General features: G+C 37.0%; 48 protein-coding genes, 3 tRNA genes and 1 pseudogene. 43 read left to right on the forward strand and 9 right to left on the reverse strand.

Translation table 11 applies throughout. The features are described from left to right. Window positions 1-243 (forward strand): autotransporter outer membrane beta-barrel domain-containing protein (locus tag ACFING_RS06055; RefSeq protein WP_375630187.1); only part of this gene is annotated, 243 nt, incomplete at its 5' end. A 267-nt stretch (window positions 244-510) separates the two neighbouring features. Beyond that, entirely contained in the window at window positions 511-933 is a 423-nt protein-coding gene (gene ndk / locus ACFING_RS06060; protein ID WP_375630188.1) for a nucleoside-diphosphate kinase, read from the forward strand. Between the two features lie 329 nt (window positions 934-1,262). On the opposite strand, the gene pgsA is transcribed toward ndk, so the two are convergent. The 3 genes from pgsA to ACFING_RS06075 all read right to left on the reverse strand — a co-directional run bounded on the left by pgsA (window position 1,263) and on the right by ACFING_RS06075 (window position 5,151). Further along, a complete protein-coding gene (pgsA, locus tag ACFING_RS06065) occupies window positions 1,263-1,844 on the reverse strand; it encodes a CDP-diacylglycerol--glycerol-3-phosphate 3-phosphatidyltransferase (RefSeq protein ID WP_273723320.1) in 582 nt (193 codons plus the stop codon). Window positions 1,845-1,916: 72 nt separating this feature from the next. Then, window positions 1,917-3,896, reverse strand: coding sequence for an excinuclease ABC subunit UvrC (uvrC, locus tag ACFING_RS06070; RefSeq protein WP_375630189.1), 1,980 nt, complete (start codon window positions 3,894-3,896; stop codon window positions 1,917-1,919). Window positions 3,897-4,287: 391 nt separating this feature from the next. After that, complete coding sequence (locus ACFING_RS06075) at window positions 4,288-5,151, reverse strand: 23S rRNA (adenine(2030)-N(6))-methyltransferase RlmJ (RefSeq protein ID WP_375630190.1); 864 nt, start codon at window positions 5,149-5,151, stop codon at window positions 4,288-4,290. Window positions 5,152-6,794: 1,643 nt separating this feature from the next. Between ACFING_RS06075 and tatA the strand changes: the two genes are divergently transcribed. From tatA to ACFING_RS06120, 9 genes are all read left to right on the forward strand, one after another. Beyond that, window positions 6,795-7,097 (forward strand): twin-arginine translocase TatA/TatE family subunit, encoded by a 303-nt coding sequence (gene tatA, locus ACFING_RS06080; protein WP_375611300.1) that lies wholly within the window; start codon window positions 6,795-6,797, stop codon window positions 7,095-7,097. 55 nt (window positions 7,098-7,152) lie between these two features. Beyond that, window positions 7,153-7,593: a twin-arginine translocase subunit TatB gene (locus ACFING_RS06085; protein WP_375620752.1), complete on the forward strand. Its 441-nt coding sequence runs from the start codon at window positions 7,153-7,155 to the stop codon at window positions 7,591-7,593. Beyond that, window positions 7,590-8,372: a twin-arginine translocase subunit TatC gene (gene tatC, locus ACFING_RS06090; protein ID WP_375630191.1), complete on the forward strand. Its 783-nt coding sequence runs from the start codon at window positions 7,590-7,592 to the stop codon at window positions 8,370-8,372. Before ACFING_RS06085 ends, tatC begins: the two co-directional genes overlap by 4 nt. 61 nt (window positions 8,373-8,433) lie before the next feature. Next, window positions 8,434-9,711, forward strand: a complete 1,278-nt coding sequence (serS, locus tag ACFING_RS06095; protein WP_375620754.1) for a serine--tRNA ligase — start codon at window positions 8,434-8,436, stop codon at window positions 9,709-9,711. 133 nt (window positions 9,712-9,844) lie between these two features. Further along, window positions 9,845-10,504 carry a protein-L-isoaspartate(D-aspartate) O-methyltransferase gene (locus ACFING_RS06100; RefSeq protein ID WP_273791164.1) on the forward strand — a complete coding sequence of 220 codons (660 nt, stop codon included), beginning with the start codon at window positions 9,845-9,847 and terminating at the stop codon, window positions 10,502-10,504. A 155-nt stretch (window positions 10,505-10,659) separates the two neighbouring features. Continuing rightward, window positions 10,660-11,841 carry a peptidoglycan DD-metalloendopeptidase family protein gene (locus ACFING_RS06105; protein ID WP_375630192.1) on the forward strand — a complete coding sequence of 394 codons (1,182 nt, stop codon included), beginning with the start codon at window positions 10,660-10,662 and terminating at the stop codon, window positions 11,839-11,841. Between the two features lie 685 nt (window positions 11,842-12,526). Next, complete coding sequence (gene yajC, locus ACFING_RS06110) at window positions 12,527-12,979, forward strand: preprotein translocase subunit YajC (RefSeq protein ID WP_375612910.1); 453 nt, start codon at window positions 12,527-12,529, stop codon at window positions 12,977-12,979. A 461-nt stretch (window positions 12,980-13,440) separates the two neighbouring features. Further along, complete coding sequence (locus ACFING_RS06115; RefSeq protein WP_375611259.1) at window positions 13,441-13,827, forward strand: Mth938-like domain-containing protein; 387 nt, start codon at window positions 13,441-13,443, stop codon at window positions 13,825-13,827. 877 nt (window positions 13,828-14,704) lie between these two features. Then, window positions 14,705-15,565 (forward strand): phytoene/squalene synthase family protein, encoded by an 861-nt coding sequence (locus ACFING_RS06120; protein ID WP_375611260.1) that lies wholly within the window; start codon window positions 14,705-14,707, stop codon window positions 15,563-15,565. 913 nt (window positions 15,566-16,478) lie between these two features. On the opposite strand, the gene ACFING_RS06125 is transcribed toward ACFING_RS06120, so the two are convergent. Then, a complete protein-coding gene (locus tag ACFING_RS06125) occupies window positions 16,479-18,368 on the reverse strand; it encodes a peptidyl-prolyl cis-trans isomerase (RefSeq protein ID WP_375630193.1) in 1,890 nt (629 codons plus the stop codon). Between the two features lie 154 nt (window positions 18,369-18,522). Between ACFING_RS06125 and tpiA the strand changes: the two genes are divergently transcribed. The 15 genes from tpiA (at window position 18,523) to ACFING_RS06200 (ending at window position 33,496) form a co-directional block, all read left to right on the forward strand. Beyond that, the gene (tpiA, locus tag ACFING_RS06130; protein WP_375620758.1) at window positions 18,523-19,287 is read left to right on the forward strand and encodes a triose-phosphate isomerase; all 765 of its coding nucleotides are present in this window, start codon (window positions 18,523-18,525) and stop codon (window positions 19,285-19,287) included. Window positions 19,288-19,369: 82 nt separating this feature from the next. Continuing rightward, complete coding sequence (gene secG, locus ACFING_RS06135) at window positions 19,370-19,822, forward strand: preprotein translocase subunit SecG (RefSeq protein ID WP_375630194.1); 453 nt, start codon at window positions 19,370-19,372, stop codon at window positions 19,820-19,822. Between the two features lie 128 nt (window positions 19,823-19,950). After that, window positions 19,951-21,579 carry a CTP synthase gene (locus tag ACFING_RS06140; protein WP_375611264.1) on the forward strand — a complete coding sequence of 543 codons (1,629 nt, stop codon included), beginning with the start codon at window positions 19,951-19,953 and terminating at the stop codon, window positions 21,577-21,579. A 36-nt stretch (window positions 21,580-21,615) separates the two neighbouring features. Continuing rightward, the gene (gene kdsA / locus ACFING_RS06145) at window positions 21,616-22,452 is read left to right on the forward strand and encodes a 3-deoxy-8-phosphooctulonate synthase (protein ID WP_273791141.1); all 837 of its coding nucleotides are present in this window, start codon (window positions 21,616-21,618) and stop codon (window positions 22,450-22,452) included. A 71-nt stretch (window positions 22,453-22,523) separates the two neighbouring features. Then, on the forward strand, window positions 22,524-23,795 hold the full coding sequence (gene eno / locus ACFING_RS06150) for a phosphopyruvate hydratase (RefSeq protein ID WP_375630195.1): 1,272 nt from the start codon (window positions 22,524-22,526) through the stop codon (window positions 23,793-23,795). A 112-nt stretch (window positions 23,796-23,907) separates the two neighbouring features. Beyond that, complete coding sequence (locus tag ACFING_RS06155) at window positions 23,908-24,315, forward strand: NINE protein (protein ID WP_375620763.1); 408 nt, start codon at window positions 23,908-23,910, stop codon at window positions 24,313-24,315. Window positions 24,316-24,694: 379 nt separating this feature from the next. Continuing rightward, on the forward strand, window positions 24,695-25,105 hold the full coding sequence (locus ACFING_RS06160) for a TM2 domain-containing protein (protein WP_375620764.1): 411 nt from the start codon (window positions 24,695-24,697) through the stop codon (window positions 25,103-25,105). 369 nt (window positions 25,106-25,474) lie between these two features. Beyond that, window positions 25,475-25,906 carry a hypothetical protein gene (locus ACFING_RS06165; RefSeq protein ID WP_375620765.1) on the forward strand — a complete coding sequence of 144 codons (432 nt, stop codon included), beginning with the start codon at window positions 25,475-25,477 and terminating at the stop codon, window positions 25,904-25,906. A gap of 183 nt (window positions 25,907-26,089) precedes the next feature. Next, window positions 26,090-26,401, forward strand: coding sequence for a septum formation initiator family protein (locus ACFING_RS06170; protein ID WP_012754998.1), 312 nt, complete (start codon window positions 26,090-26,092; stop codon window positions 26,399-26,401). Between the two features lie 137 nt (window positions 26,402-26,538). Then, a complete protein-coding gene (pdhA, locus tag ACFING_RS06175; protein ID WP_375630196.1) occupies window positions 26,539-27,579 on the forward strand; it encodes a pyruvate dehydrogenase (acetyl-transferring) E1 component subunit alpha in 1,041 nt (346 codons plus the stop codon). Window positions 27,580-27,595: 16 nt separating this feature from the next. Next, on the forward strand, window positions 27,596-28,963 hold the full coding sequence (locus ACFING_RS06180; protein ID WP_375620767.1) for a pyruvate dehydrogenase complex E1 component subunit beta: 1,368 nt from the start codon (window positions 27,596-27,598) through the stop codon (window positions 28,961-28,963). A 14-nt stretch (window positions 28,964-28,977) separates the two neighbouring features. Beyond that, window positions 28,978-30,321 carry a pyruvate dehydrogenase complex dihydrolipoamide acetyltransferase gene (locus ACFING_RS06185; protein WP_375612899.1) on the forward strand — a complete coding sequence of 448 codons (1,344 nt, stop codon included), beginning with the start codon at window positions 28,978-28,980 and terminating at the stop codon, window positions 30,319-30,321. Between the two features lie 220 nt (window positions 30,322-30,541). Beyond that, entirely contained in the window at window positions 30,542-32,002 is a 1,461-nt protein-coding gene (lpdA, locus tag ACFING_RS06190; RefSeq protein WP_375630197.1) for a dihydrolipoyl dehydrogenase, read from the forward strand. A 67-nt stretch (window positions 32,003-32,069) separates the two neighbouring features. Next, window positions 32,070-33,032, forward strand: a complete 963-nt coding sequence (lipA, locus tag ACFING_RS06195; RefSeq protein WP_375611273.1) for a lipoyl synthase — start codon at window positions 32,070-32,072, stop codon at window positions 33,030-33,032. Between the two features lie 2 nt (window positions 33,033-33,034). Further along, complete coding sequence (locus ACFING_RS06200) at window positions 33,035-33,496, forward strand: type II toxin-antitoxin system RatA family toxin (RefSeq protein WP_375611274.1); 462 nt, start codon at window positions 33,035-33,037, stop codon at window positions 33,494-33,496. A 597-nt stretch (window positions 33,497-34,093) separates the two neighbouring features. Here ACFING_RS06200 and ACFING_RS06205 read toward each other — a convergent pair. The 3 genes from ACFING_RS06205 to rirA are packed head-to-tail and all read right to left on the reverse strand — an operon-like array spanning window position 34,094 to window position 36,237. Next, window positions 34,094-34,582, reverse strand: a complete 489-nt coding sequence (locus tag ACFING_RS06205; protein ID WP_375611275.1) for a CinA family protein — start codon at window positions 34,580-34,582, stop codon at window positions 34,094-34,096. Next, a complete protein-coding gene (locus ACFING_RS06210) occupies window positions 34,579-35,769 on the reverse strand; it encodes a bifunctional 2-C-methyl-D-erythritol 4-phosphate cytidylyltransferase/2-C-methyl-D-erythritol 2,4-cyclodiphosphate synthase (RefSeq protein ID WP_375630206.1) in 1,191 nt (396 codons plus the stop codon). Before ACFING_RS06210 ends, ACFING_RS06205 begins: the two co-directional genes overlap by 4 nt. Before the next feature lie 24 nt (window positions 35,770-35,793). Then, a complete protein-coding gene (gene rirA, locus ACFING_RS06215) occupies window positions 35,794-36,237 on the reverse strand; it encodes an iron-responsive transcriptional regulator RirA (protein ID WP_375611276.1) in 444 nt (147 codons plus the stop codon). 172 nt (window positions 36,238-36,409) lie between these two features. Between rirA and ACFING_RS06220 the strand changes: the two genes are divergently transcribed. The 8 genes from ACFING_RS06220 (at window position 36,410) to ACFING_RS06255 (ending at window position 47,594) form a co-directional block, all read left to right on the forward strand. Further along, window positions 36,410-38,677 carry an ATP-binding protein gene (locus ACFING_RS06220; protein ID WP_375630198.1) on the forward strand — a complete coding sequence of 756 codons (2,268 nt, stop codon included), beginning with the start codon at window positions 36,410-36,412 and terminating at the stop codon, window positions 38,675-38,677. A 1-nt stretch (window position 38,678) separates the two neighbouring features. Beyond that, on the forward strand, window positions 38,679-40,037 hold the full coding sequence (locus ACFING_RS06225; RefSeq protein ID WP_375611278.1) for a sigma-54-dependent transcriptional regulator: 1,359 nt from the start codon (window positions 38,679-38,681) through the stop codon (window positions 40,035-40,037). A 4-nt stretch (window positions 40,038-40,041) separates the two neighbouring features. Beyond that, the gene (gene trkA / locus ACFING_RS06230; protein ID WP_375611279.1) at window positions 40,042-41,418 is read left to right on the forward strand and encodes a Trk system potassium transporter TrkA; all 1,377 of its coding nucleotides are present in this window, start codon (window positions 40,042-40,044) and stop codon (window positions 41,416-41,418) included. Between the two features lie 10 nt (window positions 41,419-41,428). Beyond that, window positions 41,429-42,238, forward strand: a complete 810-nt coding sequence (locus ACFING_RS06235; protein WP_375630199.1) for a hypothetical protein — start codon at window positions 41,429-41,431, stop codon at window positions 42,236-42,238. A gap of 147 nt (window positions 42,239-42,385) precedes the next feature. Continuing rightward, window positions 42,386-43,018 carry an ATP-dependent Clp endopeptidase proteolytic subunit ClpP gene (gene clpP / locus ACFING_RS06240; RefSeq protein ID WP_375630200.1) on the forward strand — a complete coding sequence of 211 codons (633 nt, stop codon included), beginning with the start codon at window positions 42,386-42,388 and terminating at the stop codon, window positions 43,016-43,018. Window positions 43,019-43,201: 183 nt separating this feature from the next. Further along, window positions 43,202-44,476, forward strand: a complete 1,275-nt coding sequence (gene clpX / locus ACFING_RS06245) for an ATP-dependent Clp protease ATP-binding subunit ClpX (RefSeq protein WP_273723371.1) — start codon at window positions 43,202-43,204, stop codon at window positions 44,474-44,476. 183 nt (window positions 44,477-44,659) lie between these two features. Continuing rightward, window positions 44,660-47,086 carry an endopeptidase La gene (lon, locus tag ACFING_RS06250; protein ID WP_375630201.1) on the forward strand — a complete coding sequence of 809 codons (2,427 nt, stop codon included), beginning with the start codon at window positions 44,660-44,662 and terminating at the stop codon, window positions 47,084-47,086. Between the two features lie 229 nt (window positions 47,087-47,315). Beyond that, a complete protein-coding gene (locus ACFING_RS06255) occupies window positions 47,316-47,594 on the forward strand; it encodes an HU family DNA-binding protein (RefSeq protein WP_375611283.1) in 279 nt (92 codons plus the stop codon). A gap of 799 nt (window positions 47,595-48,393) precedes the next feature. On the opposite strand, the gene trmFO is transcribed toward ACFING_RS06255, so the two are convergent. Continuing rightward, window positions 48,394-49,809, reverse strand: coding sequence for a methylenetetrahydrofolate--tRNA-(uracil(54)-C(5))-methyltransferase (FADH(2)-oxidizing) TrmFO (trmFO, locus tag ACFING_RS06260; protein ID WP_375630202.1), 1,416 nt, complete (start codon window positions 49,807-49,809; stop codon window positions 48,394-48,396). A gap of 134 nt (window positions 49,810-49,943) precedes the next feature. Here trmFO and ACFING_RS06265 point away from each other — a divergent pair. The 6 genes from ACFING_RS06265 (at window position 49,944) to ACFING_RS06290 (ending at window position 55,922) form a co-directional block, all read left to right on the forward strand. Beyond that, window positions 49,944-50,026: transfer RNA gene (locus tag ACFING_RS06265), tRNA-Leu, on the forward strand. A gap of 135 nt (window positions 50,027-50,161) precedes the next feature. Further along, window positions 50,162-51,589 carry a trigger factor gene (gene tig / locus ACFING_RS06270; RefSeq protein WP_375630203.1) on the forward strand — a complete coding sequence of 476 codons (1,428 nt, stop codon included), beginning with the start codon at window positions 50,162-50,164 and terminating at the stop codon, window positions 51,587-51,589. 130 nt (window positions 51,590-51,719) lie between these two features. Then, window positions 51,720-53,219, forward strand: a complete 1,500-nt coding sequence (gene gatB / locus ACFING_RS06275; RefSeq protein ID WP_375620773.1) for an Asp-tRNA(Asn)/Glu-tRNA(Gln) amidotransferase subunit GatB — start codon at window positions 51,720-51,722, stop codon at window positions 53,217-53,219. 181 nt (window positions 53,220-53,400) lie between these two features. Beyond that, complete coding sequence (locus ACFING_RS06280; protein ID WP_375630204.1) at window positions 53,401-53,799, forward strand: NADH:ubiquinone oxidoreductase subunit NDUFA12; 399 nt, start codon at window positions 53,401-53,403, stop codon at window positions 53,797-53,799. 89 nt (window positions 53,800-53,888) lie between these two features. Next, window positions 53,889-54,314: a DUF2155 domain-containing protein gene (locus ACFING_RS06285; RefSeq protein WP_375620815.1), complete on the forward strand. Its 426-nt coding sequence runs from the start codon at window positions 53,889-53,891 to the stop codon at window positions 54,312-54,314. 876 nt (window positions 54,315-55,190) lie between these two features. After that, window positions 55,191-55,922, forward strand: coding sequence for a rhomboid family intramembrane serine protease (locus ACFING_RS06290; RefSeq protein WP_375630205.1), 732 nt, complete (start codon window positions 55,191-55,193; stop codon window positions 55,920-55,922). Here the strand turns inward: ACFING_RS06290 and ACFING_RS06295 are convergent. Further along, window positions 55,919-56,749 carry a TrmH family RNA methyltransferase gene (locus ACFING_RS06295; RefSeq protein ID WP_375620776.1) on the reverse strand — a complete coding sequence of 277 codons (831 nt, stop codon included), beginning with the start codon at window positions 56,747-56,749 and terminating at the stop codon, window positions 55,919-55,921. The two genes, ACFING_RS06290 and ACFING_RS06295, sit on opposite strands and share 4 nt — an antisense overlap. 205 nt (window positions 56,750-56,954) lie before the next feature. On the opposite strand from ACFING_RS06295, the gene ACFING_RS06300 reads away from it, so the two are divergent. The 3 genes and pseudogenes from ACFING_RS06300 to ACFING_RS06310 form a co-directional block, all read left to right on the forward strand. Continuing rightward, window positions 56,955-57,038: transfer RNA gene (locus ACFING_RS06300), tRNA-Tyr, on the forward strand. A gap of 31 nt (window positions 57,039-57,069) precedes the next feature. Beyond that, window positions 57,070-57,143: transfer RNA gene (locus ACFING_RS06305), tRNA-Gly, on the forward strand. A gap of 181 nt (window positions 57,144-57,324) precedes the next feature. Then, window positions 57,325-57,400: pseudogene (locus ACFING_RS06310) on the forward strand (elongation factor Tu); the annotation flags it as partial.

The raw sequence follows: 57,400 nt of genomic DNA on the forward strand, positions 1-57,400 counted from the left end.
TCCTCATCGCTTGCGTATATTACAGCAGCATGGTTGCGTGAGAATAAAGATGACAATCAAACGTTAATTAATCAACGCCATCCATTTACCACTGACTTATCGGGGAATGCAGGTAAATTAGGAATAGGTTTAAGCAGTTTAGTGAGTGAGAAGTTAAAGTTATATGGTGAGGCACATTATATTAAAGGGCGTAAAACAAAACAGTCCCTTCAGGGTGTTTTAGGTGTACGCTATAGTTTCTAACGATATGGTTATTTTTTAATTGATCTCAATGATAATTTTGATGGAAAGCGTTGAGGAATATAAAAGAAGTTCAACATTTGCTAAGGAGCGGTAGCGCATCTTTATGATGGGATGAGCAATTGCAGGTGTTTTTATTAAAGTCTTCTTTATAATTCATTCTATATTTTTGAGAATTTGTATAGAATTTTGCAGAGTCACTTGGCAAAGGGCTCCTTGCTCGCTATAGAAATGGCTAGAGAATATTATAAATGAAATAAAGGTGGTTAAATGGCTTTAGAGCGTACTTTTTCGATGATTAAACCAGACGCAACCCGTCGTAATTTGACTGGCGCAATTACTAAAATGCTTGAGGATGCGGAGCTACGTGTTATTGCGTCTAAACGTGTCTGGATGAGCAAACGTGAGGCTGAAAAATTTTATGCTGTTCATAAAGAACGTCCTTTTTTTAGTGAATTGGTTGAATTGATGTCTTCTGGTCCAACCGTTGTACAAGTTTTGGAAGGTGAAAATGCAATAGCTAAAAACCGTGAAGTAATGGGGGCTACGAATCCTAGTGATGCAGAAGAAGGGACAATTCGTAAGGTTCATGCTTTATCGATTGGCGAAAATTCTGTCCATGGATCCGATAGTGCTGAAACGGCAAAAACAGAAATCGCCTTTTGGTTTCCTGAGGTAGAAATTGTTGGTTAATAAAGCGTTTATAATAATAAAGCGCATATAAGAAGCAAAAATCCGAAACACTATGTTTCGGTTTTTTGCTTATAAGATTATAGATTTTTTTGAAAGCATATAGAGCATTAATCGTTTTTTTAGCTTTTAATATTACAGCTGCTTTTACGAAAATATAAAGCCTATTTACTCTTTTTTGAATAGCTTTTATCTACACGTCCCCCTTATTTGTAATGTGCAAAACAGTGTTTGATTGATTTATCATTAATAAAAATAAATCAATCTTATGCTATTCTTATCTCTTATTTAAGTACAAAAAGATAAATTATCATTATAAATCTCCATACTCTTCATAGGATAACGTGTTTTAAACCTGCACGAAAATAATCCCACCCTGTCCACAATGTAAGGAGGGCAGAAATCCACAACATAGTAATGCCAAACTCTACTGTGTAAGGGAAAATTTTATTACCGGCTGGTCCAGCTAAAAGAAATACAATAGCGATCATCTGTACAAAAGTTTTCCATTTTGCAAGACGAGAGACAGGAACACTAACTTTTAACTCAGCCAAATATTCACGTAATCCTGATACAAGAATTTCTCTGCAAAGAATGATAATAGCTGCCCATAGTGTCCACCCAGCGATGGTACTGTCTGCGGCAAGCAAGAGCAAACAAGCAGAGACGAGAAGTTTATCGGCAATTGGATCTAACATGCGACCAATATTGGATGTTTGTTCCCAAATACGAGCAAGGTAACCGTCAAGAAAGTCAGTAATGGATGCAACGATAAAAATAGAAACAGCAATCCAGCGAGTGATATCACTTGATTGTAGTCGCCCTTCTAAAAAAAAGCATGCAACAACCATTGGGACTGCAACAATTCGTGCATAAGTTAAAATATTTGGAAAAGAAAAAGTATGATTTTTCATGGAGCCATTTTTAATTCTTTTGAAAGAGAATATATTTCCTAAACGTAACAAGGCGAAGGTTATGAAACAAGCCTATTTTTCATGAAAATGGTTATAAATTTTTTGTGCAATTGTCATAGAGATTCCCGTAACTTTTTTTAAATCTTCAAATGAGGCACTAGCAACAGCTTTGGCACTTCCAAAATGATGAAGCAATGCACGCTTTCTTGTCGGACCGATATTTTCGATTTCATCAAGTGGGTTTTTGAATGTTGCTTTTTTTCGTTTTATCCTATGAGTTCCAATCGCAAAACGGTGTGCTTCATCACGCAGACGTTGCAAAAAATAGAGGATAGGATCACGTGGAGGAAGTGTAAAGGGGGGAATACCTTTTATAAAAAATCGTTCACGTCCCGCATGACGGTCAACACCTTTGGCGATTCCAACAACTGTGAAGAGATCATTTAATTGTAATTCAGCAAGTATTGCATGTACGCTGTTGATTTGTCCTTCACCACCATCGATTAAGATAAGGTCAGGCCAAATGGGAAAAAGATCATCATCTTTTATGTCATGACTTCTATTTGGCAGATCATACTCTTTGATAAGGCGTGAAAATCTTCGTTTAATCACTTCTTTCATCATGCCAAAATCATCGCCAGGCGTGATATCTGTTGAGCGAATGTTGAATTTTCGATATTGATTTTTAATAAATCCCATTTGACCAGCAACAATCATAGCTCCTACAGCATTTGTTCCCATGATATGAGAATTGTCATAGACTTCTATCCGGCGTGGAGGAAAAGGTAGTTGGAATGTTTTAGCAAGACCTTGAAGCAATTTTGTATGGGTGGCTGTTTCAGAAAGCTTATGTTCAAGTGCTTCATGAGCATTGAGATAGGCACGATTAACAAGAGTTTTTCGTTCACCTTGTTTAGGTAAAGAGAGGGACACTTTGTGATTTGCTTTAAGACTAAATGCCTCTGTAAGAAGTGTCTTTTCTTCAATTTCTTCAGATAAAAGGATGCTTTTAGGAAGTGGTTTATCATCGTAAAATTGGGCAAGAAAACTCGCTAAAATTTCAGTGCGGGAAAAAGAGGGATCTGCTTTAGGAAAATAGGCACGGTTTCCCCAATTTTGCCCCATGCGAAAAAAGAACACTTGAATACAGGTCATTCCTTCTTTTTGCGCAATTGCAAATACATCCGCTTCTTTTATCGTTTGAGGATTAATACTTTGATGGCTTTGTATGTGAGAAAGGGCTGATAAGCGGTCACGATAGGAAGCTGCTTGTTCAAAATCAAGATTTTCTGCGGCTTTATGCATAGCTTGAACCATATCGTTTTTAATAGATTGATCTTTTCCCGAAAGGAACGCTTTTGCTCCTTTCACCAGTTCTTTATAATCACTGTCACTAATTTCATGAGTACAAGGTGCAGAACATCGCTTAATTTGATAAAGCAAACAGGGGCGTGTACGGTTTTCAAAAACTGAATCAGTACAGGTTCGTAATAAAAAGGCGCGTTGTAAAATATGAACTGTTTGTGTCACTGCACCAGCAGAAGCAAAAGGACCAAAATAGTGAGCTTTTCGTGTTCGAGCACCACGATGTTTGTAAAGTGCAGGCACTTGATGATCATCTGTAATCATAATATAAGGAAAACTTTTATCATCACGTAGGAGTACATTAAAATGTGGATGCAATCTTTTGATGAGATTGGCTTCTAAAAGGAGTGCTTCTGTTTCTGTATGGGTGACAATAAATTCCATATGATATGTTGCACGAATCATGCGGGTAATACGATTATTGTGTCCTTGTTCACGTGTATAGCTTGAAACACGTTTTTTGAGATTACGGGCTTTGCCAACATAAAGAATATCACCATTTTCACCAATCATCCGGTAAACCCCTGGCTTATGCGGAAGGTGTCTAACAAACTCTTGTATGAACTTGATACCTTGGAATTGATTTTTCTCATTGCTTTGATTAGCATTATGCCATGTAATATTAGAGAGAAAAGAAAGATTTTCCCGTTCATTTTGCGGACAATTTGTATTATTTTTCAGGACCATTCCGTTTATTACGAATATGTTGTTTGTTTAATATATGAAATATTCTTTTTTGTTAAATAATGATTATTTATGTCTTTATATTTTTTTCTATAAATAATATCTTATAACATAAGAGTATGATTTTAGAGAGCCGATCTTTCATAAAAAATATGAGAGTTGTTATTCTAAGACAGCTTTATGAATTTGCCCAATTTATCCATTAAAATGATTGAAATAAGAAATCCATGATGATTAAGAGGATAGGCTTTCTAAAAAAATAATTCACGCTGATCGTTATTAGCTTACCATTATAATATGTTGATATTATCCAAAGAATCAAAGAACTTTATCATTTAATGCCTTTGTATTTTACAACATGATATTTGATTTAGGAAAAATATTAGAGAAAGATCTAAAATAATAGATGTTCTTTTTGAAGCCACTTATGCGTTATTTGGGCATTTTCATCTTGTCCAAGACGGTTGATAAGAAAGGGGCTGAGTTTTTTCATTTCTTCTTCCAAAAGGTAGGGAGGGTTAATAATAATCATACCACTTCCATTCATTGTCGGTGGACTTGAATTTTTTCGGATACGCATTTCAAGCTGTAGAATCTTAGGAATTCCGGTTTGATAAAGCGCTTGAAGAAAACTTTCAATTTCTTTGTCATATTTAACAGGATACCATAAAGCGTAGATTCCTCCAGAAAAGCGACGATAGGCTTTCGTTAATCCATCAATAAGGCGGGAAAACTCTCCAGCTTTTTCAAAGGGAGGGTCAACAAGGATAAAACCACGTTTTTCTTTTGGTGGTACATGAGCATTTAAGGAAAGCCAACCATCTAAATGCAGAACTTTTGTTTGATAATCTCCTGCAAAGTTTTTTGCTAAAATATGATAATCTTCATTGTGCAATTCTATTGCGGTGAGGCGATCTTGTTTCCGTAATAATTGACGAATAAGAACAGGAGATCCAGGATAAAATACAATTTCTTTTTCCCCTTTATTGAGGGCATCAATGATATCACACCATGGACAAAGGAGTGTTCTTAAATCTTCTGGGATAGGAGTTGAAAAAAGTCGTTGGACACCTTCGCGCCACTCTCCTGTTTTATGTGCTTCTAAAGAAGAAAGGTCATAAATACCGATTCCAGCATGCGTATCTATAACGCGAAAAGCTTTTTCTTTGCGTTTGAGATATTCTACAATGCGAGTGACAATAATGTGTTTAAAAACATCAGCAAAATTGCCAGCATGATAAATATGCCGATAATTCATGGAGTAAACTCTATCATATGTATAACTGTACCGGATTATTAGCATAGAATAATAGAATTGATATCCATAAAAATACTCTTGTAGAAATCAAACAATACCCTCACTCCCAAATTATACACTACAGAAAAAATATTAATGTCATTAGAGCATTTATTCACAAGGCTATTTTTATATTATGAGATTAATCGTTAAAATTTTAATTTTTTTATATGAAAGATAGACAAGAAGAGACCAAACATTTCAATAGAGATATTTATGTTGTAAGAGAATTTTTTTATGACCGCGGACTCTTTCAGGAAAACTATAAAAAAACTCAATTAACGAGAATATTAGTGAAGTTTGTTGAAAAATTGAAGGGTATCTTTCAAATTCATTCATCAATTTGCTTGTTTAAAGATTAAAGAATTTCAAATGGTTGATAAAAACATTGTTACATTTATAAGTTTTTTAGCAAGCGTAAAATTATGGATAGAGCAATAAAGTGCTGGTGTTATAGTGATAGATTTTTGTAAAAGTGTGAATGAATTTCATTGCTTTAAGCGGAGCCAAAGCTTTACATTATACACGCTAAATAGCTAGGTTATTGTGTATGATGCTAAAATAAAACTTTTGAAAATTGATATGTGCTCTGCAAGCTATCTCAATCAAAATGAGGAATTTTAAACTAAAGTAAATAGGTTTATCTATCTCTAACACTGTATTATCGAGCGACTTTATGAGGTAATCTTATAAAAAAGGCTAGGATAAGAAATTCTTTTTATATGGATTATGCTTCGATACCATGCTTTTGATTGAATGTAATTTTCTATTCATGCCCATTCTGTTTTCAATACTGAGATAGGTTAAACACATGATATTATGAGAACGCATGCCCAGAATCCGGAGACATGTAATAGTTAGAGCATACAGTGGTTTAGAGAGCTGGTTATATGGAGGTATTTTACTGAATAAAGGCACAAGCTGGTACCTTTTTTATTTTTTAGCAGTATTGCCATACCTCTTGGCACTTGAGTTGGTTCATAAAGTACATTTTTACTCTTTCCGCTAATAGTTTTATTTACACGCCAGATATTTAATTGAATGCTATGATGGCTCATATTTCGTATTGTATATGGAATAATGGATGATAAAATTTCCACCCCAACGCAAAGAATAAATGTTGTGCGTAAGATGATCGTTTTTGAAGAGACTGATGATGTGTTAAGAAAGTTTTTTAGAGATTTTTCTTTCTGATTTTTTTAATTGAATACGTAAAATGTTTTACAGCATGTTATGATTTTTATCAGTAAAGGATAATTTGGCGGAAATGTTTGTAATGATATGTAAAGCATTGTTTAAAAGGAAAGACATTGGCTATAGTATTTACAGGAAGATGAGTAACCTAAGAGATCAGATGAAGTTATTTTAGAAAAGTTTTTAAGTGTTTTGAACTTTGTATGAAGTGGTTTATCATTTTTGAATGGTTTGTGTTATAATACGCTAAAAAAGGATGAGAGGATAAAAAGTTCTTTTTGCAATAAAAGCGTGTAATTGCTTTTAAGTTAAGAAGAAAATATATAAGTAAGATATTATATTTGATACATTCTTCAGAGGAAGCATGGATAAATGAAATCAAATTTAAAAGCATAAAGTTAGAGAGAATAATGGGTAATATTTTTTCACCAACGCATTTAATTATAATTTTATTGATTATCTTTGTGCTTTTCGGTCGCGGTAAAATTTCTGAATTAATGGGCGATGTTGCTAAAGGAATTAAAGCCTTCAAAAAAAATATGAAAGAAGAAGATGACGGCATTGAGGATAAAGTTGAAATGGCTCCTACTTCCCAAATGATTGATGTAGAATCTCAACAATCTCAGCCGTTATCGGTAAAACATGCAACAGCGCGCAGAAAGGTTTCTTCTGTTTCTAAAAAAAGCAAAACATCTGTTGCTAAAAAACAGTAACAAAAACGCAATCATCATTGTGCAATATTTTTTGATGAGAAAGTCGAATTAAGAGATGTTTGGGATTGACGGACCAGAGTTTATCGTAATCTTACTTGTTCTCATCATTGTCGTTGGACCAAAAGATTTACCTAAAATATTAAAGACAGTAGCAAAGATAAGAGCGTATGTGTATTCAACAGCAAATGAATTTCGTCATCAGTTTGATGATGTAATAAAACAAATCGAGCGCGATGATTTGCAAAAAGTATGTTCGGATATTAGCAATTCAAGCAAGAAGTTGGCAGAAACTTTTGATCCCACTCAAAATATATTAGAGGATATCCACGATAATTGGGATGTTAAGGAAACACATCATAAATCAAAAAAAGATAAAGAAATTTTGGAATGTGATCAAAAGGTAATCAAGAAAGATATGACAGTTTCTATAGCTTCTCATCATTCTGAAAACATTTTTGTTTCTCCTAAAGATAAAGAAAAAGAAGATGTGTCATGAATGTAAAAAAAAATGAAGTTGATGCTAATATGGCTCCACTTTTAGAACATTTAATTGAACTTCGTCAGCGAATTATTTCTGCCTTGGTTGCATTTATGATCGCTTTTATGATGTGTTTTCTTGTTAAAGATTATATCTTAAATTTTTTACTATGGCCATATCAGTGGGCAATGAAAATAGCAGGGGGTAACCCTGAGGGTATTCGTTTGCAATCAACGCAAGTATGGGAAACTTTTTTAACGAAGATGAAGCTTTCTGCTTTTGGGGGAATTATTTTATCTTTTCCCTATACGGCTTTTCAGTTTTATAGTTTTATTGCACCAGGGCTTTATAAAAATGAGCGGATGACTTTTTTACCATTTCTCATTGGGGGGCCTATTTTATTTTGTATTGGGGGAGCGTTTGTTTATGGTCTATTAGCGCCAATAATACTATGGTTTAGCCTTTCTCAACAATTTCTTCCAGATGTTCATTTAAAAATAGAGTTTATAGTGCGTATTTCTGATTATTTGGGCTTTATGACATCATTTATCCTAATTTTTGGTTTGATTTTTCAATTACCTCTTGTCATCAGTCTTTTAACAAAAATTGGATTTTTAACGTCTCATGATTTGGTGTCTAAACGAAAATGGGCTATTTTGCTCTCTTTTATCATTGCGGCAATCATAACGCCGTCGGATTTTTTTACGATGTTTGCAGTGGCTTTACCAACAATAGCACTTTACGAGATTTCAATTTTAATTGCTTACAGTATAGAAAAGAGAAGAAAATCCGCTTAAGAAAAGTGTATAATCTTATGCGATAAGGAATGAATAAAAACAATATAAATGAGGAATTTTTATGCTTGATATTAAGTGGATTCGTGACAATCCTGAGAAATTAGATAAAGCACTCGTAAGTAGAGGTCTTGAGCCACAAGCTGAAAGGTTAATACAACTTGATCTTGCACGTCGGTCGCATATTGCTAAGGTGCAATTGGCGCAGGAACGTCGCAATGCTGTTTCAAAGGAAATAGGACAGGCTTTAGCGGTATCGGATCAGCAAATGGCTGAACGTCTTAGAGCTGAAGTTGAAGAGATTAAAGCTTTTCTTTCCTCTGCAACAGTGGAAGAAAAACAGCTGACGGAGAGTCTTGAGAAAATTCTTTCAGCACTTCCAAATATTCCATTAGATGATGTTCCAGAAGGTAAAGATGAAAGTGATAATGTCGTCATTCGACATTTTGGTACACCTCCAATATTTAATTTTACACCAAAGGAACATTTTGATCTTGGTCAAGATCTCAAACAGATGAATTTTGAACGAGCTAGTCGTTTGTCTGGAACACGTTTTACAGTACTTTCAGGGGCGTTAGCACGGCTAGAACGAGCATTAGGCCAATTTATGCTTGATGTGCATGTCAATGAGAATGGTTACACAGAAGTCTCAGTACCTCTTCTTGTTCGTGATGAGATTGTTTACGGAGCAGCACAATTACCGAAATTTGCTGAAGACCTTTTTCGTACAACAGATGGTCGATGGCTTATTTCCACAGCAGAAGTGCCATTAACCAATTTGGTCAACGATGAAATTTTTGAAATATCAGATTTACCACTGCGATTTTCTTCTTTATCTCCCTGTTTTCGTTCAGAGGCGGGAGCAGCCGGTCGTGATACGCGCGGTATGTTGCGTCAGCATCAATTTTGGAAAGTTGAAATGGTCTCGATTACCAGTGAAGAGCAGTCTTTAATTGAATTGGAACGTATGACGGAATGTGCAGAAGATATATTAAAACGGCTTGGTTTGCCTTTTCGCACAGTGGTTCTTTCTACGGGTGATATGGGGTTTGCAGCGCGTAAAACCTATGACATCGAGGTTTGGCTTCCTGGTCAAGAATGTTATCGTGAAATTTCTAGCTGTTCAGTTTGTGGAGATTTTCAAGGTCGTCGTATGAATGCGCGCTATCGTAAAGACGGCGATAAAAAATTGCATTTTGTTCATAGCCTTAATGGTTCTGGTACGGCTGTTGGACGTTGTCTTATTGCTGTACTTGAAAATTATCAACAGGCTGATGGATCAATTATTATTCCAGATGTTTTACAACCTTATATGGGAGGCATGCGCTGTATTACTGCTTAATTTTACGAAAGGAGAGACAATATGCGTTTATTGCCAAGAGGTGATGATACACAGACGCAAGTTTTTGCCATTTTAAAAGAAGCAGTTTGTCAGTATGATAAAAGTGTACCTCCATTGGAGATTGAATGATACTATGGGGCAAAAGGGTATTTTACAATTTCGTGAGGAGTTAGCCGCTCTTGTACTGAAAATGCGTAGCAAAGGCATTGATGACGTGCGATTTTTTTCGGCATTAGAGAAAATTCCGCGTCAACAGTTTGTTGCTGCTCCTTGGTTCAATAGTGCTTATGATAATAAAGTTATTCCCCTTGAGTGTGGTGAATATATGGAACGTTTGGAAGAACAACTCTTAATTCTTTCGGCATTATCGTTGAAAAAAAGGCATCGTGTCTTAGAAATTGGTACAGGATCTGGTTTTTGTACTGCTCTTATGGCATGTCTGAGTGACCGTGTGACAACGATTGATCGTTATAAAACGCTTGTTGATTTAGCACGCCAAAAATTTCAAACTTTAGGAATTGAAAATATTGTTATACGGCAGATTGATGGAAGTCATAGCGTGACAGGCTTAGGATCATTTGATCGCATTCTTATTTGGCCATCACGTTTTGATGAACCAAAGGAATTTTTAGAACTTTTAGCTGAAAATGGAATTCTCATTCAGGCGATAGGACCTGACGAAGGGGTACAAACGGTGACGCGCTATACAAAAATTGGTAGTCGATTTGAGTGTTTAGAACTGTTCCAAGTGCGTTACCAACCTTTTATTAAAGGCATTGCGGAGATACTTTAATTTTTACAAGCTAAGAAGTTTCTGCAAATTGTCTACGTTAAGTTCATTTTGATCTTATATAAAGATATTTATGAATAAAACATCTCATTTTAACTCTTCGGTAATTTAAAAAAGCTTTAATGGAGTGAGTTGATTATTGATGAGTGAGCAAAACGATGTGTCTAAAAGCTTTGGATAATATTTTCCAGCATAATTTTCAGAGAATAACTTTGTTAGCGGTGGTAACTATTGTTGCTGGTTGTAGTTCTGGTACACAGCGTTTTTCCAATACGTTCTCTCATCGTACGGTATCATCTCAATCAAATATATCAAGCACTATGTATACAGACCCGCGAATGCTATCATACGGTAGTGGTATGATACAAAGCACTGAATTGCCACCTGTGGAATCAAGCGATGATTCGTGGGGAGATGATAATTCCCCCTATAATTTTCCACATCAAGATAGGATAACTTCTTCTGATGGTCGCGTTATGGGCTCCCCTCCACGTAATCTTGGAACACTTTCTCGTTCACAAATGGATAAATCTCCTATTTTTCGGCGGAATTCTTATATTGTCCAGAGTGGAGATACACTGCTCAATATTGCACGACAAGTAGGGGTTAGTGTTGAGGCATTAAAATTAGCAAATGGTATAAACAGCAATTCCATTTATATTGGTCAGGTACTGGTTGTTCCAAGCAGGCGTACATTAGCATCTTCAAATGCACACAATAATAACGATTGGGCAGTGTCAACAACAGAATCTGCATCCCAATCTCAAGTGATGTCCTCTATAAAAAACAAGAAGTCCTCTCCTATATATAAAGCTCCTGTAACAACGCCACCCTCTGCAAAGATGAACAAATCAAGTTCTGAGAAAAATTTTTCTAAACAGATGACGCAATTGAAACATGAGACTGGTTTGTCAAGTACTGTTACGAATACAGATAATATGACGACTCCGCAAGCCACAGGAATTTCTAAGATGCGTTGGCCAGTACGAGGGCGTTTATTAAGCCAGTTCGGTCAAAAAAAGGGAACAGTAATGAATCGAGGAATAGATATTGCAGTGCCTGAAGGGTCTTCGGTAAAGGCGGCAGAAAATGGTGTGGTTATTTACGCGGGAGATGGATTAAAAGAGCTTGGTAATGTTGTGATGATTCGACATGAAAATGATATTATCACTATTTATGGATGTAATAGTAAGCTTGTTGTTAACAAAGGACAAAGGATAAGGCGCGGTGATGAGATTGCTAAATCTGGTGTTTCAGGAAATGTTAAAACGCCACGTGTCTATTTTGAGATGCGTAAGAATTCATTACCTGTTGATCCCCTTAAATATTTAGAAAACTAATTTATTGATAACTTTGACATTTGAATAGTCTTACAGTTTATAGAAAATTCATGAAAAACAATTGATTTTCTTAAATCAATAATATAGCAGCAAAAAATCATTGGTTTCAGGAGAGTAGTTCGTTGGGGTCGTTAGATATTACCATCTTTGTATTTATGAAAGTGTAAGACAATAGTATCATACTGTTTGTCAGCTTTGAGTATTCCAATTGCTCTTGCATTTGAGAGAAGCATGAAAAAAGATATTTCACGCCTTTCTTAAAAAGTTTTTATCGACAGGCTCGTTTCATATGTGTGACGTGCAAGAAAATCGTTTTGATTAATTCAGAAGGTTTGAAATGAGATCGTTTTATTGTATTTAGATCTGTCATTTGATATCAAAAACGATAAATTATCTATATAAATTAAGTTTGTTCATTAGAAAAATTATCTTGTATAATTTATTGAGTTAGTGAAAAGATTTGTATTGTAGGATATACAATAGGGGAAAGTGAATCTATTTTTTAAGATTTTTCTCATTGTATTTTGGTATTCTGCCTCTTAAGGATTTATTGTATTTTTGTAAAGCTGTGATTAGATTATGTAGTTATTGCTTTTTATGATAAATTCTTTAGGAATTTTTTCTGTATCGGAATTTCATTTTAATAGAGTGGGAAATACCTGAGGTTTAACTATAGGAGATAAAAATGTTTATTACGAACGCTTATGCTCAAGTTGCAGGCGATGTTTCCGGTGGAATTTCATTTGCTAGCGCTGTCCCATTCATTTTAATTTTTGCAATTATGTATTTTTTTATCATTCGTCCACAGCGTGCCCAAATGAAAAAACGCCAAGAAATGCTTAATGCAGTACGTCGTGGTGATACAGTTATAACGGGTGGTGGTATTATCGGCAAGGTTACGAAGGTTCACGACGAGAGCGGTGAATTAGAGGTTGAAATTGGTGAGAGTATGAATATTCGTGTTATTCGCTCAACATTAGCTGATGTGCGCGTTAAAGGTGAGCCGGTTGCAGAAAAAAAATCAAAACTTAATGCTAAAGCAAAAAGACCACAAAAGTCTAAATCTAAAACGACAACGAAAGAAGATATGAGTATCTCTAAAGAGAAAAAAGCTATATCAAAGGAAAATGCATCTTAAGGTGTAATGGCAGTTTATTACATTTTTTAAGCATTTTTATAAAAAGCTTGGCAAGATCAAGACAATTTCATTGAAAAAGAGGCTTTTATAGTGGCTACAGAAAATGGAGTTTTTGTTTTCTTTAGATGATTAAAATAGTTGTTTTATTTATAGAATATTACGCAATTTTTTTCTGTTTTTTAAACAAGATCATTGTTTTTATAAAAAGCAATTTGTGAGTAAATAAGCTGAGGAAACTTTTTAAAAGATAGATTTATTTAAGCAGGTATAGCATTTTACCGCGGTTTATTCGCAAATTTTCATATATTTGTTGTATGAGAAGATTAGGGCATTATATAAAATTTTCACTTCAATACTAGGCTATGTTTAACATATCAATGTTTATATTAGCCTTACTTTAATTTTTATGATGAGAAGAAGCAAAGACAATTGGATTATTCAAAAATAAAAGGTGCATATTCATGTTCGATGCAATTCAAATTCGTGAAGCACATTTTCCAAGTCGCGCACCTATTGATGCTTATGGAAATGGTGGGTTTCGTTTTGCTGATATGTCTCATAGAGGTTCTATTATTTGTGTACCATCAGGTATTTATGGCATTGAGATGGCAGGGCCTGTTCCCACTCAAAGGGATATATCTCGTATTTTAGAAGAAGCTTCTGAAATCGAAGTTTTATTAATAGGTACTGGAATTGAATTATTACGATTACCTGAAGAGTTACGGGTGCTTTTATGGGAAAAACGTATTTCATCAGATACAATGAGTACGGGAGCAGCGGTGCGTACATTTAATGTTTTATTGGCTGAAGATCGCGCTGTTGCGGCGTTATTATTTGCGGTAGAATAGAGTATTGTTTAATAAAACAAAGGCTCTGGTCTAGCATGAAAGACTTGTGTGATTATTTTCTGCGCTGTAAAATACTGTCGTTTAAGGCGGTGATATAAGGGTATAGAATATACATAACTTAACACATTAAGTGTTTTTTAAATACAGCAGCAAGTATTCAGGACAAAGTTTGCTCATAGTTCCTAATGAATCACATGAGTGATCACCTCTTGGGACTTAAGACAGTTCATAAGAGGCATTTTAATTCTTTCTTATACAATTTTTACCTACAAGCCAGTTCCGCTTATGACGTGCAAGGGAATAGTTTTTATTGATGTAACATGGAATTGGTTTGAAATGAAAGCATATCTACGATATTTGGGATTCTAATTTAATATACAAAACACAAAATTATCATTATAAATCAATGCGTTTATAGTAACAGAAACGCACCGAGAGCAATTGGATTTTTTACAAATTGGTGTTGGTAAGAACCTTTGTCTTTTAGGATGGGGAGGAGGTCAATGATTGATGAAGTTTTTGTGATCAGTGCATTTTTTATAAAATAACATTGTCATCTATCCACTGAAAAAGTGTTTTGCGTTGCTTGTTGTTCAAGTTTTACTATGCATGTTACGATTGGTTTTTAGCTTTTTTATTGCAAATGAAAACTTGAAGTCCGATAAGATAAGTTTTATCAGAAAAATTATTTATTTAATTTTTTTCTTTCTAAAACGAAAAGGGATTAGAAAAGAAATTTTAATTCATAATACAGTTAAGAGACACATTTAAAAATCTTATTTTCTGAACTGTATTTGCTTATCCTTCATTTTTTAATATGAATAAAAAGAGGGTATTAATTTAATTGCTAAAAAAGGGACGTTAATAGGTTCATAGAATGATAGGCTCTCTTCCTTATTGTCTTGATATTTTACGTACCATAGATCGTGATCGCTATATATCGGTTTTATTTGCACCTAAAAAAAAGCGCCAAGCATTGGCTGCTCTTTATGTATTTAATGCTGAAGTTTCTCGTATCCGCGAAAGTGTACATGACCCACTCATAGGAGAAATACGGTTACGTTGGTGGTATGATGCTATTGCTCATGGTGAAATGCAAACGAGTGGAAACAATCCGATTTTGAATGATTTATTAAAAGCAATCACTCTTTTTAATTTACCTAAGACAGCTTTTTTACGTTATTGTGATGCGCAAATTTTAGATCTTTATCACAATCCAATAGAAACACTTCATGATCTAGAGCATTATTGTGGTGAGACAGCAGGCATAATTTTACAGCTTTCTTGTCAGATATTAGATCCTGAAACTGCACAAGAGTTTACAGATATCTATGAACATGGAGGGATTTCTCAAGGATTAAGCGGTGTATTGCGTCTTTTATCATTCATGCAATCACGATATCAATATTATTTACCCACTGATATATTAAAGGCTGTAGGAGTGAATAGGGAAGATTTGGAATCTCATCGTCTCAGCGATCAACAAAAGGGTTGTATTGTTGAAGCTATGGTAGCATTATCGCGCGATCATTATACCCAATTTTACGAGTATTCTTGTACTTTACCTAGAGTTCTTAAGCCAGCTTTTCTTCCATTGGTCATTGTACCAGCTTCTCTTCAAAAAGCTATACAGCTGGGGGCAGCAATTTTTCAAGAGAGTGCAACTTTGCCATTGATGTATCGCTATTGGTTGATAACAAGGGCAGCAATAAGCGGCAATTTTCCAAAGATATTGTAAAAAAATATTACTACGTTGGAATGCGTAACATGTAGACTGATTTTTTCATATGAAGATAAAAGGAGCTATTGTGATTCCAAACCATTTTTTTGTTATAAAAAATGTTGATGTTTTGGTTGTTATGAACGCAAAAGAATAAGAAATTTTATGATCTTGAAAATACGCTGTATTTCTTCATCAGTAATATGTTTTATTCAGTGTATTGGATGGGTGAGATGCAGAGAAAGAAAAACATGAGATAAATCTTAATACATTGGTTTGTTTGAAGAAGAACTTTTAAGTACTCTGAATGTATTGATTGTATCTCATTTGCAAATGAAATGAAATTTCTATTTTATGAGAGAAGTTATCTTAGCAGTCTATAAGTCTATAAAAAACTCTTATTTTTGAGAAATTATAACATCATAATTGATGACTGTTATGATTGATGAATATATTGATTTATAATGATAATACGTTTTTTCTTATATTGAATGAGAGTCTTGAATAGAAAAAGATTTCTCCATTTTTATAATGAATTTTAAAAATAGTTTTTTTATCTATTATAAGTTGGATGTGTAAATGAAATCATTTAAGGAAGAAGCAATACGCTCCCTATGAATGAATATTAAGAGTAGCAATATAATGAGCTATGAATGAATGACGATAGGGATGATGTTTATAGCTTTAATGGGCGGCAACCTTTACGACCTTTGGATGGATAATGTTTTTTAATGCATTGCAAAAACGATTCTACATTCCATTGACTATTTTCTCGCAAATCCATACATGCACTGTTTTGCGAGAAAATGAATCATTATACAAACGCTGATCCTAAGATATGCAGACAAGAAATCCGTCTTACCTCTTCAACTATAGACGAAGAGCTGATGAAAACTTTATCAATAAGTTCTTAAAATTATGCACAATCTTTTTATTGGAGAGCGTTAAAGATCTGATTATAATTTGTGCTATTAATTTCCAAAGGATGTTCTTTATTGGCAACTTGTAGCATTTCTAGCTTGAGATCTTCTCTTATCATCATATCTATATTGGCGCGGACCTCAGTTGAAAGAGTATGAGACGTGATATCTTTAGGCATGGTTACAGTCTTTATTTGATAAATGATACGGTTTGTTGCAACCGGACCTTTTATGATGCCATAATGACCTTTGGGAGCAGCAAATAATGCTTTAATCCCTTCAACGCCAAGGATTTCAGATGAGTCTTGACGCCGAAGGGCGGGTGTTGTTTGTTTTGTAACACCAAGGGTATGAGCAAGAGCAACAAGACTTTTTCCTTCCGTGAGCTGTTTGAGAGCATTTTGGGCTTTTTCATCAAGAAGACGTTGGATTTCCTCATTTTTCCATTGAGAAAGAACATCTAGCTTAGCCTCTTCAAGTGTCTTATCGCGGGAAGGAATAATTTTATCGACCTTGTACCAGAGATATCCACCATTTTGAAAAGAGAGAGGATCAAGATCGACTCCTTCGTTTGATTGATAGATGGCATTCAGTAAAATATCTTTTTGAGGTAAATCCGTGAGTATTGCACCTTCAAGCGTTTTTCCCGTTTTATCAATAGTAATTGTGCGCAAAGATAACTTGTATTGGTCAGCTAACTCTTTGAGAGAAGCACCCTCAAAACGAGCATTTTCAATGGCTACATAATTGTTACGGATATCATCAGTAGCACGATTTTTGGCAAGTATTTGGCGAATATTTTCTTCTACACTTTCAAAAGGAAGAGAGCTTGAAGGTTCAATATGCGTAACGCGAATGAGAACAGGTCCCTGTAAGTCATTTATCACAGGACTGACTTGGCCTTGTTGAAGTTCAAAAATTTCAGATGTCAGATGATTAGGAAGTTCATTTTCTGCGAGAGGACCTTTTTTTATGTCATTAAGAGTCTTTTTTTCAGCTTTTACCAGTTCATCAAAACTCAATCCATCAGCTATTTTTTTTGCTGCATTATCGGCTTCTTCGCGTGAGGGGAATCGCAGTTCTTCGAATGTACGCTTTTCAGGCGTTACAAAACGTGAAGCATTTTGTGTATAATAGGCTTTCGCCTCATCTGTTGAGATATCTTTAGGTTTTACAAAATCATTAAGTTCCATAGATAGCAAAGAGACAGTACGGTATTCTGGAGCACGAAATTGACTTTGATGTGTTTCAAACCATTTTTGTAATGTTTCGTAATCAGGATCAGCAATTGTTTCCTTTTCTTTTAGATCAATAACGAGATAATCAGCAATACGCATTTCTCCTTGATAAAGAGCAAGTGCTTTATAAAAGAGATTTGGTGCCTTCATATCAGAAAGTAAAGCAGCAATAAGCTGATTACGCTTTTCTTGTTTGGTGTAATAATTAAGAAAAGCACTTTCACTAATGTGTAAATGCTGAAGATAGTTATAAAACAAGTTTTTATCAAAAGTGCCATTTACCTGGAACATCTTATCAGAACCAATCGCATGAGCTATTGTATCTTTTGAAAGACTTATTTTCATTTTACGTGCTTGTTCATCAAGCAGTACATTTTGTTGTAATTGATTAAATACAAAAGCAGGAATTTGGTATTGCTGCATTTCATTTGCTGTAAACATTCGTCCAAGATGAGCAGCATATGCTAAACGTGCGCTTTGATCGGCGAGTGCAAGACGATAATCATCGACAGTTACTGTGGACTTTCCAGAAGTAATAAGATCTCTTTCACTTTTTTTGTGTAACTGCGGTACCCCCCATAAAAGAATGAAGCATAAGAGTAAAATAGCAAGGAAAATTCTAAAAATCCAAGAATTTGTAGCATTTCTTATGATGTCAAGCATTGTTCAAGTCCATTTTTAATGTGAGTTATTATCAAAGCTGTAATGGAATTTGCAATAAAGGGATGAAAGATGCAAGCTTTAAAGACTTGCTTTCATTTTATAATTTGGTAACTACAGATAAACAATGTATTGTAAAAGCTCTTGAGGTGAAAATATGTCTCCAAATATTCGGCCTTTTCTTGCTGGAAATTGGAAAATGAATGGAACGAGTGAATCGCTTGGAGAGTTGCGTGCTATTGCTACAGGCGTTAGCTCTGATCTAGGTCATCTTTTTGAGGCGCTTATTTGTGTTCCAGCAACGCTTTTATCGCGTGCTTCTAATACGCTGAATGGTGAAAATCTCCTTTTAGGAGGACAAAATTGTCACTTTGATGATCATGGTCCTTATACTGGAGATATTTCAGCTTTTATGCTTAAAGAAGCGGGAGCAAGTCATGTTATTATTGGGCATTCAGAACGTCGTACAGTGTACCAGGAAAATGATGCGATTGTCTGTGCCAAAGTGCAAGCTGCGTGGCGAGCAGGTCTTGTGGCTCTTGTATGTATTGGTGAAACATTGGAGGAGCGTAATAATAATAAAGTACTGGATATTCTCACGCAGCAGCTTGAAGAATCTCTCCCAGATGATGCAACAGCAGAGAATACCATTATCGCTTATGAACCAGTTTGGGCGATAGGCACCGGCAATACAGCGACTCCAGAAGATATTGCAAAAGTACATCATTTCATTCGTGATAGGGTGCGCTCTCGTTTTGGTGATGAAGGCAATAAGATACGTTTGCTTTATGGTGGATCCGTAAAGCCATCCAATGCATTTGAGCTTTTAAGCATTGCTCATGTTAATGGTGCTTTGATAGGTGGAGCAAGCTTAAAAGCGATTGATTTTTTAACTATTTGCGATGTTTGTCGTAAACTATAGCAGAGAAATTTGAGTTTCCCCTTGGATTGTGCGTTATTTATGTGTAAATAGCTATTAAAGAGTTATTTAAAGAGCAGGGTTTATGCAAACAGTACTTATAGTTATTCATTTTTTGATTGTGATTACTTTGGTTGGTATTATATTAATTCAACCTTCAGAAGGTGGTGGGTTAGGTGTGAGTAATAGCTCAGGGTTGATGAAAACTCGTGGATCTCGAAACCCTTTAACACGTTTGACTGCTATTTTAGCCTGTTGTTTTTTTGTTGTGTCTATTGGACTTACCGTGGTGAGTAATATATCAAATTCTAGTTCTGATATCTTAAAGCGTATACCGGTTAATTCAGAGCAGAATTTTACCAATAAAGACTCAGGATCAGTCCCATCATCAGATGGTGAGTCTTCCCCTTCTATTCTTGAACAGCTAGGAGGCACTTCGAATTCTTCGCAGGAACAGAAACAGTCCACAAATCCTGAAGTAGAAAGTCCAGTTCCTCAGGTTCTTGAAAATACAGTTCCCGATAACAGTACAAAATAGTTTTTTAAGAAAACATAGACTTTTTAAAAAAGGTGATTTTTTCGCCTTTTTTATTTTAGAAGGAAAATTGTTTCTTTTTGCATTTTTTGCTGGAAAAATCATTATAAATTGCTTATCACCATAAGCCCATGGCACGTTATGTTTTTATTACTGGTGGTGTGGTTTCTTCCCTTGGAAAAGGCATCGCAGCGGCGGCGTTAGCAGCGTTATTACAGGCTCGTGGCTATCGCGTACGTCTTCGCAAACTTGATCCTTATTTAAATGTTGATCCAGGTACGATGTCACCTTATCAACATGGTGAAGTATTTGTAACCGATGATGGTGCAGAAACGGATCTTGATCTTGGTCATTATGAGCGTTTTACTGGGCGTTCTGCAAATAGCCAAGATAATATTACAACAGGGCGTATTTATCGCAATATCATTGAACGAGAGCGGCGTGGTGATTATTTGGGGGCAACAGTCCAAGTTATTCCTCATGTTACGGATGAAATTAAGAGATTCATTACGATGGGAAATGAAGAATTTGATTTTGTTTTGTGTGAGATAGGTGGAACGGTTGGTGATATTGAAGCAATGCCTTTTCTAGAAGCGATTCGTCAGCTTCGCAATGAGCTACCGAGACAAAATGTCGTTTATGTCCATCTCACATTAATGCCTTATATTCCTTCAGCAGGTGAATTAAAAACGAAACCAACACAACATTCTGTCAAAGAATTGCAAGCAGTTGGTATTTCTCCTGATATTTTGCTTGTACGTGCAGATCGATCTATTCCAGAAACAGAACGGTGCAAATTATCACTTTTTTGCAATGTTCGCTCCAATGCAGTCATTCAGGCATTAGATATGCCAACAATTTATGATGTTCCTATGGCATACCATAAGGAGGGTTTGGACTCTGAAGTTCTTTGCGCTTTTGGAATCGATTCGGCACCTTCCCCCAAGATGGATCGTTGGGAAGATATTACGCATCGTATTCACCATCCTGAAGGAGAAGTTACGATTGCTGTTGTGGGAAAATATACGGGCTTAAAGGATGCTTATAAATCTCTTATTGAAGCGATTGCGCATGGTGGTTTAGCGAATAGAGTGAAGGTTAATATTGAGTGGATTGATTCGGAGCTTTTTGAAAAAGAAGATTCTGTTTCAGCTTTACAAAAAGCCCATGGAATTTTGGTTCCAGGTGCTTTTGGGGCACGAGGGGCAGAAGGGAAGATTCGAGCAATTCAATTTGCGCGAGAGCGTAAAGTTCCATTTTTAGGGATTTGTTTTGGGATGCAATTAGCTTGTATAGAAGCTGCGCGCAATATTGCACAGATTGAGAATGCTTCATCGAGTGAGTTTTGCGAAACAGACAATCCAATTGTAGGTTTAATGACAGAATGGCTTAAAGGAGACGTCCTTGAAAAACGTACAAGAAATGGTGATCTCGGCGGTTCGATGCGCCTTGGTGCTTTTGCTGCTGAATTAAAAGAAGAGAGTCATATTGCTCAAATTTATGGGGTGACCAAGATTGTCGAGCGACATCGTCATCGTTATGAGGTCAATATTGATTATAAGGATAAGTTAGAACAGTGTGGTTTGATTTTTTCTGGGATGTCTCCTGATGGTATTTTACCAGAAACGATAGAATATGTAGATCATCCATGGTTTATTGGTGTTCAATATCATCCAGAATTAAAATCCCGTCCTTTTGATCCACATCCGCTTTTTTCTTCTTTTATTGAAGCTGCTGTAGAACAAAGTCGATTAGTTTAATGCATAAATTGGGTTACTTTGCTTTTGAGGGATAAAATGACTAAACCAAATGCCCGTGTGAAAGTTGGAAATATGATTTTTTCAAATGAAATGCCTCTTTCATTAATTGCAGGGCCGTGTCAGATGGAAAGTCGTGATCATGCTTTTGAAATGGCTGGTCGTATTAAAACAATTACCGATCAGCTTGGTATCGGGTTTGTTTATAAATCAAGTTACGATAAAGCCAACAGAACCTCTTTGGGGGCGGCACGTGGTATTGGTCTTGAAAAAGCAATGTCCATTTTTTCTGATTTAAAAAAAGAGTTTAATTGTCCCATATTAACTGATGTGCATACAGAAGAGCAATGTACAATTGTTTCTTCTACAGTTGATATTTTACAAATACCGGCTTTTTTATGTCGTCAAACAGATCTTTTGGTAGCAGCCGCCAAAACAGAATGTGTTATTAACATTAAAAAAGGTCAGTTTTTAGCGCCGTGGGACATGGAGAATGTTTTAAAAAAGGTTGTTTACAGTGGTAATCCGAATGTTATGCTTTGTGAGCGAGGCACGTCATTTGGTTACAACCGACTTATTTCTGATATGCGTTCGTTGCCTATTTTACGTTCATTTGGTGCTCCTGTTATTTTTGATGCAACGCATTCTGTTCAAGAACCTGGGGGGCAGGGGGCTTCATCTGGTGGGCAGCGTCAATTTGTTGAAATTTTAGCGCGTGCAGCTGTCTCTGTTGGGGTAGCTGGTATTTTTTTAGAAACACATCAAGATCCAGATAATGCACCTTCTGATGGACCTAATATGGTTAAAGTTGATGATTTACAAAGATTGCTTGAGACTTTAATGGAATTTGATTATCTGTCAAAAAAGTTGAGCTGAGAAGAGAAAAAATATTTCATTAATAGGGCATTATAAATGAATCGAGACTTTTATTGGATAAGGAAACACATATGACTATAATTGTCGATATCATTGGGCGTGAAGTTCTTGATAGCCGTGGTAATCCAACGGTAGAAGTTGATGTTCATTTGGAGAATGGAGCTTTTGGTCGCGCTCTGGTTCCTTCGGGAGCTTCAACAGGAGCACACGAGGCTATAGAGCTTCGTGATGGTGGTTTGCGCTATCAAGGGAAAGGTGTTGAAAAAGCGGTTGCTGCAGTTAATGGCGAAATTCTTGAAGAACTTGGTGGGCGGGATGCAACAAATCAAATTGCTATTGATCAAGCAATGATTGCTTTGGATGGAACGCCAAACAAAGCCCGTCTTGGTGCCAATGCACTTCTTGGTGTTTCATTAGCTGTTGCAAAAGCAGCTGCGGATTCATTAAATTTACCTTTGTATCGTTATATTGGTGGTACACAAGCGCATATTCTTCCAACCCCCATGATGAATATTATTAATGGTGGTGTTCATGCTGATAATTTGATTGATTTTCAAGAGTTTATGATTATTCCTATAGGAGCTCCTACTGTAAAAGAAGCTATCCGTTATGGCGCTGAGATTTTCCATGCATTGAAAAAGCGTTTAAAAGATGCGGGTTATAATACCAATGTTGGTGATGAAGGTGGTTTTGCTCCTCAATTTAAAAGTGCTGATCAAGCAATTGATTTTATTATGGAATCTATCATGATATGTGGTTATAAACCAGGTGAACAAATTGCCATTGGTTTAGACTGTGCTTCAACCGAATTTTATAAAAATGGTTCGTATTTTTATAAAGGTGAGGGGAAATGCCGAGACATCCAAGAGCAGGTAGATTATTTAGCGCATCTTGTGAAAAATTATCCTATTATTACAATTGAAGATGGAATGGCAGAGGATGATTGGGAAGGTTGGAAGCTACTTACTGACACAATTGGAGAAAAATGTCAGCTTGTTGGCGATGATTTGTTTGTAACGAATTCAGCACGTTTGCGTGATGGTATCAAAATGGGGGTAGGCAATTCTATTCTCATAAAAGTTAATCAAATTGGTACATTGAGTGAAACACTCGATGCTGTAGAAGTAGCACATAAAGCAGGTTATCGTGCCATTATATCTCATCGTTCAGGCGAGACAGAGGATTCTTTCATTGCAGATCTTGCTGTTGCAACGAATTGTGGACAAATTAAAACAGGTTCTCTTGCACGTTCGGATAGATTAGCAAAATACAATCAACTTATTCGTATTGAAGAAATGCTAGGAGCCCAAGCGCATTATGCTGGTGATTTATATCGTGTATAGTTGTGAGCAAAAAATATGAAAGTATAAGATCATTTAGATTATGAAATTGAGATTTCTTATCAAAGGCATATGCATAGTAATTTTATGGGTATTTAAATTTATAGGGATTAAGATGAGAGGTGTGATTATTACTCAAGATCAAGGAATGTATCTCGTTTCGGGTGATGACGGTAAGCGTTATCAGTTTGCGACTTGGGATTGGTTGGGAAAGAAACCACCAAGGATTGGTGATGCGGTTGATTTTGTCTATGAAGGGGGTGTTGTCAGTTCTGTTTTTCCATTGTTGAGATCAGGTACAGAGAACACAAAGATAATGTTCGCACTGCTTTGTTGGGTTGCAGGTATCTTTGGTGTTCATCGCTTTATGGTTGGGAGAGTTCGGACGGGTACTTTAATGCTCGTTTTATCTTTATCATTGTTTGGATTGATAATTACCGGTATTTGGGCAATTGTTGATTTTATACTCATTGTTGCTGGAAAATTTACTGATAAAGATGGGAATCAGATTACAGATTTGTGAAAATCTTATAATAAAAAAAATAGTAAAGTTTACTTTTTATTTCGATCAATATATTAAGTTGCATAATGCAGGATTATTGTATTCTATTTCTTTAATGTGAGATATTAAGAGAAATATGCACAGCTGAATAAAAGTATTGAAAAAGACTGTGCTATTTTATGTGGGTAAAACAACGACGTAAATCAACTAAGGTTGTTTTGTATTGCTGCTTATAGCAGCAGAAAGCGTTAGATCATTGGGGGGACAAAACTATTTTAATTTCATGTTTATCACGGCTGCTACAAATTTTATTTACGTCGTGAGGTTAATCAACATATTATAAAAAGAAATAATCTCTTTATGAATAACACATAAGGAGCAGCTTTATAGGTGGGCAAGGATGAAGGGTAAAATTATTGGTCAAGATCAAGGAGTTTATCTCGTTTCGGGAGGTGATGATAAGCGTTATCAATTTGAGGATTGGAATTGGTTAGGAAAAAAACCACCGAGTATAGGGGATATTGTTGATTTTGTATATGAAGATAATGTTGTTAAATCTGTTCTCCCTCTCTTGAGTCAAAAAGAATCAGAGCAATCAAGATTAGGTCTGGCAGTTATTTGTTTTTTTTTGGGATGGTTGGGTATTCACCGCTTTATGGCTGGTAAAATTGGAACGGGTATCGTAATGCTTCTCATAAATGTAACAGGTATAGGAATTCTTATCAATATACTGTGGTCATTTATTGATTTTATAGTTATTTTATCTGGATATTTTAGAGATGCAGATGGCAATAAAATTACCAAGTTATAGCAACTCGACAAAATTTTAATATAAATAAATAATTTTATTTATATTTATCAATATATTAATTTAATAATGTAAGTTATTTTATTCTATGTCTTTAATGTTAAATATTAAATAAAATTATGAGTATTTAAATAAAAATATTGAAAAAGAATGTACTATTTCATATAAAAAACAAAAGTACAAATCGAACAGCGTGCTTTGTATTGCCACTTATAAATGCGGGAATTTTAAGTTGTTGGGGGATTTTAGGCTTTTTTAAATGTCGTATATCACGGTGAGTACAGATCGTATTCATGCAGTGAGGTTTATCCAACATATTATCATATTAGAAGAAAAGCTTCTTTATGCATAACAATTTTATAGGTGGTGAAGATGAAAGGTAAAATTATTAGTCAGGATCAAGGAAATTATTTCGTTTCAGGTGGTGATGGTAAGCGTTATCAGTTCTTGAGTAGGAATTGGTCAGGAAAAAAGCCACCAAAGGTTGGTGATATGGTTGATTTTGTCTGTGAAGGGGATACTATTAAGTCTGTTTTCCCTATCTTGTCAGCAGGGCAGCCACAACAATCAAAAATGTTGTTAGCGATCGTTTGCTTGTGTTTTGGTGCATTGGGGATTCATCGTTTTATGGTTGGTAAAATTATAACAGGCATTGTAATGCTTCTTATAACTATACTAAGTACAATAGGTCTACTATTTATGGGGATAGGGCTTATAGGGATTATTTTTATAATTATACCTTGGGTATTGATTGATTTTATTCTTATTTTAACAGGAAATTTTAGGAAAAAAGCTACAAATTAGAGGATATCCAATATTTATAATATAAAAAGTGAGGCATTCAACTTACTTTGATCGTATTAAGGGGGGGGGATAAATTGAAATAACAAATTATTTTGGTGTAGATTTGGTAATGAGGTATTAATCAAAATCATGCATAGTTGGGCAAAATATCAAGAAATTTTGCTGTAAAGACTGTGCTATTTTATGTGGACAAAGCAGAAACGTCGATCAATCAAAGTACGCTTTGTACTACCTCTTATGACGGTGGGAGTCTTAAGCTATTTCAGTTATCACATTTATCATGGTGAGTATGGATTGTATTCACGCAGTGAAGTTAATCAGCATATTAGCGAATTAGAAAAGGAGCTTCATAAAATAGAAGCTGAGCGGATATTCATGGAAAAGCGTATTTCTCTTTTACGCAACGGGCATATAGAAAAAGATATGTTGGATGAGTATGTCCGAAAGAATTTGAACTTTTCTAAGCCAAATGAACTGACAATCTTAATACCTTGAAATTGATACTAAAGGTAAATGAAAAATCGCTTAATTTAAACAACAATCAGCAATGATATTGTTTAAGCCGGATTGATAAGGCTTGTAACTTTTGTTCGTAAAGGTTATTCCTAAATAATCATAAAAGGGAGTTTAATATGGCAGAACGACTTAAAAAAAATTCTGCGTCGGTGGCGCGCACTGCATTATCAAGCACCACAAAGAAAGCACCAATAGCAGATTTTACAAAAGAAGAAGAACTTGATGCTTATCGTGAAATGCTTTTAATTCGCCGTTTTGAAGAAAAAGCAGGACAACTTTATGGTATGGGGCTTATTGGGGGATTTTGTCACCTTTATATTGGTCAGGAAGCCGTTGTTATAGGAACATTGAAAGCGGCAAAAGAAGGTGATCAGGTTATTACGTCTTACCGTGATCATGGTCATATGTTAGCGGTTGGGATGAGTCCGCGTGGTGTTATGGCAGAATTAACGGGACGTCAAGGTGGCTTTTCCAAAGGGAAAGGTGGCTCGATGCATATGTTCTCTAAAGAAAAGAACTTTTATGGGGGACATGGTATTGTTGGTGCGCAGGTTCCCATTGGTTCAGGTTTGGCATTTTCGAATCAGTACCTTGGTAAAGATAATGTGACATTGGTTTATTTTGGTGATGGTGCTGCAAATCAGGGGCAGGTTTACGAGAGTTTTAATATGGCTTCACTTTGGAAGCTTCCCGTTGTTTATATTATTGAAAACAATCAGTATGCTATGGGAACGTCAGTTTCACGTGCATCTGCAGAAACTGATTTTTCACGACGTGGTCTTTCTTTTGAAATTCCAGGTATTGTTGTTGACGGTATGGATGTTCGATCAGTAAAAGGAGCTGCTGATAAAGCAATTTCTTGGGCACGCTCAGGTAAAGGACCGATCATTCTTGATATGCAGACCTATCGCTATCGTGGTCATTCCATGTCTGATCCAGCAAAATATCGTTCAAAGGAAGAAGTCCAAAAAATAAAAGAGGAGCACGATCCGATTGATCAAGTAAAAAGTCGGATTCTTAAAAAAAATTGGGCGAGCGAAGACGATTTAAAATCTATTGAGAAAGAGGTCCGTGCAATTGTTGCTGATGCGGTAGATTTTGCACAAAGTGATCAAGAGCCAGATGCTTCTGAGCTCTATACTGATATTTTAGTTTGATGCGAGGGAAGCAAGTATGTCTATTGATATTTTGATGCCGACGCTTTCACCAACTATGGAAGAAGGTAAACTGTCTAAATGGCTCAAGAAAGAAGGTGATAAGGTTAGCTCTGGCGATGTTATTGCTGAAATTGAAACGGATAAGGCTACAATGGAAGTAGAGGCCGTTGATGAAGGTACTCTTGGTAAAATTTTTGTGCCTGAAGGTTCAGAAGGCGTAAGGGTTAACACTGTTATTGCAATTTTGTTAGAAGAAGGTGAGCGTGCTGAGGATATTTCGCAACCTACTGATACAGCACAAAAAACTAAGGAATCTGCTCTTTCTCTGCCTTTGTCAGTTCCGCAGGCTGCTCCTACTTTTGATACATCTCTTAATTTTGATATTCCAGCGGGAACACAAATGGTTACAATGACAGTTCGTGAAGCGCTTAATCAGGCTTTGGCTGAAGAAATGCGGCGTGATGAAACAGTTTTTCTTATGGGGGAAGAAGTCGCGCAATATCAAGGTGCCTATAAGGTTAGTCAAGGTTTGTTGGAAGAATTCGGAGAACGCCGAGTTATTGATACCCCAATTACAGAACACGGCTTTGCTGGGCTGGCTGTCGGGGCTGCTTTTGGTGGGTTACGTCCTATTGTCGAGTTTATGACCTTTAATTTTGCGATGCAGGCGATGGACCAAATTATTAACTCAGCAGCCAAAACACGTTATATGTCTGGTGGACAAATGACCGCTCCTATGGTTTTCCGAGGTCCCAATGGCGCGGCTGCCCGTGTTGGTGCTCAACATTCTCAATGTTATGCTGCATGGTATAGTCATGTACCAGGTCTGAAAGTTGTCATGCCTTATAGTGCTGCAGATGCAAAAGGTTTGCTGAAATCTGCTATTCGTGATGATAATCCTGTTATTTTCCTTGAAAATGAGATTTTGTATGGGCATCAATTTGATGTTCCTCAACTGGATGATTTTCTTTTGCCTATTGGTAAGGCACGTATTCATAAGTCTGGACAAGATGTGACGATTGTTGCATGTGGAATTGGGATGCATTATGCTGTTCAAGCGTTACCAGAAATCGAAAAACTTGGTATTGATGTTGAATTGATTGATTTACGAACCATTCGCCCGATGGATCTTCCAACAATTCTTTCGTCAGTTAAAAAAACAGGTCGTTTGGTAACAATTGAAGAGGGATTTCCTCAGTCATCTGTGGGAACTGAAATAGCAACGCGTGTTATGCAGCAGGCTTTTGACTATCTTGATGCGCCAATTGCTACGATTTCTGGTAAAGATGTTCCGATGCCTTATGCCGCTAATCTTGAGAAGTTGGCTTTGCCTAATACTGCTGAAATTATTGAGGCCGTTAAGGCTGTGACATACAGAGCATAACGGAGGAAAGCATAATGCCCATTAAAATTACAATGCCAGCGCTTTCCCCTACGATGGAAGAGGGAAATTTAACAAAATGGAATATTAAGGAGGGAGATAAGGTTTCCTCTGGTGATGTTATTGCTGAAATTGAGACGGATAAAGCGACAATGGAAGTCGAAGCCGTTGATGAAGGTAGGGTTGCTAAAATTGTTGTTCCTGCTGGAACACAAGGCGTTAAAGTAAATGCTTTAATTGTTGTTTTAGCAGAAGAAGGTGAAGATTTAGCTGAAGCTGCAAAAGTTGCAGAAGAAATCTCTTCTTCTACAAGACAAAAACCAGAGGGCATCAAACAGACAGATTCTCTGAAACAGACGGACTCAAAGGGAATAAAAATGTCTCATGAATCATCAACTGGGCAATTAATACAGCAAGATAAAAAGGAAGCTCGTCTTTTTGCCTCTCCCTTAGCGCGGCGATTAGCATCTCAGGCAGGTCTTGATTTATCCCTTATTTCTGGAAGTGGTCCGCATGGGCGTATTATTAAGCGCGATGTAGAAAAAGCTGTGAGCAGCGATATGTCTAAAGTGTCTTATTCATCATCGATAGGGGAGCTAATAGCTACAGGTGCTTCGGACAAACAGATATTGAAACTCTTCAAAGAGGATGAATATAGCTTCGCTCCCCATAATAATATGCGTAAAACAATCGCGACACGTTTGGTGGAATCAAAACAGAGAGTCCCACATTTCTATGTAACGGTAGATTGTGAACTTGATGCGCTATTAGCACTGCGTACACAACTAAATGCTGCTGCTCCAATGGTTAAGGGGCAGGAAGAAACTCAGCCTACTTATAAGCTTTCTGTTAATGATATGGTGATCAAAGCTGTCGCACTTTCTTTGAAAGCGGTTCCTGATGCGAATGTTTCTTGGCTTGAAGGCGGGATGCTTCATCATAAACATTGTGATGTTGGGGTTGCTGTTTCTATTCCCAATGGATTAATTACACCGATTATTCGCCATGCAGAGAAAAAGCCGTTATCACTTATTTCCAAAGAGATGAAGGATTTTGCAAAGCGTGCGCGCGAGGGCAAGTTAAAAATGGAAGAATATCAGGGTGGAACAACAGCTGTATCAAATATGGGGATGTATGGTATAAAAAGTTTTTCGGCTATTCTTAATCCACCGCATGCGACGATTTTTGCGATTGGTGCAGGGGAGCAACGCGCCGTTGTTAAAAATGGTGCATTAGTTGTTGCGACAGTTATGTCAGTTACGCTTTCTGCGGATCATCGTGCTGTCGATGGTGCTTTAGCAGCAGAGCTCGCGCGGACTTTTAAGAAGATGATTGAAAATCCATTAGCAATGTTGGTTTGAACTGTTTAACAGTTCTTCACGTAAATTGTGAGAAAGCGTGTTAAGAGAATAGAAACAAATTTAAAGAGTTTAAAGAGCAATGTTATTGCTATTTCTGGTTTGGGTAAAGCATTTACGTGAAGCTTAAAGCAAAGACATAAGATAATTCTCTCATGTTGTTTTACAGTCTTAAGTTCAAAAAATGCATATCCGTTTTTTATATATCCATGGAGGAATTACTGTGGCAAATCTTTATGATGTAATTGTGATTGGATCAGGTCCAGGCGGATATGTAACCGCAATTCGTGCAGCACAATGTGGCTTTAAGACTGCGATTGTTGAACGTGAACATTTGGGAGGGATCTGTTTAAATTGGGGATGTATTCCAACAAAGGCCCTTCTACGTTCAGCGGAAATGAAACATTTTGCTGAACATGCGACAAATTATGGATTAAAAATTAATGGTTCAATTGAGGCAAACATCAAAGATGTTGTGGCACGTTCACGGGGTGTTTCAGCACGTTTAAATGCTGGTGTTGGTTTTTTAATGAAAAAAAACAAAATTGATATTATCTGGGGTGAAGCAAAGCTTACTAAAGAAGCAAAGGGAAGCCTTCCTGCGGAAATTATGGTTTCTTCATCCTCCAAACCGATTATGCAACCGCAAAATCCAGTCCCTAAAGGGACGTTAGGGGAGGGAACTTATCAAGCAAAGCATATCATTATTGCAACGGGCGCACGTCCTCGTGTCCTTCCTGGTATTGAGCCAGATGGAAAACTCATTTGGACTTATTTTGAAGCTATGATACCGCCAGCAATGCCAAAATCGCTTTTGGTTATAGGGTCTGGGGCTATTGGCATTGAATTTGCTTCTTTTTATCATGATATGGGGGCGACAGTAACTGTTGTTGAAATGATGCCCCATATCATGCCTGCTGAAGATATTGAAATTTCAACGTTTGCTCGTAAACAGTTAGAGAAAAAAGGTTTACGTATTCTTCGTCAAGCAAAAGTAACAAAGGTTGAAAAATCTTCCGATTCTGTAAGTGTACATATTGATGTTCAAGGTAAAATAGAGTCAATGACTGTTGACCGGTTGATTTCTGCTGTTGGGGTGCAAGGTAATATTGAGAATCTTGGTTTAGAAGCTTTGGGAATAAAAACCGATCGCGGCTGCATTGTAACTGATGAATGGAGTTGGACGGGGGTGGGAGGTATTTATGCTATTGGTGATGTAGCAGGCCCTCCTATGTTGGCCCATAAAGCAGAAGAAGAAGGTGTGATATGTATTGAGCATCTTGCAGGTTTGAAAAGCGCTCATCCACTTGATAAAAGAAAAATTCCAGGGTGTACATATTGTACACCACAGGTTGCCTCTGTAGGGCTTTCAGAAGCGGCAGCAAAAGAAGCAGGTTATGATATACGTATTGGTCGTTATTCTTTTGCTGCGAATGGTAAGGCGATTGCTTTGGGTGAAGATCAGGGGTTAGTAAAAACGATTTTTGATAAAAAAACAGGACAGCTTCTCGGGGCCCATATGGTAGGGGCTGAGGTAACAGAATTGATACAGGGTTTTGTTATTGCTATGAATCTTGAAACAACAGAAGAAGAATTAATGCATACTGTCTTTCCACATCCGACCTTATCGGAAATGATGAAAGAAAGTGTATTAGATGCTTATGGTCAAGTTTTAAACGCTTGATGACTGGATTGTATGAAAAATTTTATATTTTTGATTGTTACTTCGTATTTATAAGGCAAAGGCTTAAATGGTTACGGTTGTTGATAGAGTTGCAAATAGACGATTGCGTCATCCTGAAAAGGCACATCGTCCTGATACAAGCGTTCAAAAAAAGCCAGATTGGATTCGTGTAAAAGCGCCAACATCACCAATTTATAAGGAAACACATGGTATTGTACGTACGCATAAGCTAGTGACTGTATGTGAAGAAGCTGGTTGTCCTAATATTGGCGAATGTTGGAGCCAGAGGCATGCTAGCTTTATGATTTTAGGTGAAATATGTACGCGTGCTTGTGCTTTTTGTAACGTTGCAACAGGTATTCCACTTGCCGTTGATGATAATGAGCCAGAACGTGTCGCTGATGCTGTTGCAAGGATGGAATTAAAACATGTTGTCATTACATCTGTTGATCGTGATGATCTTGCTGATGGTGGTGCTGAGCATTTTGCAAAAGTTATTTATGCGATTCGTCAAAAAACTCCTAAAACAACAATTGAAGTTCTTACACCTGATTTTCGTCATAAGGATGGCGCTTTAGAAGTTGTTGTTGCTGCTAAGCCTGATGTTTTTAATCATAACTTAGAAACAGTTCCTTCTAAATATTTGAAGGTCCGTCCAGGGGCACGTTATTTTCATTCAATTCGTTTGTTACAACGTGTTAAAGAACTTGATCCAACAATTTTTACAAAATCGGGAATTATGGTTGGCCTCGGGGAGGAGCGAAATGAAGTTTTGCAATTGATGGATGATTTGCGCGCTGCTGATGTTGACTTTATGACAATTGGACAATATTTGCAGCCTACACGAAAACATCATCCAGTTGTTCGTTTTGTGCCTCCTGAAGAATTTGAGTCTTTTGCCAAGATTGGTAAAGTAAAAGGATTTTTACATATGGCCTCCAATCCTCTAACGCGTTCATCTCATCATGCTGGAGATGATTTTGCCATTTTGCAAAAAGCGCGTGATGAAAAATTTTCCTTACAGAGATAATTATGCCGATTTTTACAATACATCGGCAGATCACCCATAGTGCCAGTGAAATGTTTGATCTGGTTTCAGATATTGAGCGTTATCCTGAATTTTTACCAATGTGTGAGTCTTTAATAATACGTTCTCGAAAAGAATATGGAAAAAAAATATTGCTTCTTGCGGATATGACCGTTGGCTATAAGATTATTCGTGAAACTTTTACGACTCAAGTATTTCTTCAGCCGGAAAAAAGTCTTATAGAAGTTAAATATATTGATGGTCCATTCAAATATCTTGAAAATCGTTGGGCCTTTCATGATATTGAAAATACCAATGCATGTAATATAGAGTTTTTTATTGATTATGAATTTAAAAGTAAAACGCTTGGATTAGTCATGGGCTCAATGTTTGATATTGCGTTTCGTAAATTTACCGAGGCTTTTGAGAAGCGTGCGCATCAGATTTATGGCTCTACGGTAACATAGTCTATTCTGTTATTTTTTAACAATACCTATTGCTTAAACAGCGTGAAGGTGAAAACCGGTTTCCATCTTTACTATTTGTTTTTAATTCAGCTTTCAAAAGCATATTGAAGGAATATCATTTTAAATGATGAAGATGATGCACAGCTTCATGCTTTTGTTTCTCTCTTTTTTAATGGATGCACACTCGTTAAACAAAACGCCCAAATAGAACCTGCTTGCGTCATACCCATTTCATAATAGTGCTCATAATAAATAGTATAGATTTTCGTAAAAGTATATAAAATCTACATCTGTACACTTATGAAGAATTCCTCCTGTATCATTTATTTGCCATCTCTCAAGATGTTGTGCCAGCTCTTAGCACTTGAGAGAAGTACAAGTGTCTCTTTCTTTAATCATTTTATTTATACAGTTTTTTCTCTTGTGGCGTGCAAGTGAATAAATTTGATTAATTCAATCTACACAGGACTGAAGTGAGATAACTTTACGCTATTCAGATCTTTCATTTTCAAGTTGTGATACAATAAAATTTTTTCAAGATGTTGACGATTATAGACTCGATGGGGAATAAAGAATTTTGAAATTAGTATGGGGAATTCAGTGAAGCAATTCCAGAATCATTTTAAAAGCATTTTCAACAGTTGCGTGGCGGATAGCATTGCGATTAAGATGAGCAAAGTGCATTTCTTTGTGCAGGGGAGAGTGGTTTTTGTAAGCAACTGCGCAATGCACAAGTCCTACAGGTTTATCAAGACTTGCACCTCCTGGGCCAGCAATTCCTGTTACAGAAACTGCAATGTCAGCTTGTGAATGTTTTAATCCACCCTCAGCCATTGCAAGAGCAACTTCTTTTGAAACGGCACCATAGGTTCTTATAAGTTCAGCACAAACGCCAACAAGGCGTGTTTTGGATTCATTTGAATAAACAACAAATCCACAATCGAGAACATCTGACGATCCTGCTATATTTGTGAGGCATGCAGCAATGAGTCCCCCTGTACAAGACTCTACAGTTGTTAACAGCAAACCTTTTTGGCGAAAGGTATTAAGGACTTCATGTGCGTGTTTTTCACAAAGATATGTCATTGGGGAATTTCTCCTGAATAAAGGACGCTCACTGTTGCAAGAGCAGCAATTCCCTCACCACGACCAATAAATCCAAGCCTTTCATTTGTTGTTGCTTTGATAGAGATTCGATCAGGTGTTATTGCAAGTATTGTTATAAGATTTTCTGTCATGGCATGACGATATGGACTAATTTTAGGATTTTCAGCGATAATTGTGATATCAACATTGGCGATACGACCACCTGCTTGTTTTATAATATCAAGAGCATGACGGAGAAAAATTTCTGATGATACATTTTTCCATTGAGGATCAGAGGGAGGAAAATGTGTACCGATATCTCCAGCACCTTGAGTTGCAAGAAGGGCATCTGTTAATGCATGAAGAGCAACATCCGCATCGGAGTGTCCATTTAATTTTTTATGAAAAGGGATTTTTATACCACATAATATAAGAAAATCACCATCCTCAAAAGAGTGAACATCATAACCATTGCCGGTACGAATATCAGGAAATATTTGCATTTTCTTTTGGAGATATAAATGTGCAGTATTAAAATCTTCATGCCATGTAATTTTTATGTTGTTAGGATCCCCAGGAATGGTACGCATAGGAATTCCAAACCATTCGGCAATTGCAGAATCGTCAGTGAATTCTTGTTTGCAAGCTTGTTTTGCTTGTTTATGGGCCGCTAAGATATGTTCAAAGGGAAAACACTGTGGAGTTTGTGCTCTATAAAGATGGGTACGGGGAATTGTTTCTAAAACATGCTGATTATTTATACGTTTAAGGGTATCAGAGATGGGCAGAACAGGAAGAACACCTTCTTGAGGCGTGATAGTGTTGTGAATGTTATTAAGAAGCTTGTTTTCGATAAAAGGGCGTGCACCATCATGAATATGCACATATTGGGGGGCAAATTTTTTGAGTGCCTGAAGTCCATATAAGGTAGAGATTTGACGTGTATTGCCTCCTTCAACGATAATAAGGCGCTCTTTAAAATCGTCAATAGCTTGTTCACAGATTTGACGATCTTCTGGATGAATAACAAGAATAATTGTTGTGATAGCTGGATGCTGCAAAAAACAATGCACGGTATGATAAATAATTGGCTTTTGTCCTAGAAGCCGATATTGTTTTGGAATTTTATGGGGAGATCCTGCTCTTTCACCCCGTCCAGCGGCTAATATTATTGCTGCAATAGAAATACTTAATCTCCTTGTATTATAATCTTAGTTTGCTTTTTTGTCATTAATTTTAAAATGATTTTGAAAGGATGGTTGTTGTAGATCAGCAAGGGATATCACGGATAACACCTCAAAAAAAGCATTTAATGCTTTTTGAAGTGCGGTATTTAAACCACAAAAATCAAACAAGGGGCAAGTTGGTTCTGCAGTATCGAAACATTCTGCGAGGGAAAAGTTGTCTTCTGTTACTTTCACAACATCAGCGACTGAAATCTCTGCTGCGGGTTTAGCCAATCTAACTCCACCATTGCGTCCACGCACTGTTTGTATAAAACCTGCTTGAACAAGCAGCTGAAGGATTTTAAATAAAAAAAGCTCTGAAACGGCATATGCTTTAGCAATTTCTGGAACACGACTGAGAGTTCCCTGATTATCTGCACAATACATGAGCATTCGAAGAGCATAATTTGTTTGTTTTGTTAATCGCATCTCATTTCCTTCGTAAAGTATCGTCGAACACAGTCTATTTTAAAGATATTTTGCAAAATGTAGAAGTTTTTTCTCGTTGACTATATTTGCCTATTTTAAATGTAGTATTAGTATTGTCAATTTTTGCTACAAAAGGTTATATGAGAATAATGGGATAAGGGTATGTAAGCTCATGACGAATATAACATCTGTGACGAATCTTCAAGACATAGATAAAAATACTTATAACGATGAGTTGTATCGTTTAAGTAAGGTATATATTTTTTTAGGGATTACAATTATTGTATTGGCTTTACTTACGGCCTCTGTTTCATTTATTATTCTTATTGGATTAACTCCTGTTGTTCCCAGTAGAACAGTAACCCTTATTCTTATAGGAATTAATAGTTTTTGGGTTTTAGGGCTTATTGTCATCGTTTTTTATGAGATGATACCGATCATTCGTGCTTGGCGTTCAAGGCGTGCAGGATCGCGTCTTCATGTGCGCCTTATTTCATTGTTTGCACTTGTTGCGACAATGCCAGCTGTTGCTGTAGCTCTTGTATCGGGTCCAGCACTAAATTTGGGACTTGATCGATGGTTTGATACAACAACGCGGCAAATTGTGGGCTCTTCTATTGATTTAGCAAATGCTTATGCAGATGAAATGCTCCAAAATTTAAAAAATTTATCCTACGCGATGGCATTTGCACTTGATAACAAAAAACTCTTAGAACGTAATCCAGCTGAATATAGGATGCAATTGACGCGTCATGCTCTAGGACGCAATTTGCGTGGTGCATTTTTGTTAAGTTCTAGTGGAGCTATTTTTGTATCGAGTGCTCTTGGTGATGAAGATAAACTGCCAATTCCTCCTTCTCATCTTATTGAACGTGCAACCAGTGCGAGACCTTTTTCTTTTCAACCAGGCGTCCATGATTATTTTGGTATTATTTTAAAATTTACCAATATTCCAAACACATTTTTATATTTGGTGCGTGACGTTGATAAAGGTGTTTTATCTGCTTTGCGTTTGACGGAAGTTAATACAGATCGTTATCGTGATTTAAATGAGAATCGCCTGCTGACACAGATTGCATTTGGTATGCTTTATTTGTGTCTTTTTTTTAGTTTATTCTTATCAGCCATTTGGGCTGCTATTGCTGTTGCTGATCGCTTAGTACGTCCTATTCGTCTTCTCATTAGTGCTGCCGATGATGTTGCTTCTGGAAATATGGAAATTTTCGTGCCAGTACGAGCAAAAGATGGAGATATTGGGCAATTATCCAAAACTTTTAATTACATGGTCAGTGAATTGAAAAGTCGGCGTAATGAATTGATTGCAGTGCGTGATCAAATTGATGAAAGACGGCGTTTTTCTGAAGCTGTGTTATCGGGTGTAACAGCGGGAGTAGCAGGTATAGATGATAATGGTGATATCACCATTATCAATCGGTCTATTGAAGCGATGTTTGATATTCGCTCAGAGCGCGTTGTTGGAAAAAGTCTTTTATCTTTAAGCGCTGAAATTTGGCAGGTTTTTCAGTTTGTGCGTTCATTGGATCGTAAAAACCATCGTGAGCAGGTCACTTTAAACGTTGCAGGAAAAGAGCGTGTCTGTAATGTCCAAGTTACGATGGAGGAGGATGATGGACAAGGGCAATCTTGGGTTCTAACAATTGATGATATTACAGATCTTGTTGCAGCGCAACGTACAGCGGCGTGGGCGGATATTGCGCGGCGTATTGCACACGAAATTAAAAATCCTCTTACACCTATTCAGTTATCCGCTGAACGCATTCGTAAACGTTATAACAAAGCTATTACACAAGATAGAGAGGTCTTTGAGCGGTGTATTGACACAATTATTCGGCAGGTTGGAGATATTGGGCGTATGGTTGATGAGTTTTCCTCTTTTGCACGTATGCCCAAACCCAAAATGCATATTTTAGATATACGAGAATTGTTGCGCGAAGCATGTTTCTTGATAGAGGTGACGCGACATGATATTCATTTTGAGCAAGATTTAGGAACTCTACCACTTATGGGTGCATTTGATAACCGTCTCATTGTACAGGCTTTTTGCAATGTTATCAAAAACGCGAGCGAATCCATAGATTCAGTTATGCGAGAGGAAAATATTCACGGTCATATTCTTATCCGTTCTTATCGTCAGGGAGAATGGGTGGTTGTGGATGTTGTTGATAACGGGAAAGGACTTCCTAAAGAGCAAAGACAAAAGTTATTAGAACCCTATATAACAACGCGGGAAAAAGGAACAGGGCTGGGGTTAGCTATTGTGCGCAAAGTTATTGAAGATCACGGTGGTTTCATGGAGCTTCATGATGCACCGGAGAGTTTTTATGAAGGTCGTGGTGCGATGATCCGTTTGATATTTCCAGCGGATGGGGGTAAGCAGGGTAATATTATACAAGCCATAAATCATAAGATAGGGGAATAGTATGGTATCAGATATCTTGATTGTTGATGATGAAGCAGATATTCGTGAGCTTGTTGCTGGTATTTTAGATGATGAAGGTTATGAAACGCGTGTTGCTTGTAACTCTGATGAAGCATTGGCTCAAATTAGTGAGCGTATTCCAAAGCTCATTTTTTTGGATATTTGGCTACAGGGTAGTCGTCTCGATGGTTTAGCACTGCTTGATGAAATTAAAACACAATATCCGGCTCTTCCGGTTGTTATGATCTCTGGTCATGGTAATATTGAGACGGCTGTTTCCGCTATAAAGCGAGGGGCATATGATTTCATTGAAAAACCTTTTAAAGCTGATAGACTTGTATTGGTTGCAGAGAGAACACTTGAAAATTCAAATTTAAAACGTGAGCTTTTAGAATTGCGAAAGCGTTCGAACGAGACATTAGAGTTGCTCGGAAAATCGACAGTTATAAAAAATTTGCGTCAAATCATAGAAAAAGTAGCACCAACCAATAGTCGCATCATGATAACAGGTCCTTCAGGGGCAGGAAAAGAGACTGTTGCACGAGCTATTCATGCGCTCTCAACGCGTTCGAATGGGCCATTTGTTACAATAAATGCTGCAACGATTACTCCGGAAAGAATGGAAATAGAGCTGTTTGGCAGCGAAATGGAGGGAAGAGAGCGTAAAATTGGTGCCTTAGAGGAAGCTCATGGCGGTATCTTATATCTTGATGAAATTGCTGACATGCCGCGTGAGACTCAAGGGAAGATTCTTCGGGTTTTAACGGGGCAAACATTTGAGAGAATTGGCGGCACAAAACGTGTTAAGGTGGATGTCCGTATCATTTCTTCGACAGCGCAAAATCTTGAAAACCTCATTTCTGATGGGCGCTTTAGGGAGGATCTTTTTCACCGTCTTTCCGTTGTTCCTATTGTTGTTCCGCCCCTTTCAGCGCGTCGTGAAGATATTCCAGAACTTGTACATCATTTTGTAAAAACAATATCACAGCAGGTTGGGATTAAACCGCGTGCAATCAGTGATGATGTGATTGCTATTTTGCAAACGCACGCTTGGCCGGGTAATGTGCGGCAATTACGTAATAATATTGAGCGTCTTCTTATTCTTGTGCGGGATGGTGATGGTCCTATAACAGCGGACTTTCTTCCCAGTGAAGTAAGTGATTCTTTGCCACGTCTTCAAATGGATTCAGATGAAAGTATAATGGATTTGCCGTTACGTGAAGCTCGAGAATTATTTGAAAAGAGATATTTAGTGGCGCAGATTGGGCGTTTGGGTGGAAATATATCACGTACTGCTGAATTTATAGGCATGGAGCGTTCAGCTTTGCACCGTAAACTTAAAGCGCTTGGAGTTTCTTAAAGCGATGCGTATTATTATTTGTGGAGCAGGACAGGTTGGTTATGGGATAGCAGAGCGTCTTGCTGCTGAAAATCACGATGTTACTGTTATTGATATTGAAACGAGATTAATTGAAAAGATTCGCGATACATTGGATGTGAGAGGTTTTGTTGGTCACGGTTCACGGCCTGAAGTTCTTTTGGCTGCAGATGCAGACAAAGCTGATATGTTGATTGCTGTCACTTTGTTTGATGAAGTTAATATGGTAGCTTGCCAAGTAGCACATTCATTATTTAATGTGCCCACAAAAATTGCTCGTATTCGCTCACAATCTTATTTAGAACCACGTTATAAGACGCTTTTTTCCAGAGAGAATATTCCCATTGATGTGGTTATTTCGCCAGAAGTTGAAGTTGGGGAAATGGTTTTGCGCCGTATTGCTTTACCTGGTGCAATAGATGTTCTTTATTTTTGTAATGATGATATTGTGGCACTAGCTTTGGAATGCATGGAAGATTGTCCCGTTATTAATACACCTTTGCGTCAATTAACAGAGCTTTTTCCAGATCTTCATACGACGGTTACTGCTATTAAACGTGGCGCGGAATTATTGGTTGCACATTCAGAAACGCAATTACGCGTTGGTGATATAACCTATCTTGTTGTTTCTCGTGAACAGATGCGTCGTGCTGTTGGGCTTTTTGGTCATAAAGAGCAAGATGCCCACCGCATGATTATTGCAGGGGGTGGTCACATTGGCCTTTATGTTGCACAGGCTATTGAAAAGCGTTTTCATAAATTAAAATTGAAGATTATAGAAGCGCATAGAGAAAGAGCCCTCACAATTGCTGATCAGCTTGAAAAAACAACAGTTTTATACGGTAACGTGTTAGATCCAGTGATTCTTCAAGATGCGGGAATTGATCAGTCCGATTTAATGATTACATTGACCAATCAAGATCAGGTTAATCTCTTAAGCGCTATTATTGCTAAAAGATTGGGCTGCAAAGCCAATATGGTATTGATTAATAATGTTGCCTATCAAGAATTTAGTCGTGCTGTTGGTGTGGATGCATATCTTAATCCCCATAGTGTTACAATATCGAGAATTTTGCAACAAATGCGCCGTGGGCGTATTCGTTCTGTTCATTCAGTTTTTAATGGCCGAGCAGAAATTATTGAAGCTGAAGTGATGCAAACATCTTCACTGGTTGGTAAGTCATTATCAGAGCTCAATTTATCAGATGGTTTGAGAATTGGTGCAATTTATCGCAATAAGACAATAATACAGCTTTCGGCAGATACGCGTATTTTGTCTGGTGATAGAATAGTGATTTTTGCTCTTGCTGATAGGGTTCGTGATGTTGAACAACTCTTTCGCGTAAGTTTAGAATATTTTTGATGTATTATCTATGGATATTTGTACTTTTTGGTATAGTGGACAATTAAGATTGGTAGATAGGCTTTGTTTGTCTTCAATGGTTAAAACTGGACAGCGCGTTAAGCTTTTTAGTTATGATAAAAAAATAGATAATCTCCCTGCTGGTGTTGAGCTGTATGAAGCCGAATCAATTTTACCACGCTCAGCAATTTATCGCCTTGATCCCGATTTTTCTGATGATAAACTAGGGTGTACAATTGTTCAGTTCTCGGATTTTTTTCGTGTTATGCTGATGAAATATCAACAAGGTGTTTGGTTAGATACAGATGTTTACCTTGTTAAACAATTTCATCCAGATGCGGATAAGGTTTGGTTGGCAAGAGAAAATAATACAAGAGTAGGCGTTTCTGCACTTTATTTTCCGCCCAATAACCCTATTATAAAAATATTTGAGGATTATTGGGCAGGTGCAGAAATTATTCCTCATTGGCTTGGGTTTAAGCGTCGTGTTTGGAGACCGTTCTGGTTAAAGAGGAAAAAAATGCCGATTTTACCGGGAAATCTTGGCGTTACAATATTTGGCAATGATGGTATTTCACGATTAGCAAAACGATATGGTTTTTTTCATGAAGCAAAGGAAAAGGAAACTTTTTATTATTGGACTGGGCGAAAAACTGAACGTATTTTTGAACCAGCTTTTGGCGTAAAGCCGCTTACAGATTCACGCTTGATAGGTTTTCATATTCACAGAAAGACAAAGACTACGAAAAGACCTCAGGAAGGAAGTTTTTACCATTGGGCGGTATCTCGCATTCCGGATGTTCATCATTTGTTTAGGTAGAGTTATTATTGCTATTTTAACTATTGAGATTTTAATCTATCTTATACAATCTCTTGATTGTAGCTTGCACAAGAGAGTAATGTTAACATATGGACAAAAACATTGAATGTGTAAAGAGCGGTTGTTATATGAACGGAAAGTAAAAATATGAGTGATCCAATGAAAACAGCATTAAGCCTTGTTCCTATGGTTATTGAACAAACAAATCGTGGTGAACGGGCCTATGATATTTTTTCCCGTCTTTTAAAGGAACGGATTATTTTTATTAATGGACCTGTTGAAGATGGTATGGCAATGCTTGTTTGTGCACAATTGCTTTTTTTGGAAGCGGAAAATCCTAAAAAAGAAATTAGTCTTTATATTAATTCTCCAGGTGGTGTCGTAACATCTGGTATGGCTATTTATGATACTATGCAGTTTATTCGCCCTCCTGTTTCTACGCTTTGCATGGGGCAAGCGGCATCTATGGGGTCTTTATTATTAACGGCTGGAGCAAAAGGTCATCGTTTTACATTGCCAAACGCACGTATTATGGTGCATCAACCATCTGGTGGTTTTCAAGGTCAAGCTTCAGATATTGAGCGACATGCGCAAGATATTATAAAGATGAAACGGCGTTTAAATGAAATTTATGTTCAACATACGAGTCAAGATTATGAGATTATAGAGAGAACTCTCGATCGCGATCATTTTATGACAGCAGAAGAAGCCAAAGCGTTTGGCTTAGTTGATGATGTTATACAATACCGTGCAGAAACTGAAAAAGAAGAAAAAGATTAAGAGTTTTTATAGAAAAAATAGCTACTTTAAATCAAAGAGTTTTATAAAAAATATCGCAAAATAAGAGAAACACCTAAAAGTATTGAGACATGCATGGTTTTCTATATGTCTTTTAGTTTTCATGATGAAAAGCTTCCTTTGAAAAGGCAAAGTGTTCATATATTGTGGTGAAAGGAAAGAAAAATGAGCAAAATTAGCAATAGCGGGAACGAATCAAAAAATACTCTCTATTGCTCGTTCTGCGGCAAGAGTCAGCATGAGGTGCGTAAGCTCATTGCGGGGCCTACTGTATTTATCTGTGATGAATGTGTAGAGCTTTGCATGGATATTATTCGGGAAGAAAATAAGTCTTCTGGGGTTAAGGTGCGTGATGGTGTTCCTACGCCACAGGAAATTATAACAGTTCTTGATGACTATGTTATTGGTCAGCAGCATGCAAAGCGTGTTCTTTCTGTTGCTGTTCATAATCATTATAAACGGTTGGCGCATCAGTCTAAAAGCAATGATATTGAGTTGGCTAAATCAAATATTCTTCTTGTTGGTCCAACGGGTTGTGGTAAAACTTATCTTGCACAAACATTAGCACGTATTATTGATGTGCCTTTTACGATGGCGGATGCGACCACTTTGACTGAAGCAGGTTATGTGGGGGAAGATGTTGAAAATATTATTCTTAAGCTCCTTCAAGCAGCAGATTATAATGTTGAACGTGCACAGCGTGGTATTGTTTATATCGATGAGGTTGATAAGATTTCTCGTAAAGCAGATAATCCTTCTATTACAAGAGATGTTTCGGGGGAAGGAGTTCAGCAAGCGTTATTAAAAATTATGGAAGGAACGATTGCTTCTGTTCCTCCTCAAGGTGGACGTAAGCATCCGCAACAAGAGTTTCTTCAGGTTGACACCACAAACATCTTATTCATTTGTGGGGGAGCTTTTGCAGGTTTAGAACGGATTATTTCAGGGCGTGGTGAAAAAACTTCTATTGGTTTTTCTGCAACCGTTAAGGCTCCTGATGAGCGTTGTGTCGGTGAAATTTTTCGTGATTTAGAGCCTGAAGATCTTATAAAATTTGGTTTAATACCAGAATTTATTGGACGCCTTCCTATAGTCGCTACCTTAGAGGATTTAGATGTTAACGCCCTCATGCAAATTTTATCACAACCTAAAAATGCGTTAGTAAAGCAATATCAGCGTCTTTTTGAAATGGAGAATGTCGAGTTAGCATTTCATGAAGATGCTTTACGTGTTATTGCAAAGAAAGCAATTGAACGTAAAACTGGTGCTCGTGGTTTACGTTCAATTATGGAGAAGATCCTTCTTGAGACGATGTTTGAGCTACCGGCTCTTGAAGGCGTTCAAAAAGTGGTTATTTCGAGTGATGTCGTTGATGGGAAAGCGCGTCCTCTTTATATTTACTCAGAACGTGCAGAAGATAAAGAAAATGTATCAGCATGACATTGTGCTATGCACAATATAAAAGGTGGTAATGAATGGTATTTGATGGGTGTTTCTAATAATATCATTATAATGCTTGATTTATCTATGAGTAATTACCACTTCATGTACAGTGAAGAGCTGAGGTTTTCTAAAGGTGGGCTGATTGTTGTAGATAGCTCATAGGCTCCAGAAAGGAGAGTTATGCAATATATTGATGAAAAGACAGATGAAGTAAGAGATGGGGTTTATGCTGTTTTACCTCTTCGTGATATTGTTGTCTTCCCCCATATGATTGTTCCACTTTTTGTGGGCCGCGAAAAATCAATTCGTGCTCTTGAAGAAACGATGGCGGTTGATAAGCAAATACTATTGGTGACACAAAAAAATGCTTCTGATGACGATCCAAAATCAGAGGATATTTATCATATTGGTACATTTGCTAATATTCTTCAACTTTTAAAGCTTCCTGATGGTACTGTAAAGGTTTTGGTTGAAGGAACTGCACGTGCAAAAATTAGTCAATTTGCTTTAAGTGAAGGTTATCATCAGGCTTTTGCAACTGTTACAGAAGAACCTAGAGAGAGTGATGTTGAGATTGAAGCTCTTTCAAGGTCAGTGATTACTTATTTTGAAAACTATGTAAAGCTTAATAAAAAAATCTCTCCTGAAGTTGTGAATGCGATTGGCCAGCTTGATAATCCTTCTAAGCTTGCCGATACGATTGCTTCTCATTTGATGATTAAACTTGCAGAAAAACAGGAAATATTAGAGCTCTTACCTGTGCGGGCCCGTCTTGAACGTGTTTTGTCCTTCATGGAAGGAGAAATTTCTGTTTTGCAGGTTGAAAAACGTATTCGTTCGCATGTTAAAAGGCAAATGGAAAAAAACCAACGAGAATATTATCTCAATGAGCAGATGAAGGCTATTCAAAAAGAGTTAGGAGCAGGTGATGATAGCCGAGATGAACTCTCTGAATTAGAAGAGCGTATCAAGAATACAAAACTATCCAAGGAAGCGCAGGAAAAAGCTGGAGCAGAATTGAGGAAATTACGGAATATGTCTCCGATGTCTGCAGAAGCGACAGTTGTACGTAACTATCTTGATTGGTTATTAGCAATGCCTTGGGGTAAAAAATCTAAGATTAAAAACAATTTAGATTTTGCTGAAAAGGTCATGAATAATGAACATTTTGGTCTTGAAAAAGTTAAGGAGCGAATTATTGAATATTTGGCCGTACAAAGTCGCGCGTCAAAGATAAAAGGTCCCATTATTTGTTTGTTAGGTCCTCCAGGTGTAGGGAAAACATCATTAGCGCGCTCTATTGCAAAGGCAACGGGACGTGAGTATGTTCGTATCTCATTGGGAGGTGTCCGAGATGAAGCAGAAATTCGTGGACATCGCCGAACATATATTGGCTCGATGCCTGGAAAAATTATCCAGTCTATGAAAAAAGCAAAAAAATCTAATCCGCTTTTCTTGCTTGATGAAATTGATAAAATGGGCCAAGATTTTCGTGGCGATCCTTCATCCGCTTTATTAGAAGTTCTTGATCCTGAACAAAATGGTACATTCATTGATCACTATTTGGAAGTTGAATATGATCTTTCTGATGTCATGTTTATCACAACTGCCAATACGCTTAATATTCCAGGTCCGTTAATGGATCGTATGGAAATTATTCGTATCGCTGGTTATACTGAATGTGAGAAAATGGAAATTGTTAAACAGCATCTTTTACCAAAGGCACTAAAAGATCACTGTTTGTCTAAAAAAGAACTCAGTATTTCTGATGGAGCACTAAGGTCAATTATTCAGTTTTATACACGTGAGGCAGGCGTTCGTAACCTTGAACGTGAACTCATGAAAATTTCCCGCAAATCCGTTACAAAAATTCTCAAAACACATCAAAAATCTGTAAAAGTTACAGAAAGTAATATTCATGATTTCTTGGGTGTTAAACGTTATCATTACAATCAGATTGAAGGAGAAAATCAAGTTGGTGTTGTAACAGGTCTTGCGTGGACAGAAGTCGGTGGAGAGTTATTGACCATTGAAGGAGTTATGATGCCCGGCAAAGGGAAGATGACTGTAACTGGAAATTTACGTGATATTATGAAAGAGTCCATTTCAGCGGCAGCATCTTATGTACGTTCTCGTGCTGTTGATTTTGGTATTGAACCTCCACTTTTTGAAAAACGCGATATCCATGTTCATGTTCCAGAGGGTGCGACACCAAAAGATGGCCCATCGGCTGGGATTGCAATGGTGACAGCAATTGTTTCGGTCCTTACAGGAGTAGCTGTGCATAAAGATATTGCAATGACTGGTGAAATTACTTTACGTGGACGCGTTTTACCCATTGGTGGATTAAAAGAAAAACTCTTAGCAGCTCTTCGAGGAGGGATAAAAAAAGTACTTATTCCTGAAGAAAATGCAAAAGATTTGGTTGATATTCCTGATGATGTCAAAAATAATATGGAAATTATTCCGGTAAATCATGTGAGTGAAGTTTTGAAACACGCTTTGGTTCGTTTTCCAGACACTATTGAATGGAAAGAACCCTCTGCAGGGGCTGTGCCAATCCGGTCAGAGAGCAGTGATAGTGAAGGAATACAGATTGCGCACTGATTCACTTATCTCATTTATAACGGCATTTTTTAGGTGGTAGAAGGTGTTGTTGAGGTTATTATTCTGTTTTTTGTTGGAAAAAGTGAAAAATTCCGTGAATAACTGTGATTATTGCTAAAAAAACAATGTTTTGGATAAAAATAAGACTTCTGTTTGCTGTACTTTTCAATAAACTGACCAATAACATGATTAAGTCATGTTCAGGTAATATAGGGAAAGGAAATATTTTATGAATAAAAGTGAATTCGTTAGCTCCGTTGCTGAAAAGGCAGGTGTTTCGAAAGCGCAAGCTGGTGCTGTTGTTGATGCTTTTATGGCTTCTGTAACAGAAGCTTTGGCTTCAGGGGGGGATGTTCGTCTTCCAGGTTTTGGCACTTTTGAAGTTTCTCATCGTGCTGCAACAAAGGGGCGTAATCCTTCAACTGGTGCTGAAATCGATATTCCAGCACGTTCTGTACCCAAATTTTCTGCAGGAAAAAGCCTTAAAGAAGCAGTTAATAAAAAATAATTTAAGCTACATTAAAAAAAACCCGATTTATTTATAAGCGGGTTTTTTTAACACATGTGTTATGCTTGTTTTTCACATAAAACTTTGAGATCCTTGCGATATTTTTATTTTCATGTATTGCTGGAAATATATTGTTTTTAGTCATTTTCAATGAAATATTGCACTGTTTTAATTGAGCGCGGGTATGGCTTATAAAATGTAATTATTAACTTTTATTACGCTGAAGTGTTACGGTATTTATTTCAAAACAAGATCCGTAAATAACATGAGGCGGAAAACTCTGTAAAGTCCATAAAAGTTATTATATATCACCATTTACGCTTAATAAAAGTGCATGTTGGTGCCACCGTGCTATCTATTTTCTCAGTTCCTATAATGTTGCGACTAGCCCCAGATATCTGAGACGAGTGCATAAGGGATAGTTTTATTCTTTTACTCTTATACGCCAACCTTTCTTGTGACGCACCAAGAGGATAATTTTATTGATTTATTATAAGATCCTGAAATAAAAAAATCTTTTGATATTCAGATGTATTTTCCATTTATTTATTTTGATTATTCATAATATATTTATATAATTATTTTGTTTTTAGTCATTAAATCATATTAAATTATTGATAGCGGTAAAGTTTTTTTATAGCCAAAAGTTATTTTACAGCATCTACATAATTGAATAAATGATGAAACGTAGGGTAGTATTTATTGATTGGGGGAGACAGTCTTTAAAAGGCTTTAGAATGATTTTTTCACGAGAGTCATAAAGATCTATTCAGTAGGAGAGAGGCGAATCGTGTGTTTTTTATAAACAGGAGCTCTTTGATTCTTTATTTGCTAACCACTGAGTACAATCATTGAGAGCTCTCGCTGTTATAGCTTGTTTTTTTACTAATTTTTTTTCTTTACTTGGTAAGCGTTTTCCTGAATGTTTAATAGAAGAAGCAATAGGCGGAAAGAGTCCGAAATTGATATTCATTGGCTGAAAAGATTGTGTTTCTGCTTTTTCATCTATGATGTGTCCCCCTGTAATATGATTCAAAAGGGCTCCGAATGCTGTAGTTTGTGGGGGTAGGCAAGGGGAAATATGATGATATTCGGCAGCAGCAAAACGTCCAGCAAGAAGCCCTATTGCCGCTGATTCTACATAACCTTCACATCCGGTAATTTGCCCTGCAAAGCGTAGTTGTTTTTTTTGTTTTAAACGAAGGGTTTGATCAAGAATAATTGGCGAGTTGAGGTAGGTATTGCGGTGAAGACCACCAAGACGCGCAAACTCTGCTTTTTCAAGACCGGGAATCATTCTAAAAATGCGAATTTGTTCACCATATTTCAATTTTGTCTGAAAGCCGACCATATTATAAAGCGTTCCAAGTTTATTATCTTGGCGTAATTGAACGACAGCATAGGGTTTAACTGTAGGGTTATGGGCATTAGTTAAGCCCATAGGTTTCATAGGACCATGTCTTAACGTTTCAAGTCCGCGCTCAGCCATAATTTCAATGGGGAGGCATCCATCAAAATAGGGCGTTTTTTCAAAGTCACGAAACTCTGTTTTTTCAGCATTTTTTAACGTTTCAACGAATGTTTCATATTGTTCTTTGTTGAGGGGACAATTAAGATAGTCTTTTCCTGTTCCCTCAGGACCAATTTTATCATAGCGAGACTGATACCAACAAATGTTGATATCAATACTGTCGGTATGGATAATAGGTGCAATTGCATCAAAAAAAGAAAGAGCTTTTATACCGGTTATTGCTTGTAATTTTTGAGCAAGTGCAGGCGATGTAAGGGGGCCTGTTGCAATGACAACATGTTTCCAAGCTTTAGGAATTTCTTGAACTTCTTCACGTTTGATTGTTATAAGAGGGTGGTTTTCAAGTGCTGTCGTAACGGTTTTTGAAAATCCATCACGGTCAACAGCAAGAGCACTACCTGCGGGAACTTTGTTGGTATCAGCAGCTTTCATAATTAACGATTTTGCTAATCGCATTTCAGCATGTAAAAGCCCTACGGCATTTGTTAATGAATCATCGCAACGAAACGAATTTGAACAAACCAGTTCTGCCAATTTATCGGTTTTATGGGCATCTGATTTTTTTTCGGGTCGCATTTCATGCAAAACAACAGAAATTCCTGACTGAGCGATTTGCCAGCTTGCTTCACACCCCGCAAGACCGCCACCGATGATATGAATTGGGATATCAAATGTCTTTAACATAATTGACTTTTAGCGTAAGCAGTTATGTATGAAAAGCATAGATTTTGTTTTTTTTAATATATTTGTTTGCTTTTTTTCTGTAATTAATGGTATAGAAACGCCGCTTGTATAAGGTTATTAGCTTGTAAGTTTGAGCGGATGTGGCGAAATTGGTAGACGCACCAGATTTAGGTTCTGGCGGGAGACCGTGGGGGTTCGAGTCCCTCCATCCGCACCAAAGCAATCCCTTAAGTGCTACGGATTTCTACGTGTCTGAAATTCCGCTTCATGGTAAATGTAACACTCGAAGTGTTAGAATGTAATGATTATTAGAGTGGGTTGATCCCTCTCCTTAGAAAAATGAAGGTGTTTAATGCAGGTTACCGAGACGCTTAATGAAGGACTGAAGCGCGAAATTAAGATCGTGGTTCCAGCGAAAGATTTAGAAGAAAAGTTGAATGAACGATTGGATGATACCAAGGGAAAAATCAAGCTTAATGGTTTTCGTCCCGGTAAAGTGCCTAGTGGGCATTTGCGAAAAATGTATGGTAAATCCTTTATGGCGGAGATTCTCAATGAGATACTCAGTGATGCACCCCGTTCTATTTTAGCGGACCGCAATGAACGTGCAGCGATGCAGCCAAAAATTGATATAGATGAAGATGAAAAAATTCTAGATGGCAAAGCTGATTTTACTTTTAGTTTAAAGTATGAAGTTTTACCAAAAATTGACATTAAAGATTTTGAACATATTACGGTTATCCGTGAAATTGCAATTATTCCTGAACAGGATATTGATGATCAAGTCAATCGCGTCCTTTCTTCTACGCGTAATTATTCTCTAAAAGAGGGGAATTCTGAAGAAGGTGATCGCATTACCATAGATTATCAAGGTAAGCTTGAAGGCGTTCCATTTGAAGGTGGGGCAGATAGTGATGCACAACTGATTCTTGGGTCAAAACAATTTATTCCTGGTTTTGAAGAGCAATTGGTTGGTGTGAAAGCTGGGGATGTAAAAACGATTTTTGTTAAATTTCCTGATAATTACAGTGCGGCACATTTGGCGGGACGGGAAGCAGAGTTTGACATTACTGTCAAAGCTGTCTTTAAACCAGATGAATTAAAAATTGATGATGAAGCAGCGCAAAAAGTTGGTTTAGAGTCTCTAGATCGCTTACGTGAGGTCGTTCGTGGGCAGATTGAAAGCCAATATGGTTCAGTGACACGTCAAAAAGTTAAGCGTCAAATTCTTGATGCTTTAGATGCTGATTATAATTTTGAGATTCCTGAAGAACTTTTAGAGGTTGAGTTTAACAATATATGGGCTCAGGTTAATGATGATTTGAAAAAGGCTGGGCGCAGTTTTGAAGATGAAGGTATTACAGAAGAAAAGGCACGTGAGGAATATCGTGTCCTTGCGCAGCGTCGTGTTCGTCTTGGTTTGGTGCTTTCTGAAATTGGAATGAAGGTTGGTGTTAAAGTTAGTGAGGATGAGCTAAAAGCAGCAGTTTTTGATCAGGTTCGCCAATATCCAGGACAAGAGAAAGAGATTATGGATTTTTTCCGTAAGACTCCGGAAGCTGTTGAAAATCTACGTGCTCCGATTTTTGAAGAAAAGGTCATTGATCATTTATTAGCACAGATAAAAGTCACAGATAAAGAAGTGACGGTTGAAGAGTTGATGAAAGAATATGACGAATTAGATGTCCCTGAAGAAAAGCCGGCAAAGAAAAAGTCTGCAGTGAAAGAAACGTCTACAGAGAAAAAAACCGCTAAGAAAAAGGCTCCTAAAAAAGCTTAATATTTATGCAAACAACACAAGCCCGATAAAATCGGGCTTGTGTTGTAAGATTTATATCCTAGGATTGCACTGAGAGAATGGTTTTAGATAAGCCATGAGTGAATTTTAAAATATTGGTAGTGGATTGGCAATGAGCATCATTGATACGCGTACTCCTGATTCTAAGCGTTTTATTTCTGGAGTTACAGGTGATTGGGAAGTCATCATTGGCATGGAAGTTCATGCGCAAATCATATCAAATTCGAAACTTTTTTCAGGAGCATCAACCAAATTTGGTGCAGAGCCGAACAATCATGTATCACTTATTGATGCAGCCATGCCAGGTATGTTGCCTGTTCTTAATCAAGAATGTGTTCGTCAAGCGGTTCGAACGGGGTTAGGATTAAAGGCGCATATTAATTTAAAATCTGTTTTTGATCGCAAAAACTATTTTTATCCAGATTTACCGCAGGGGTATCAGATTTCTCAATTTCGCTATCCCATTGTAGGAGAGGGAAAGATTATTATATCTGTTGGTCCAGATTCAAATGGCCAATTTGAGGATATTGAAGTGGGAATTGAGAGGTTGCACCTTGAACAGGATGCTGGAAAATCGATGCACGATCAACATCCAACGATGTCTTTTGTAGATCTTAATCGTTCTGGTGTTGCTCTTATGGAAATTGTTTCCAAGCCTGATATGCGCTCATCAGATGAAGCTAAAGCCTATATGACAAAATTGCGTACGATTGTTCGTTATTTGGGCACTTGCGATGGCAATATGGATGAAGGTTCTATGCGTGCAGATGTCAATGTATCTGTTCGTCGTCCTGGTGAAGGTTTTGGAACGCGCTGTGAAATTAAAAACGTTAATTCTATTCGCTTTATTGGTCAAGCAATTGAATATGAAGCGCGTCGTCAGATCGCAATTTTAGAAGATGGAGGCGTCATAGATCAAGAGACTCGGCTTTTTGATGCCGCTAAAGGTGAAACGCGCTCTATGCGCTCAAAGGAAGAAGCGCATGACTATCGTTATTTTCCTGATCCTGATCTTTTACCATTAGAATTTGATCAAGCATTTGTGGATGCTTTGGCAGCGGACTTACCAGAATTGCCTGACGCTATAAAAGCACGTTTTGTTAAGGAAATGGGATTGACAGTGTATGATGCTTCCATTCTTGTGACAGAAAAGGCTATTGCTGATTATTTTGAAGAAGTAGCACGTGGGCGTGATGGAAAAATAGTTGCCAATTGGGTGATTAACGACCTTTTAGGGGCTTTAAATAAAGATAATCGTGAGATTGAAGAGTCACCAGTATCGCCAAATCAATTGGGAAGCATTATTGATCTTATAAAAGAAGGAGTTATTTCTGGAAAAATTGCCAAAGATCTTTTTGAGATTATTTGGAATGAGGGGGGAGATGCACGCCAAATTGTAGAAGAACGAAATATGAAGCAGGTAACGGATACAAAGGCTATTGAAAGAGCTGTTGATGAGATCGTTGCCAATAATTCTGATAAAGTTGCGCAAGCAAAGCACAAACCTGCTTTAGCTGGTTGGTTTGTTGGACAGGTAATGAAAGTAACAGGTGGTAAGGCAAATCCCCAAGCTGTTAATGAATTGGTTAAGATGAAACTTGGCATAGATTAAATTTTATGGGGTGGAGAAGAAGCCATACATATGATATCTTCTTGAAATTAAAGGATAGCACGTTAACCTATCAATTGGAATTGTAGTTGAATTTACTAGTAACTTTTTCGATAATTTCAATCGTTAATAATTTTATTCCAACGATTAATTTCATGAGCGCACTAAATGAATGGAATAGCAGATGGTTCGTTTTTTTAAGCAAATCTTCACATGGTGGAATGGCAATACCATTGGTACGCGTTTTTTCACATGGCGCAAAGGTAAGCGGATAGGGGAAGATCAATTTGGAAATATATATTATGAAGGAGGACTTCATAAGGATGGTTATCCGCACCGTTGGGTTATCTATAAAGGCTATTCTGAGGCCTCTACTATTCCACCAGGTTGGCATGGCTGGATTCATCATCGCTGTGAGTGTCCACCAACACAAGAGGATTATCATCCTTATGAATGGGAAAAGCCTCATGTTGCAAATATGACAGGAACAAGTGAGGGCTATCGACCAAAGGGAGCTATCACCTCCAATGGAGAGCGTTCTTGTGTGCATGAAGATTATGATGCGTGGTCACCTAAAAAATAACATGTTTTAATGTGCGTGTGTATTTTTGTCTTATTTGACTCTATGTTATGAAAAGAATTATTTTTTAAGGTGCGATTGATTTTGATATGATGAGATTTTTTTTATTGTTAGGGGCGAGGCATTTTTTTTATATTTTTTTTATGGAAATTTTAGTGTTTTTATCCTTAAATAATGGGGTGCGGGCTGAGCGTATTAGCAATGGAATTGCTGTTTTTGCAGGTCTTGACAAAATCACGGGACGGACCACACGTTTTGAAGTTACTCTTGGTAAAATTTATCAGTACGGCGCATTACAGGTAACACCACGTGCGTGTTATACGAGCTCTAAAGATGAACCCACGCGTACAACTGGTTTTGTTGAAGTCAATGAAGTAACATTAGATAAAAAAATACGGCGTATTTTTACAGGATGGATGTTTGCAGATAGTCCTGGTTTGAACGCTGTTGAGCATCCTATTTATGATGTGTGGTTAAAGGATTGCAAGCAGAATTCTCAAGATCGTTCTCTTCAATAATTAGTGTGTTATCTATTTATAATACATTGATTTATAATGGTCCTTTATCATTTTACAACTTAATAGCAAATTCCTATGATTACCTCATTTAATTTTTTTTATATTGAATAATCCAAATTATTCTCTTGCGCGTTACAAGTGTCGGATGTGTCAATAAGACTGTCTAAAAAAGGAATAAAAAATTCCGTCATGAACTGTTTAAATTCAAAGATGCATCATTAGAATCAACATATTTTTTCAGTGTTTCATAAGAGACAGTTCTTGAATTATATCTGTTAAAGGTTGAAATGAAAGGCTTGTTTATATTTGTTAAAGAGGTGAACTGACGCTTTTGCATGTATGAGGGAAACAGATTATCAAGTAAGTAATTCATCATGAAACACTAATTATTATATCTAGAGAACACTGTATTGGTATTTTTCTCATAGAGATGTCGTTTTTCGTTCAAAGCATAGAAGCAATGCAGGCCATATTAATGGAAAAATTGAGATTTAAGATTCTTTAAAGTTTATCAATCGAAGTATAGCTTGGTTAAAAAATGCAATAATCAATATATTTCTAGTAAGAAAATAATGTTTATATATTTTTATTATACACCACCTCATAAGTGAGTTTGTCTATTCGTAAGTTCTTGTATATTGCATGGTAACTTCACATTTAAGTAAGTAGGATACCACTAAGTTTGTAAATCATATTCTTGATATCCATGCTTTTTAAAATCTTTTGTATAAAATACACGTGTTTTCATATAGAGCTATTGAAAATTTAAAAAGGGGCTTCGAAGAGGCGTTGAAAAGATTCTGCATCACTGGGAATGGTATATTTATTTTGTATAAAAGAATAACCCATTTTCTAAAAAATACGAGATTTTATACAATGAAAGTTTCTAGTCACCAACATAATGATGTTTCCCGATTGCCAAAACAACCTAAAGAACCCTTATTGAATGTTCCATTTATTATAGTTGTTTTGATAGCATTTTGTTTTTGTCTTTATTGCATTTCTCAGTATTTTTTTTCTCATCATGTTTATGTTGAAAGTCTTGAGCTTTTTTCATTTATACCAGCATTGTTTAAGAGGGATCCTGTAGCATTTTGTTATACCATGGTGAGTTATTCATTTATGCATAGTAGTTTTAAACATGTTGCTCTTAATATGGTTTGGCTTTTGGTTTTCGGCTCTCCTTTAGCAAGGCATTTTGGTGTTTTACGTTTTTTAATTTTTTGGGTGTTAACGGCAGTTATTTCTGTTTTAACTTATTTTACATTTCATCAAGAAAGTACCATATCACTTATTGGGGCGTCAGGTGCCGTATCTGGAATGATGGGTGCTATTGCACGTTACGGTTTTCCTAGTGGTAATATAGCTGTCAATGCGCAGAACGAAAAACTTTTAGGACCTTTATTATCTGTCAAAAAAGCTCTGTGTTCTAAGGGGGTTCTTGTTTATATGAGTGTATGGCTGACGACTGATTTGATCATAGGTATTTCTTCTATTTTGTTTGAAGAAAATGGCATCTCAATAGCATGGGAAGCTCATATTGGCGGGTTTTTTGCGGGTTTTTTGTTGGTTGGTTTTTTTGATGTTTCACAAAAAATTAAAAACTAGAATCTAAGATATTGATGTGCCACATAAAGAGCTATTGTTGCTGCATTTGAAACATTTAATGATTTAATATTTCCAGGCATGTCAAGGCGTGTTAAAGCGCAAACGGTTTCGCGTGTTTTTTTACGTAAACCTTTACCTTCTGCTCCTAAAACAAGAGCAATTTTATTCCCTGTTAATGCTGTTTCTAGAGGTTGGTCACCTTCTGAATCGAGACCAAAGCTTGTAAAACCTGTTTGATGAAGTTCTTGAAGAGCTTCAGCAAGGTTTCGTACGGTAATATAATGAATCATCTCCAGAGCTCCAGATGCCGCTTTCGCAAGAACACCGCTTTCGTGGGGAGAGTGACGGCAAGTTGTAATAAGTGCTTTAGCTTTCAATGCAACTGCAGAGCGCATAATAGCGCCAACATTATGTGGATCGGTAATTTGATCCATGACAATGACCAGATCAGTATTGGTTAGTTCCGACAGTTTGCATGGTTTGAGGGGGAGAGTTTCCAAAACAATACCTTGATGAACAGCCTCACTTCCAACAAGCGAATCAAGATATTTGGGGGTGCATAATATAACAGAGCAAGGATAATCTGATTCGGATATATTTAATCGTTTTAAGGCATTTTGTGTAACGTAAAGACATTTTAAAATTCTTTTTGGGTTTTCTAAAGCAGCCTGAACAGAATGAATGCCATAAAGATGGATGATCTCTTGCTGTAAAGAAGCAGCTTTCTTCTTTGGGTGTGTAAAAGATCGAGAAGGAGAGCCTTTTGTATCGCGATATCGGCGACGCAAACGAGCATAATGAGAATTTTGTGATGTTTTTTCTTTCATAGCTTCTTTATAACGTGTTAATAAGAAAAATAGAGAGAAAAAATCTATGATTTAAAATTATGAGCAGGAAATTTGTACAGAATTGTATTTATTCTGTTGACAGATACAATAGTAATCGTCATAACCACTTCGCAATCAGATTGAATTGAATGGGTATTCAAGGTGGTTGTCGTGATGTCTCATTGCGCGACTTTATCGGTGTAATGGAGGGGTGCCCGAGTGGTTAAAGGGGGCGGACTGTAAATCCGTTGCGTATGCTACGTTGGTTCGAATCCAACCCCCTCCACCATTCATCGAAGGAGAGTTAGTACGTGGGTCATGCGGGTATAGCTCAATGGTAGAGCAGCAGCCTTCCAAGCTGAATATGCGGGTTCGATTCCCGCTACCCGCTCCAAGTGGTTGTTGGTGATTGGGCAAATAGGTATGATGGAGGATATTCCATTTATAGATTTGGTGGGGTTTTCCGTCTAAGAGTTGTGGTGATTGGGCTGTTTACAGTCTGGTCAGACTTAAATTTTGCAGAATTGTCCCTAGGTGCTAATAAAAATAGGGAATAAAACAAGAGATTAATAGCAATGGCGAAGAGCAAGTTTGAACGAACAAAACCGCATGTTAATATTGGTACGATTGGTCACGTTGATCATGGGAAGA

The organism is Bartonella sp. AP150HLJHH (genome assembly GCF_042196385.1).
Lineage (GTDB): Bacteria > Pseudomonadota > Alphaproteobacteria > Rhizobiales > Rhizobiaceae > Bartonella.

What these genes read in the sequence shown, in the direction of transcription:
- pdhA (WP_375630196.1), top strand. Translation starts at nt 26,539, where the DNA reads ATGGCAGAACGACTTAAAAAAAATTCTGCGTCGGTGGCGCGCACTGCA.
- gatB (WP_375620773.1), top strand. Translation starts at nt 51,720, where the DNA reads ATGAGCATCATTGATACGCGTACTCCTGATTCTAAGCGTTTTATTTCT.
- ACFING_RS06200 (WP_375611274.1), top strand. Translation starts at nt 33,035, where the DNA reads ATGCCGATTTTTACAATACATCGGCAGATCACCCATAGTGCCAGTGAA.
- ACFING_RS06160 (WP_375620764.1), top strand. Translation starts at nt 24,695, where the DNA reads ATGAAGGGTAAAATTATTGGTCAAGATCAAGGAGTTTATCTCGTTTCG.
- trmFO (WP_375630202.1), bottom strand. Translation starts at nt 49,809, where the DNA reads ATGTTAAAGACATTTGATATCCCAATTCATATCATCGGTGGCGGTCTT.
- ACFING_RS06205 (WP_375611275.1), bottom strand. Translation starts at nt 34,582, where the DNA reads ATGACATATCTTTGTGAAAAACACGCACATGAAGTCCTTAATACCTTT.
- ACFING_RS06105 (WP_375630192.1), top strand. Translation starts at nt 10,660, where the DNA reads ATGTGTCTAAAAGCTTTGGATAATATTTTCCAGCATAATTTTCAGAGA.
- ACFING_RS06290 (WP_375630205.1), top strand. Translation starts at nt 55,191, where the DNA reads ATGAAAGTTTCTAGTCACCAACATAATGATGTTTCCCGATTGCCAAAA.
- yajC (WP_375612910.1), top strand. Translation starts at nt 12,527, where the DNA reads ATGTTTATTACGAACGCTTATGCTCAAGTTGCAGGCGATGTTTCCGGT.
- ACFING_RS06115 (WP_375611259.1), top strand. Translation starts at nt 13,441, where the DNA reads ATGTTCGATGCAATTCAAATTCGTGAAGCACATTTTCCAAGTCGCGCA.
- ACFING_RS06075 (WP_375630190.1), bottom strand. Translation starts at nt 5,151, where the DNA reads ATGAATTATCGGCATATTTATCATGCTGGCAATTTTGCTGATGTTTTT.
- ACFING_RS06120 (WP_375611260.1), top strand. Translation starts at nt 14,705, where the DNA reads ATGATAGGCTCTCTTCCTTATTGTCTTGATATTTTACGTACCATAGAT.
- ACFING_RS06185 (WP_375612899.1), top strand. Translation starts at nt 28,978, where the DNA reads ATGCCCATTAAAATTACAATGCCAGCGCTTTCCCCTACGATGGAAGAG.
- ndk (WP_375630188.1), top strand. Translation starts at nt 511, where the DNA reads ATGGCTTTAGAGCGTACTTTTTCGATGATTAAACCAGACGCAACCCGT.
- ACFING_RS06100 (WP_273791164.1), top strand. Translation starts at nt 9,845, where the DNA reads ATGGGGCAAAAGGGTATTTTACAATTTCGTGAGGAGTTAGCCGCTCTT.
- ACFING_RS06140 (WP_375611264.1), top strand. Translation starts at nt 19,951, where the DNA reads ATGGCACGTTATGTTTTTATTACTGGTGGTGTGGTTTCTTCCCTTGGA.
- uvrC (WP_375630189.1), bottom strand. Translation starts at nt 3,896, where the DNA reads ATGGTCCTGAAAAATAATACAAATTGTCCGCAAAATGAACGGGAAAAT.
- clpP (WP_375630200.1), top strand. Translation starts at nt 42,386, where the DNA reads ATGAGTGATCCAATGAAAACAGCATTAAGCCTTGTTCCTATGGTTATT.
- ACFING_RS06220 (WP_375630198.1), top strand. Translation starts at nt 36,410, where the DNA reads ATGACGAATATAACATCTGTGACGAATCTTCAAGACATAGATAAAAAT.
- kdsA (WP_273791141.1), top strand. Translation starts at nt 21,616, where the DNA reads ATGACTAAACCAAATGCCCGTGTGAAAGTTGGAAATATGATTTTTTCA.
- ACFING_RS06155 (WP_375620763.1), top strand. Translation starts at nt 23,908, where the DNA reads ATGAGAGGTGTGATTATTACTCAAGATCAAGGAATGTATCTCGTTTCG.
- trkA (WP_375611279.1), top strand. Translation starts at nt 40,042, where the DNA reads ATGCGTATTATTATTTGTGGAGCAGGACAGGTTGGTTATGGGATAGCA.
- tatC (WP_375630191.1), top strand. Translation starts at nt 7,590, where the DNA reads ATGAATGTAAAAAAAAATGAAGTTGATGCTAATATGGCTCCACTTTTA.
- ACFING_RS06235 (WP_375630199.1), top strand. Translation starts at nt 41,429, where the DNA reads ATGGATATTTGTACTTTTTGGTATAGTGGACAATTAAGATTGGTAGAT.
- clpX (WP_273723371.1), top strand. Translation starts at nt 43,202, where the DNA reads ATGAGCAAAATTAGCAATAGCGGGAACGAATCAAAAAATACTCTCTAT.
- eno (WP_375630195.1), top strand. Translation starts at nt 22,524, where the DNA reads ATGACTATAATTGTCGATATCATTGGGCGTGAAGTTCTTGATAGCCGT.
- lon (WP_375630201.1), top strand. Translation starts at nt 44,660, where the DNA reads ATGCAATATATTGATGAAAAGACAGATGAAGTAAGAGATGGGGTTTAT.
- tig (WP_375630203.1), top strand. Translation starts at nt 50,162, where the DNA reads ATGCAGGTTACCGAGACGCTTAATGAAGGACTGAAGCGCGAAATTAAG.
- ACFING_RS06295 (WP_375620776.1), bottom strand. Translation starts at nt 56,749, where the DNA reads ATGAAAGAAAAAACATCACAAAATTCTCATTATGCTCGTTTGCGTCGC.
- ACFING_RS06165 (WP_375620765.1), top strand. Translation starts at nt 25,475, where the DNA reads ATGAAAGGTAAAATTATTAGTCAGGATCAAGGAAATTATTTCGTTTCA.
- ACFING_RS06285 (WP_375620815.1), top strand. Translation starts at nt 53,889, where the DNA reads ATGAGATTTTTTTTATTGTTAGGGGCGAGGCATTTTTTTTATATTTTT.
- ACFING_RS06125 (WP_375630193.1), bottom strand. Translation starts at nt 18,368, where the DNA reads ATGCTTGACATCATAAGAAATGCTACAAATTCTTGGATTTTTAGAATT.
- serS (WP_375620754.1), top strand. Translation starts at nt 8,434, where the DNA reads ATGCTTGATATTAAGTGGATTCGTGACAATCCTGAGAAATTAGATAAA.
- tatA (WP_375611300.1), top strand. Translation starts at nt 6,795, where the DNA reads ATGGGTAATATTTTTTCACCAACGCATTTAATTATAATTTTATTGATT.
- ACFING_RS06170 (WP_012754998.1), top strand. Translation starts at nt 26,090, where the DNA reads ATGTGGACAAAGCAGAAACGTCGATCAATCAAAGTACGCTTTGTACTA.
- rirA (WP_375611276.1), bottom strand. Translation starts at nt 36,237, where the DNA reads ATGCGATTAACAAAACAAACAAATTATGCTCTTCGAATGCTCATGTAT.
- pgsA (WP_273723320.1), bottom strand. Translation starts at nt 1,844, where the DNA reads ATGAAAAATCATACTTTTTCTTTTCCAAATATTTTAACTTATGCACGA.
- tpiA (WP_375620758.1), top strand. Translation starts at nt 18,523, where the DNA reads ATGTCTCCAAATATTCGGCCTTTTCTTGCTGGAAATTGGAAAATGAAT.
- lipA (WP_375611273.1), top strand. Translation starts at nt 32,070, where the DNA reads ATGGTTACGGTTGTTGATAGAGTTGCAAATAGACGATTGCGTCATCCT.
- secG (WP_375630194.1), top strand. Translation starts at nt 19,370, where the DNA reads ATGCAAACAGTACTTATAGTTATTCATTTTTTGATTGTGATTACTTTG.
- ACFING_RS06255 (WP_375611283.1), top strand. Translation starts at nt 47,316, where the DNA reads ATGAATAAAAGTGAATTCGTTAGCTCCGTTGCTGAAAAGGCAGGTGTT.
- ACFING_RS06280 (WP_375630204.1), top strand. Translation starts at nt 53,401, where the DNA reads ATGGTTCGTTTTTTTAAGCAAATCTTCACATGGTGGAATGGCAATACC.
- ACFING_RS06180 (WP_375620767.1), top strand. Translation starts at nt 27,596, where the DNA reads ATGTCTATTGATATTTTGATGCCGACGCTTTCACCAACTATGGAAGAA.
- ACFING_RS06085 (WP_375620752.1), top strand. Translation starts at nt 7,153, where the DNA reads ATGTTTGGGATTGACGGACCAGAGTTTATCGTAATCTTACTTGTTCTC.
- ACFING_RS06225 (WP_375611278.1), top strand. Translation starts at nt 38,679, where the DNA reads ATGGTATCAGATATCTTGATTGTTGATGATGAAGCAGATATTCGTGAG.